Here is a 55,302-nt window from a genome sequence, read left to right as displayed (position 1 = left end):
GCAGCTGGTGCGTACCACCGCCGTCGCGGTCCGGCTGTCGCTGGTCGACCAGACGAAGCTGGTCACCGCCGCCAGCGAGCTGGCCCGCAACACGCTGATCTACGGCGGCGGGGGCAGCGCCGAGGTGACCACCGTCGAGGACGGCCGGCGGCGCGGCGTCCGCATCGTCTTCGCCGACGAGGGGCCGGGCATCCCGGACCTCGACGCGGCCCTGACCGACGGCTTCACCACCGGCGGCGGGCTGGGCCTGGGGCTCAGCGGCGCCCGCCGGCTGGTCGACCACTTCGACATCTGGACCGCCGTGGGTGAGGGCACCCGGATCACCGTCACCAAGTGGTCCCGATGAACGCCGACGTGGTCACCGACCACGGTCTCTGGTTCCGCATCGAGAGCGGCGCCACGGCGAGCAGCGTGCGGCGGGCCGCGGAGCGGCTCGGCCGGCAGCTGGAATTCGGCGAGCAGCGCGTCGCCGACCTGGCCATCGTCGCCGCCGAGATCACCACCAACCTGGCCAAGCACGCCCAGCAGGGCACCCTGCTGCTCCGGCCGGTACGCCGGGCCGGGCGGGCCGGGGTGGAGCTGGTGGCGATCGACTCCGGTCCCGGCATGGCCGACCTCGCGCTCTCCTCCGCGGACGGGCACTCCACCACCGGCACGCTCGGCATCGGCCTGGGCGCGATAGTGCGGCAGGCGAGCCGGTTCGACGGCTACTCCCTGCCCGGCCGGGGCACGGTGCTGGCCGTCCAGGTCTGGGACGGTCCGGTGCCCGAGCCGGACTGGGCCGGTGCGCTGGTCCGGCCGATCACCGGTGAGCAGGTCAGCGGCGACGGCTACGCGGTGCGGATGGTCGACGGCCGGCGGCAGGTGCTGGTCTGCGACGGCCTGGGACACGGCCCGCTGGCCGCCGCCGCGACCGGGGCCGCGGTCGCCGCGTTCCGCGCCGCGCCGGCCGGCTCGCCGGGCACCGTGGTGCAGCACCTGCACCGGACCATGGGGCACACCCGGGGCGCCGCGCTGGCGGTGGCCGAACCGGACCCCGTGTCGGGCTTGCTGCGGTACGCCGGGCTGGGCAACATCGCAGCCATGATCGTGGCGGTGGGTGAGCGGCGGCGGGGGCTCGTCTCGCTGCCCGGCATCGCCGGACACCAGCGCCCCTCGGTGCGGGAGTACGACTACCCGTTCCCGGCCGGGGCGACCCTGGTCATGCACAGCGACGGCGTGGTGGACCGCTGGGACCTGGCCGACTACCCGGGCCTGCCCGGCCGCCCGCCGCTGCTGGTCGCCGCCACCCTGCTCCGCGACGCCGGGATCCGCCGCGACGACGCCTGCGTCCTGGTCGCCCGGGCGGAGCCGTGACCCGACCGGGCGCCGCGGACCCGCTGCTGCACATGGCGCTCCGGGTGGAGCAGGACATCTTCCTGGTCCGGCAGCGCGGCCGGGAGGTGGCCGCCGCCGTCGGGCTGGAGCACCAGGACCAGGTACGCCTGGCCACCGCGCTCAGCGAGGTGGCCCGGGACCTGCTGGGTGCGGTCGGCGGCGCGGACGTCACCTTCGCGGTCGCCGCCGACGCCCACACCGGCCAGCCGACGCTCCGGCTCGACCTGGCCCCGGCCCGTCCCCTGCCCGGCGGCCGGTACGAGCCGCAGTCCGGCGCGGTGGCGCGTCTCGTGGACATGCTGGGCGTGGTGACCGACGGGGGGGATACGGTCGTGAGGATGTCCCGACGAGTCCCGGCCCACGCGCCGCCGCTGACGCCGGAGCGTCTCGACCAGCTCCGGACCGAGCTGGCCGCCAGCGCTCCGGGCACCGCCCTGGACGAGTTGGCCGCGCAGAACACGCAGCTCATCGCCGCCCTCGACGAGGTGCGCAGCCATCGCGACGAGCTGGAGGTGCTCAACTCCGAGCTCCAGGAGACCAACCGCGGTGTGATGGCGCTCTACAACCAGCTCACCGAGGAGCTGGAGGAGACCAACCGCGGTGTGGTGGCGCTCTACGCCGAGCTGGACGAGAAGTCCGCGCAGCTCCGGGCGGCCAGCGAGTCGAAGAGCCGGTTCCTGGCCAACGTGAGCCACGAGCTGCGCGCCCCGGTCACCGCGATCATCGGGCTGGGCCGCCTCCTCGGCGACTCCGCCTCCGATCCGCTCACCGCCGAACAGGCCCGGCAGGTGGGGCTGATCCGGTCCTCCGCGGCCGACCTGCTCGGCCTGGTCAACGAGCTGCTCGACCTGGCCAAGGCCGAGTCGGGCCGGCTCGAGCCGAACTGGGCCGACGTGGACCTGCGCGCGATCTTCGGGCAGCTCCGCGGCACCCTGCGGGCGCTGGCCACCCGGCCGGCCGTGGAGCTGGTGGTGGAGGAGCCGCCCGCCCCGGCGACGCTCCGCTCGGACGAGGTGCTGCTCGCCCAGGTGCTGCGCAACCTGCTGCACAACGGCCTGAAGTTCACCGAGCGGGGCGAGGTGCGGCTGCGGGCGGAACATCGGGGCGACCGCTGGTCGCTGTCGGTCAGCGACACCGGCGCGGGCATCCCGCCGGAGCTGCACGAGCGGATCTTCGAGGAGTTCTACCAGGTGCCCGGCACGACCCGGGTCGGCGGCACCGGCCTCGGCCTGCCGTACGCGCGCCGGCTGGTCACGCTGCTCGGCGGGACGCTGGAGCTGACCAGCGAACCCGGTCGGGGCAGCACCTTCACCGTGCACCTTCCCGCGGGCGGAGCCTGACGGTGGAGGGCGGTCCGGCGACCGTGCTGGTGGTCGACGACAGCAGTCCCAAGCGGTACCTGCTGGTGAGCTGGCTGACCCGGGCCGGCTTCGCGACCATCGAGGCGGAGAACGGCGCCGACGCGCTGGACCGGGTGCGCAAGGAGCCGGTCGACCTCGTGGTGCTCGACGTCCGGCTGCCGGACATGAGCGGCTTCGAGGTCTGCGAGCTGATCAAGGGCGCCAACCCATCGACCCCGGTCATCCACGTCTCCGCGCACGCGGTGGACGTGGTGGACCGGGCGCAGGGGCTGACCCGGGGCGCGGACGCCTACCTGGCCGAGCCGATCGAGCCGGAGGAACTGGTCGCCACCGCGCACGCGGTGCTCCGCTACTACCAGGCCCGGCAGCGGGCCGAGCTGCTCGCCGAGCGGCTGGCCGCGCTGGCCGACGCGACAGTGGAGATGCACGCCGCGTCGAATTTCGTCCGGCTGCTGGAGGCGGCGGCGGCCGGAGCGGCACGGATCTTCAAGAGCCCGGCCGCGGTGGTCGCGGAGACGTTCGACGGCGACTGCCTGGCCGGGGTGGCCGCCGGCCCGGAGGCGCAGCCGGTGATCGTGCCGTGGACGGTCGACGACACCGGGCTCCCGACCGGCACCCGGGTCCGGGTCGACGAACCGGGTGCCTGGGACCTGACCGCCTGGCCCGCCGGCGACACGGTGACCGTGGCCGCCGCCCGGCTGCGGGAGGACCGGGCCCCGCTCTACGTGGTGGTGCCGACCGCCACCCAGACCGTGCGGACCCCGGTGCTGGTGCAGCTCGCCCAGGCGGTCGCCTCGGCGGTCGAGGCCCAGCGCTCCTTCGACCAGGAGCACCGCATCGCGGTGACCCTCCAGCGCAGCCTGCTGCCCCGCCGGCTGCCCGAGGTCGCCGGCCTCGACCTGGCCGTCCGCTACGAGCCGGCGAGCGCCCACACCGAGGTGGGCGGGGACTTCTACGAGCTGGTGATGCTCGACGGTCACCTGCTGGTGGCCATCGGCGACGTGGCCGGGCACTCGCTGCACGCCGCCACGGTGATGGCCGAGCTGCGGCACGCGGTGCGCGCGTACGCGGTCGAGGGGCATCCGCCGGGCGTGATCCTGGACCGGGTCAACGAGCTGATGCGTACCCTGCTGCCGGCCGAGCTGGCCACCATCTGCGTGTTGCTGCTCGATCCGGGCAGCGGCCTGATCCGGCTGGCCAGCGCCGGGCACCTGCCGGCCCTGGTCAGCGGCGACGGGCGGACCGAGTTCGTGCAGCAGTCGGCGCCGCTGCTCGGGGTGCGCGCGCCCCGCCCGCCGGACCTGGAGTTCGTGCTGCCGGCCGGGGCCACGCTGGTCCTCTACACCGACGGGCTGATCGAGCGGCGGGACGCCACCATCGACGAGGGCATGGCCGCGCTCGCCGCGGTGGCCACCCGGGTCGACGACGACCTCGACCAGTTCTGCCGGCGGCTGCTGGTCGAGCTGGCGCCGCCGGAGATCCACGACGACGTCGCGGTGGTCGCCGTCCGCCGCCGCTGAGCCCCTTCCGGGTCACCGGCCGCGCGAGGCCGCCAGCGAGCGGGCGTACGCGGCCGGCGACACCCCGGCCACCGCGGTGAACTCGCGGACCAGGTGGGCCTGGTCGGCGTACCCCAGATCGGCGGCGACCCGCGACCAGTCCAGCGGCCCGGCGGCGGCCTGCTCGATGGCCTCCTGGAGCCGGTAGCGGCGGATCACCCACTTCGGACCGACGCCGACGTGGTCCAGGAACAGCCGCTGGAGCCGCCGGGTGGAGGCGCCGTGCCGCCGGGCGAAGTCGTCGACGCGCAGGACGCTCCGGTCGGCGCGGATCTCCTCGACCAGGGCGGTGGCCTCGGCGGTGAGCGGGTCCGGCGCCGGCTGCCAGGCGGTGAGCAGGTCGTCCAGCCGGCGGCACCGCTGCTCGTCGGTGCCCGGGCAGACCGGCCCGGCGGCGAACGGCGCGGCGGGGGCCGGGCCGGCCGGTGGTGGCCCGGCGGGCAGCGGGAGGCGCCGGCCGGTCAGCTCGGAGACCGGGCGGCGCCAGAAGGGGCGGAAACCGCCCGGGCGGAACTGCACGCCGGTGACCCGGCCGGTGCCGTGCAGGGTGACCGTGAACAGGCCGGTGTCCACGCCCGCGATCTCGCCGTGCTCCGGCTCGCCGGCCTGGACCTGGAACACCACGTTGACCGCGGGGTGCGGGACGAGCCGCTGGTCGAACGGCTCGGTGAGCGCCCAGTCGATCAGCCAGTAGTGCTCGACCCAGGGGCGCAGCGCCGGGGCGGGCAGCCGGCGCCGGAAGCGGACCCGCCGCTGGAGCAGGCCGGGGTCGAGGATGCCCCGGGTGTCCCGCCGCGGTTCGTGTCGCATTTCTTCAAGACCGCCCTCATACGCTGGTCCCTATGAGCACGAAGACTAGTGAGCTGCTGGCCGCCGCGGCGCCCCGGACGGCGACGGTGGTCCAGGGCATCTCCGACGACCAGCTCGGCCGGCCCACCCCGTGCCCGGACTACACGGTGCGCGACCTGCTCAACCACCTCTTCGACGTGGTGGTCAACTTCCAGGACCTGGCCCGCCGGCGGGAGGTCGACTGGTCGGCCAAGACCGACCACCTCACCGAGGGCTGGCGGGACCGGTTCGCGACCGAGGCCGACCGCCTGGCGCGGGCCTGGTCGGACCCGGCGGCGCTGGAGGGTGTCTCGCCCGGCATGGGCCTGCCGCAGGAGACCGTCGGCGACATGGCCCTCATCGACCTCACCGTGCACGGCTGGGACCTGGCGCGCGCGACCGGCCAGCGGCTGGAGGTCGACCCGGCGGTGCTCGCGGCGGGGCACGGCTTCATGGACCGGATGGGCGACACCGGGCAGAAGATGGGCGCCTTCGGGGAGCCGGTCCCGACCAGCGCCGAGCCGACCACGCTGGACGCCCTTCTCGGGCGGACCGGCCGCGACCCCTCCTGGACCCCCTGACCCGACCGGCCCGTGCGGCGACCCGCCGTACGGGCCGGTCTTGACACCACTATTCGCTCGATGAATAGTGTGGGCGTGTCCACTCAGCACGTACTGCTCGGGCTGCTCGCGCGCGGCCCCCGGCACGGCTACGAGCTGAAGCGCGCCCACGACGAGCGGCTGCCCCGGGCCCGGCCGCTCGCCTTCGGGCAGGTCTACGCCACCCTGGCCCGGCTCCAGCGGGACGGCCTGGTCGCACCGGCCGGGCAGGCCCGCGAGGGCGGACCCGACCGGACGTCCTACGCGCTCACCGGGGAGGGGCGCGCCGCGCTCGACCGGTGGCTGGCCACCGTCGAGCCGCCGATGCCGTACGTGGCGAGCACCCTCTTCGCCAAGGTGGTGGTCGCGCTCATGGTGGCCGACGTCGAGCGGGCCCGCGCCTACCTGATCGCCCAGCGCCGGGCGCACACCGAGCGGCTGCGCGAGCTGACCGCGGTGAAGACCGCCCCGGCGGCCGGCCTCGACGACGTGATCGCGGCCGACTTCGCCATCGCCCATCTCGACGCCGACCTGCGGTGGCTGCACACCACCCTCGAACGGGTCGCCGACTGGCACCGGGAGGTGCACTCGTGAGTTTCCTGGAGGCGCGCGGCGTGGTCCGGGCGTACGGGCCGACGCCGGCCCTGCGCGGCGTGACGCTCGACGTGGCAGCGGGCGAGATCGTCGCCGTCACCGGCCCGAGCGGCTGCGGCAAGTCCACCCTGCTGCACTGCCTCGCCGGCATCCTGCGCCCGGACGCCGGGCAGGTCACCTGGCGCGGGGAGCGGATCGACGAGTGGTCCGAGTCGGCCCGGTCCCGGCTGCGGCGCACCGAGTTCGGGGTGCTCTTCCAGTTCGGCCAGCTCGTCGCCGAGCTGACCGCGGCGGAGAACGTCGCCCTTCCGCTGCTTCTCGCCGGCACGGGGCGGCGAGAGGCGCGGACGGCGGCGGTCACCTGGCTGGAGCGGCTCGGCGTGGCCGAGGTCGCCGACGCCCGGCCGGGCGAGATGTCCGGCGGCCAGCAGCAGCGGTGTGCCCTGGCCCGGGCCCTGGTCACCGAGCCTCGGGTGCTCTTCGCCGACGAGCCCACCGGCGCGCTGGACACGCTCACCGGCGAGCAGGTGCTCACCCAGCTCGTCCGGCTCGCCCGGGAGCAGCGCACCGCCGTCGTGCTGGTCACCCACGAGCCGCGGATCGCCGCGTACGCCGACCGCGAGGTGACCCTGCGCGACGGGGTGGTCGACCAGTCGGGCCTCGGTCTCGACGTGCCGGTGTCCGGCGGGCACCGGTGAGCCCGGGCACCCTGTTCCGGCTCGCCCGGGCCGGCACCCGGACCGACGCCGCCCGGGTCGCGCTGACCGCGCTGAGCGCCGCCCTGGCCACGCTGGTCGGGCTGGCCGCGCTCACCGTGCTGGCCATACCCACCCCACCGGCCACCGACGGCGACTCCGTCCGCTGGTCCCTTCAATACACCAACGGGCTGCTGCGCGAGCCGGGCCTGCGCGGCGGGCTGGCGTTCGGCCTGCTGCTGCTCGTGGTGCCGGTGCTCGGGCTGGCCGGGCAGTGCGCCCGGCTCGGCGCGCCGGCCCGGGACCGCCGCCTGGCCGCGTTCCGGCTGGCCGGGGCGACCCCGCACCAGGTCACCCGGATCGCGGCCGCGGAGACCGGGCTGGCCAGCCTGCTCGGGACCGTCGGTGGCCTCGCCGCCTTCCTGGCCGGCCACCGGCTGCTGCACCGGCCCGGCACCGACGGCCGGCTGCCGCTGCCCACCGACGTCCAACCGGCCCAGCCGGCCATGCTGGCCGTGGTGCTCGGCCTGCCGCTGCTCACCGCCCTGGTCAGCGCGGTGCTGCTGCGCCGCGTCACCACCACCCCGTTCGGCGTGGTCCGTCGGGTCCGCACGCGGGCGCCCTGGCCCTGGCCCGGCCTGCTGATCCTGGTGGGGCTGGCCCTGTTCGCCGCGTTCCGGCCGGTCGGCCTCTGGTACGAGCGGCGGCACGCCCAACCGCCGCCCTGGCTGCTGCCGACGCTGCTGATCCTCGGGGCCCTGGCCGCCATGGTCGGGGTGATCGCCGGCACCGGCTGGCTCTCCCATCTCGCCGGCCGCCTGCTGCACCGCTACGGCCGCCGCCCGGCCGCGCTGCTCGCCGCCCGCCGGTTGACCGCCGACCCGTGGGCGGGCAGCCGCACCTTCGCCGCGCTGCTGGCCGCGCTGATCTTCGGTGCGGGCGCCGCCGCCGTCCGGGCCGACTTCCTGGCCCGGATGGAGCTGAACCGCCGGACCGGCGCGGGGCTCGCCGGCTCGGACTCCTTCTATCTCGGCGCGATGGATCTGGTCGACCTGGCCGTCGCCGTCTCCGTGGCGATCGCGGCCGGCGGGCTGCTGGTGGCGGTCGTCGAGGGCATCACCACCCGGCGCCGGGCCTACGCGGCGCTGGTGGCGACCGGGGTGCCCCGCGCCACCATCGGCCGCTCGCTGCTCTGGCAGTCGCTCGCCCCGGCGGTGCCCGCGATCGGCCTCGCGCTGGCCGTCGGCTACCTGCTGGTCCGGGGCGTGTTCCCCGCGCCGAGGGACGGGGGCTACGCGCAGGAGGTCTGCGACGCGGGCGAGCGGCTCTGCGGGGATCCGGCCACCCGGGCCCGGTACACCCGCACCGAGTGGGTGCCCGAGGTGACCGTCCCGCCGCACGTGCCGTGGGAGCAGCTGGCCTGGTTCGCGGCCGCCGGGCTGGCCGCGGTGCTGCTCACCGTCGGCGTCGGCCTGCTCTTCCTGCGCGCCAGCACGACGGTCGAGGAGCTGCGCACGACCTGACGTGACGCCACGGGTGCCACCGGCGCTGTTTGCCTCGGGAGGCCGGGATGGCCTCCCGAGCCGGCGTACCGGGCCGGCGGGAGCGACAGCGGGAGACCAGTACCATGCCGAACCAGCCGGGCGCCGCGCCGCCGGTGTTCGTCGACCGGACCGGCCGGCGCCGCCGGCTGACCGTGATCGCCGGCGTGGCGATGGGCCTCGGCCTGCTCACCAGCTTCGGCCTGATCCTGGCCGGGCTGTTCTTCGACTCGTCGGTGCCGCTGCCCGGCTGGTCCGACAAACCGCCGCCGATCGAGGCCGGAGTCGACGCTCCGCCGCGGGGCGGGAAGCCGACCAGCCCGAGCCCACGGCCCCCGTCGGTGACCAGCACCAGCCCGTCGGCGCCCGCGCCGGCCGCCAGCCGCACGACCGCTCCCACCCGGGCCGCCACCTCGGCGACGCCCCACCCCACCACCAGCGTGCCCGGACAGGGCGACGAGCGGCGCAACAGCGCCCGGCCGAGCCGGCCGGGCAAGCCCTGACCATGGCGCGACACGTCGCCCGCCCCGACCCCCGGGCACACTGGGTGCTGCTCCTGCTGGGCCTCGTCGCCCTGCTCGCCGCGTTGAGCTTCCACGGCCTGGTCAGCGCCGTCGGCGGCGGCGCCGGCCCGGACCAGGCGCCCGCCTCGCCCCCACCACGCGCGGTCGCCACCGGCGGGCCGGTGCTGCGGCTGGACGGCCCCGCGCCGGTCAGCCGGCGGCTGCCCGCGCGCACCCTGGCGCTCACCTTCGACGACGGCCCCGACCCGCGCTGGACGCCGCAGATCCTCGACGTGCTGCGCCGGCACCACGCCCACGCCACGTTCTTCGTGGTCGGCGCGCGGGTGGACGAGCACCCCGACTTGGTCCGGCGGATCCTCGCCGAGGGGCACGAGATCGGCTCGCACACCTTCACCCACGCCGACCTGACCACCGCGCCGGGCTGGCGCGCCGGCGTCGAGCTCTCCTGGACCCGCAACGCGATCGCCGGGGTGACCGGCCGCGAGGTGACCCTGTTCCGGCCGCCCTTCTCGTCGACCACGGACGCCGTCACCGACGCCCAGTACCGGACGCTGCGGGCGGCCGCCGGCAGCGGGCACGTGGCGGTGCTCGCCGACCGGGACGCCAAGGACTGGCAGCGGCCCGGCGTGCCGGCCATCGTGCGGGCCGCCACCCCGGCCGGGGGCGCCGGCGCCGTGGTGCTGATGCACGACGGCGGCGGGGACCGCGGCCAGACCGTGGCCGCCCTGGACCAGATGCTGCCCCGGCTGGCCGCGCAGGGCTACCGGTTCACCACCGTCTCCGCCGGGATCGGCGCGCCCGACTCGATGGTCCCGGCCACCACCGGCGCCCGACTGAGCGGCACCGCGCTGCGCGGGGCGCAGACCGGCGCCGACTGGCTGGCCTCGGCCATGAACGTGCTGCTCGCGGTGGCCCTGGTGCTCGGCGTGGTCCGCCTCGCCGTGCAGGTGGTCTGCGCCCAGCGGCACGTCCGCCGGGTACGCCGGCCCCGCCACCGGCTGCCCGAGGTCGTCGCGCCCGTGTCGGTGATCGTGCCGGCGTACAACGAGGCCGCCAACATCGCCGCCACCGTGCGGTCCCTCGTCGCCAGCGCGTACCCGGCGCTGGAGGTCATCGTGGTGGACGACGGCTCCAGCGACGGCACGGCCGACATCGTCGAACGGATGCGACTGCGCGGGGTACGCGTCATCCGGCAGGCCAACGCCGGCAAGCCGGCCGCGTTGAACACCGGCATCCGGGCCGCCCGGGCCGACCTGCTGGTGCTGGTCGACGGGGACACCGTCTTCCAGCCGGACACCGTGTACCGGCTGGTCCAAGGCTTCGCCGACCCGACCGTGGGTGCGATCAGCGGCAACACCAAGGTGGCCAACCGGCGCCGGCTGCTCGGCCGCTGGCAGCACCTGGAGTACGTGATCGGCTTCAACCTCGACCGCCGGATGTACGACATGCTGGAGTGCATGCCCACCATCCCGGGGGCGATCGGCGCGTTCCGCCGCCAGGTGCTGTTCGGGGTCGGCGGCGTGCCCGCCGACACCCTCGCCGAGGACACCGACCTCACCATGAAGGTGCTCCGGGCCGGCTGGCGGGTGGTGTACGAGGAGAGCGCCATCGCCTGGACCGAAGCGCCCTCGTCGCTGCGCCAGCTGTGGCGGCAGCGCTACCGCTGGTGCTACGGGACCATGCAGGCCATGTGGAAGCACCGCCACGCGCTGCGCGAGCCGGGCGCCGGCGGGAAGCTGGGCCGGCGCGGCCTGCCCTACCTGGCCGTGTTCCAGATCGTGCTGCCGCTGGCCGCGCCGGCCGTCGATATCTTCGCCCTCTACGGGCTGCTCTTCCTGCCCTGGTCCGAGCTGGCGCTGGCCTGGCTGGGCCTGCTCCTGCTCCAGGGCGGCACCGCCGCGTACGCGCTGCGCCTGGACCGGGAGCGGTTCGGCCCGCTCTGGACGCTGCCGCTGCAGCAGCTCGTCTACCGGCAGGTGATGTACCTCGTGGTGGTGCAGTCGGTGGTGACCGCGGTGGTCGGCAACCGGCTGCGCTGGCAGCGGATGGTCCGCACCGGGGAGGCGGCGGCGCTGGTCGGCGGGGCCCCGGTCCGCTGAGTCAGCGCGGGTCGAACAGCCCGGCGGACCAGGCGACGGCCACGCCGATCAGCGCCGAGCAGCAGCAGACCACCAGGGCGGAGGCGACCACACCGAGGATCAGCCAGACCGGTGCGCGCCGGGCCGGTCCCGGCCCGCCCTCCGCCCGCTGCTCGTCCTCGCTCACCCGGGCAGTCTAGGCGGCCGGCGCGGGGCGGCGCCCGGTCCCACGGCGCGGCAGGATGGTGCGATGGAGCTGGTCTCGATCGCCGACGTCCGGGCCGCCGCCGAGGACGTCGCGGGCACCGTGGTGCGCACCCCGCTGCTGCCGACGCTCTGGGACGACGAGCTGTGGCTCAAGCCGGAGAGCCTGCAACCGGTCGGCTCGTTCAAGCTGCGGGGGGCGACCCACGCGGTGGCCCGGCTGGACCCCGCCGCCCGGTCCCGAGGCGTGGTGACCCATTCCTCCGGCAACCACGGGCAGGCCCTGGCGTACGCGGCCCGGGCGTTCGGCGTGCCGTGCACCGTGGTCGTCCCCGAGGGCGCGCCGCGGATCAAGGTGGACCGGATGCGCGCGCTCGGCGCGGACGTGCGGCTCGTGCCGCCGGCCCGCCGGCTCGCCGAGGCCGAGCGGATCGTCGCCGACACCGGGGCCGCGCTCGTGCCGCCGTTCGACCATCCGTGGATCATCGCCGGCCAGGGCACCGTCGGCCTGGAGATCGTCGCCGACCTGCCCGACGTGGACGTGGTGCTCGTGCCGGTGGGTGGCGGCGGGCTCGCCTCGGGCGTGGCCACGGCGGTCAAGGCGCTGCGCCCGTCGGCCGCGGTGATCGGGGTGCAGCCGCTGCTCGCCGCCGACGCCCGCGACTCCCTGGCCGCCGGGCAGGTGGTGGTGTGGGAGGTCGAACGCACCTACCGGACCTGCGCGGACGGCCTGCGCACCAACCTGTCCGAGCTGACCCTGGCCCACCTGCGGGACCGGCTCGACGGCATCGTCACGGTCACCGAGGACGAGATCCTCGCGGCGACCGGGCGGCTGCTCCGGGAGGCCCGGCTGGTGGCCGAGCCGAGCGGCGCGGTCGCGCTGGCCGCCCGGCTCTTCCACCGCGACGAGCTGCCGCCGGGGCGTACCGTCGCGGTGGTCACCGGCGGCAACGCCGACCCGCACGTGCTGGCCCCGCTGCTGGGCTGAGGGGCGGGCGCCGCCCCCCAGCCCGGCGGGTCAGGCGCGGCCCAGCCGGTCGAGGGTCCAGGCGTTGACGAACGCCTCCTCGCGCCAGGCGTCGTACCGGCCGCTGGGGCCGCCGTGGCCGGCGCCCATCTCGGTCTTCAGCAGGTAGTCGCCCTGCGGGGCGACCGCCCGCAGCCGCGCGATCCACTTGGCCGGCTCGTGGTAGAGCACCCGGGTGTCGTTGAGGCTGGTCACCGCGAGGATCGCCGGGTAGTCCACCGCGGCCACGTTCTCGTACGGCGTGTACGACTTCATGTACTCGTAGACCTCGGGGTCGTCGAGCGGGTTGCCCCACTCCTCCCACTCGGTGACCGTCAGCGGCAGCGACGGGTCGAGGATCGAGGTGAGCGCGTCCACGAACGGCACCTGCGCGACGATGCCGGCGAACGCGTCCGGGGCCAGGTTGGCCACCGCGCCCATGAGCAGGCCGCCGGCCGAGGCGCCCCGGGCGACCAGCCGGTCGCTGGCCGTCCAGCCGGCCTTGACCAGGTGCCGGGCGCAGGCCACGAAGTCGGTGAAGGTGTTCTTCTTGGCCAGCAGCTTGCCCTCGTCGTACCAGCGCCGGCCCAGCTCACCGCCGCCGCGGATGTGCGCCACCGCGAAGATCACGCCCCGGTCGAGCAGGCTGAGCCGGGCGATCGAGAACCAGGGGTCCATGCTCGCCTCGTACGACCCGTAGCCGTAGATGACGGCGGGGGCGGAGCCGTCGTGCGGGGTGCCCGTGCGGCACACCAGCGAGATCGGCACCCGGGTGCCGTCGTCGGCGAGCGCCCAGTCCCGGTGCTGCTCGTAGTCGGCCGGGTCGTACTCGCGCCCGTCCGGGCCGGGCCGGACCGGCTTCCGCCGGCGCAGCACCATCTGCCGGGTGACCAGGTCGTAGTCGTAGACCGAGTCCGGGGTGACCAGCGAGGTGTAGCGCAGCCGCACCTCGGCCGTGCGGTATTCCGGGTTGGCGTCGAGGCCGACGCTGTAGATCGGCTCGGGGAAGTCGATGTCGAAGCTGTCGCCCCCGCCGACCGGCAGCACCCGCAGCCCGGTCAGCCCGTTGCTGCGCAGCGAGACGACCAGGTGGTTCTCGAACGCGTCGACGGCCTCCAGCCGGGTGCCGGGGGTGTGCGGGATCAGCGGCGTCCAGTCGCCCGGCGCGTCCGCCGAGGTGTACGCCAGCGCGAAGTCCTCCGCACCGTCGTTGTGCAGGATCAGGAAGCGGTGCCCGTGGTGCTCCACCGCGTACTCGACGCCCTGCCGCCGGGGCGCCACGACGGCCGGCTCGCCGGTGGGGTTGCCGGCCGGGATGACCCGTACCTCGCTGGTGATCTTGCTGTGGATGTCGATCAGCACGAAGCGCTCGGAGCGGGTCAGCTCGACGCCCACCCAGAACCGCTCGTCGTCCTCCTGGTGCACCACCACGTCCTCGGCCGACGGGGTGCCCACGGTGTGCCGCCAGACCCGGTTCGGCCGCCAGGCGTCGTCGACGGTGACGTAGAACAGCGTCGAGGCGTCGCTCGACCAGGCCGTGCCGTAGAAGGTGTCCGGGATCTCGTCGGGACGCACCTCGCCGGTCTGGAGGTCCTTGATCCGCAGGGTGAAGCGCTCGTCGCCGGAGAAGTCGGTGGAGTAGGCCAGCCAGCGCCCGTCCGGGCTGACGTCGAACGCGCCGAGGGCGAAGAAGTCGTGCCCCTCGGCGAGCTGGTTGCCGTCGAGCAGCACCTCCTCGCCGTCGAGCGGGGCGCCGTCCGCGCTGACCGGCGGGGCGGTCTCGCCGTCGCGGACGGCCCGGCGGCACTGCACGCCGTACTGCTGGCCCTCGACCGTGCGGGTGTAGTACCAGTAGCCGTCCTTGCGGGTCGGCACCGACAGGTCGGTTTCCTGGGTGCGCCGGCGGGTCTCCTCGAACAGCTCCGCGCGCAGCCCCGCCAGGTGGGCGGTGCGCGCCTCCGTGTACGCGTTCTCCGCGGTCAGGTAGGCGATCGTCTCCGGGTCGTCCTTGGCGGCGAGCCAGGCGTACTCGTCGACGACGGTGTCGCCGTGGTGGGTCCGCTCGGCCGGAACGCGCTTGGCGACGGGCGCAGGGGTTTCGGTGGTCACGGGCGCCACGTTACCGGCGGTGGGCCGCCCTCAGGTCCGCGCGCCGCCGAAGTGCGGCGACTCGCCGGCGCGGCGTTCGAACATGTGTACGATAACCGCCATGGCGGCTGCAGCGCGTTCCACCGACCGACCCGGAGCCCTCGAGATCACCCGGAAGCTGGCGGAGATCTGCGGCCCGCCGTTCGCCCGCTTCGCCGGCCCGGCCGACGAGGTGGCCGGCCGGACGGCCCGCTGGGTCGCGGTGCCGGGCGGCCCGCACGCCGCGGCCGAGGTGCTCCGGCTGGCCGCGGCGCACGACCTGACCGTGGTGCCCCGCGGCGCCGGCACGAAGATCGACTGGGGCGCCGCGCCGGAGCAGGTGGACATCATGCTCGACACCGGCCGGCTGGCCGGGGTGTGGCACGAGCCGCAGGCCTCCGCGGTGGCCGAGATCGGCGCCGGCACGCCGCTGCGGGCCGTCCAGGCCACTCTGGAGCGCAGCGGCCGGCGCCTCCCCGTCGACGCGCCCTCCCCGGGGGCGACCCTCGGCGGGGTGCTGGCCGCCGACGAGTCCGGCCCGCTGCGCCACCGGCACGGCAGCCCGTGCGCCCAGCTCGTCGGGGTGCGCTACCTCGACGCCGACGGCGAACTGGTCAGCGTGGGGGAGCCGGGCACCGTGCTGCTCGGCCGGGCCGGGCCGGCGCGGGGCGGCGCGGCGGCGCTGTTCGGCGCGGCCGAGGTGCCGGGGCTCGACGTGGCCCGGCTGCTCTGCGGCTCGCAGGGCGGCCTCGGGGTGCTGGTCTCGGCCACCATGCGGGTGCAGGCCGTGCCGGCCGGCCGGGTCTGGGTGTCCCGTCCCGTGTGGACCCCGCTGGAGGTGCACGACCTGGTCCGGGCGGTGCTCGCCGCCCGGCTCGACCCGGCGGCCGTCGAGCTGGACCTGCCGGTGCCCGTGTCGCTGCCGCGCCGGCGGATCCCCGTCTCCCACCCGTCCGTGGCCAACCGGCCCGACCATCCGGCGGTGACCGGGCGTCCGGGGCGGCCGGCCGCCGCGGGCAGCCTGGTGGTGCTCCTGGAAGGCGGCCCCGCCGACGTGGCGGAGCGCGCCGACCGGCTCGCCGCGCTGCTCGGCCCCGAGGCCGTGGTCAACCACGCCGCCCCCGAGTGGTGGGGCCGCTACCCGTTCGCGCCCGGCGACACCGCCCTGCGGATCGAGGTGCCGATCAACGACCTGCACGCCGCCGTCTACGCGCTGCGCGACGCGGCCGGCACCCCGGTGCCGGTCCGCGGCTCGGCCGGGATCGGCGCCGTGCACGCCGCGCTGCCCGGTTCGCTGCCGCCCGAGCGGGTGGCCTCGATCCTCGCCGCCGTCCGGGGGGTGCTCCTCGCCCGCCAGGGCCGCTGCGTGGTGGTCTCCGCTCCCGCGCCGGTCCGCCGGGCCGTCGACCTCTGGGGCGAGCTGCCCACCCTGCCGCGCCTCCGCACGGCCAAGGCCCACCTGGACCCGCACCACCGCCTGTCCCCCGGCCGCCTCCCGGGCGGCCTGTAACCCCGCCCGCCGGCGTCGGGGACGGGGCGGGGTTACAGGGCGTCGTTGCGGAGGACCAGGACCGCTATGTCGTCGCGTGGGGGTTCGACGCTGAAGGCGATGGTGGTGGCGCGGAGGCGGGCGGCGACCACGTCGGCCGAGTAGCCGGCCAGGGGTGCGGCGGCCTCGCGCAGGCGGTCGGTGCCGAACAGTTCCCGGCCGCGCCGCCGCTCGGTGACCCCGTCCGTGTAGAAGATCAGCGCGTCGCCCGGCTTCAGCGCGATCTCGGCGGTCGGGGTGGCGATCGCGTCGAGCAGCCCGAGCGCCGTGCCGCCGGTGCCGACGAAGCCCGCACCGCCGCCGCCGTGCAGCAGGACCGGCCGGTCGTGCCCGGCCAGGTGCAGGGAGACGTCGAGCTGGTCGCCGTCGCCGGGACCGACCGCCGCCAGCGCCAGCGTGCAGTAGCGGCCGCCACCCCGCTCGACAAGCGTCTCGTTGAGCCGGCCGAGCACCTCCGGCAGCGGCTTGCCGTCGCCGACCAGCACCCGGATCACGTCCCGGACCAGCCCGGTCACGGCCGCCGCCTGGACGCCCTTGCCGGAGACGTCGCCGATCACCACGAGCCACCGGCCGTCCGACAGTGGCACCACGTCGTAGAAGTCGCCGCCGACCTCGGCGTCGTCGCCGGTCGGGACGTACTCGGCGGCGAAGCCGATGCCCTCGACCACCGGAAGCACGGGCGGCAGCAGCGACTGCTGGAGGGTCTGCGCGACGCGCCGGCGCTCGGCGTGGATCCGGGCGTTCTCGATGGCCAGGGCGGCCCGCCGGGCCACGTCCTCCAGCACCGAGACCTCGTCGGGGTCGTGCCGGTGCCGCTGGTGGCGGCCCACGGCCAGGGTGCCGAGCCGCTGCCCGCGGGCGATCAGGGGTACGGCGAAGCCCTCCATCGGCCCGCTCAGCGGCACCTGCGCGGCGCTGCGGGACGCCTCCCGCAGCCGGGCCTGGATCGAGTCGGGCCCGGTCTCCTGGAGCACCCGGTGCAGCTGCGGCAGCACCGACTCGTCGGCGTGGCTGGCGGCGGCGAGCCGCAGCCGCCCCCACTCGTCGCTGGTGTGCACCGCGCACCACTGGCCGAGCCGGGGCACCACGAGCTGAGGGACGAGCGCCATGGTCAGCTCGACGTCCAACGACTGGGCGAGCAGCTCGCTGGCCTCGGCCAGGAAGGTCAGCCAGGCCGACCGGCGGACGTCGGCGCGGCGCAGCCGGTCGTTCTCCAGGTGCAGGGAGAGCCGTTCGGCGGCGAGCACCGCGAGGGGCCGGGCGTACGCGGAGGGCGCCGCGTCCAGCTCCAACTCCCCGGCGTACGGGCGGTGCACGGCGAGCGGGACGCGGAGCAGCTCGTTGCCCTCCCGGGGTTGCCGGCCGTAGCGGGCGAGCACCTGGCGGCCCTGCCCGTCGCCACGGTCCAGCCGCACCACACCGCCGGCCGCGCCGACCATCTCGGCGACCCGGGTGAGCAGCCCGGCGGCGAACTCGGGCAGCGGGTCGTCCGCGTACGGGTCGGGGGTGGTCTGCATCAGCTCGCTCATCGCGGCGGCGCTCGGGGTGCCACCGTCGGCCGGCTCGGTGGCCGCGAGTGTGGCGCGGGTCTCGGCCGGCCGGCTGGCCGCACCGAGGCCGGGCCGGTCGAGCCGGAACCAGACGCCCTTCCCGGTGGGCAGGTAGGTGGTGCCCCACCGGCTGGCGAAGTGGTCGACCAGCAGCAGCCCACGCCCGCGCTCGGCGACCTCGGTGATGTCGGAGGTGGTGTTCCGGACGCCGATCATCAGCTCGTCGACCGGGCCGGAGGCGAAGTCGGTGACCGTGACGGTGAGCCCCGCCGGGTCGGCTTCGACCTCGATGTCCAGTTCGGTGCGCGCGTGCTCCACCGCGTTCGTGGTGAGTTCGGTGGTCAGCAGCAGCGCCTCGTTGAGCAGCTCGTCCAGGTCCGCCTCGGCGAGCACGGACCGCACCAGCGCCCGGGCCGCCGCGGGTGTGCGCCGGTCCGCGGGGAGGCGGACCCGCCGGACGTGTTCGTCCGAGCCGCCGTTCATCGCCGGCCCCGTCTCCGCTGGCACCTCCGTATCCTCCACCGCCGCCGCCCCGGGTGCCAAGCGGGTCCGCCGATCCGGTCGGTGGGGGACAGATCGGGCGTGGCGGGCGCCCGGAGCCCGTGGCCTCGACGTGACACGCGGCAGAATGGTGGGATGGCCGCGTGTCGGCACGAGCCTGATGGCCCCCGAGCTGAGCGAGGAACTGATGACCACGGCGAAACAATCGGTAGCCGGGGACGACCACGAGGTGCTCCTCGGTGAGCTGGTGGAGGCGCTGCGACGGGTCCGTCGCGGTGACCTCCGGGTCCGGCTGCCCCGACGGGCCGGTCTGGCCGGCGAGGTGGCGGACTCCTTCAACGACGTGGTGTCGCTGCAGGAGCGGCAGCATCTGGACCTGCGCCGGATCAGTCGGGTGGTCGGTCGCGACGGCCGGCTCACCGAGCGGCTCGACGACGAGGGCCTGGACGGCTCGTGGGCGGAGGGGCAGCGGGCGGTCAACTCGCTGATCGACGACCTGGGCCGCCCGACCACGGAGATCGCCCGGGTGATCGTGGCGGTGGCCGACGGCGACCTGTCCCAGCACATGGCGCTGGAGATCGACGGGCGGCCGCTGCGCGGTGAGTACCTGCGCATCGGCCGGACCGTGAACACGATGGTGGACCAGCTGTCGTCGTTCGCCGACGAGGTGACCCGGGTGGCCCGCGAGGTGGGCACCGAGGGCAAGCTGGGCGGCCAGGCGGACGTCCGGGGCGTGGCCGGCACCTGGAAGGACCTCACCGACTCGGTGAACACCATGGCGTCGAACCTCACCGGTCAGGTGCGGTCGATCTCCCAGGTGGCGACGGCGGTGGCGAAGGGCGACCTGTCGCAGAAGATCACGGTGGGCGCGCGCGGCGAGGTGGCCGAGCTGGCCGACACGATGAACTCCCTCACCGACACGCTGCGGCTCTTCGCCGAGCAGGTGACCCGGGTGGCCCGCGAGGTGGGCACCGAGGGCAAGCTCGGCGGCCAGGCGGACGTGCCGAACGTGGCCGGCACCTGGAAGGACCTGACCGACAGCGTCAACTCGATGGCGTCGAACCTGACCAGCCAGGTCCGCAACATCGCCCAGGTCTCCACGGCGGTGGCCCGCGGCGACCTCTCCCAGAAGATCACCGTGGCCGCCCAGGGCGAGATCCTGGAGCTGAAGGACACCGTGAACACGATGGTGGACCAGCTGTCGTCGTTCGCGGACGAGGTGACCCGGGTGGCCCGCGAGGTGGGCATCGAGGGCAAGCTGGGCGGTCAGGCCCAGGTGCGCGGGGTCTCCGGCACCTGGCGCGACCTGACCGAGAACGTGAACCAGCTCGCCGGCAACCTGACCAGCCAGGTGCGGAACATCTCGCAGGTGTCCACGGCGGTGGCGAAGGGCGACCTCTCGCAGAAGATCACGGTGGACGCGCAGGGCGAGATCCTGGAGCTGAAGAACACCGTGAACACGATGGTGGACCAGCTGTCGTCGTTCGCCGACGAGGTGACCCGGGTGGCCCGCGAGGTGGGCACCGAGGGCAAGCTGGGCGGCCAGGCGCAGGTGAAGGGCGTGAGCGGCACCTGGCGCGACCTGACCGACAACGTGAACTCGATGGCGTCGAACCTGACCAGCCAGGTGCGGAACATCGCCTCGGTCACCACGGCCGTGGCCAAGGGTGACCTGGGTCAGAAGATCACGGTGGACGCGCAGGGCGAGATCCTGGAGCTGAAGAACACCGTCAACACGATGGTCGACCAGCTCTCCTCGTTCGCCGACGAGGTCACGCGGGTGGCCCGCGAGGTCGGCATCGAGGGCAAGCTGGGCGGTCAGGCCCAGGTGAAGGGGGTCAGCGGCACCTGGCGCGACCTCACCGAGAACGTCAACCAGCTCGCCTCGACCCTGACCACCCAGCTCCGGGCGATCTCCCAGGTCTCCACGTCGGTGACCCGCGGCGACCTGACCCAGCGGATCAGCGTGAAGGCGCAGGGCGAGGTCGCCGAGCTGAAGGACAACATCAACCAGATGATCGTCACCCTCCGGGAGACGACCAAGAAGAACGCCGAGCAGGGCTGGCTCGACTCGAACCTGGCCCGCATCGGCGGCCTGCTCCAGGGCCAGCGGGACCTCGGCGAGGTCTGCCGCATGATCATGATGGAGGTGACCCCGCTGGTCGACGCGCAGCTCGGCGCGTTCTTCCTGGCGGACAGCTCCGACGGCAGCATGCGGCTGCGGCTCACCGCCTCCTACGGATACGTCGCCCGCGGGCACGACGTGACCTTCGGGCCGGGCGAGGGGTTGGTCGGGCAGGCCGCCCTGTCCCGGCGGACCATCCGGGTCAACACCCAGCCCGACGGGCACCTGGTGCTCCGGTCCGGCCTGGCCGAGACGCCCCCGGCCGACCTCGTGGTGCTGCCGGTCCTCTTCGAGGGCGAGCTGCTCGGCGTGATCGAGTTCGCCGGCGTGACCACCTTCTCCGAGCTGCACCTGGCGTTCCTGGAGCGGCTCGTGCTCACCATCGGCGTCGCGGTCAACACCATCCAGGCCAACCGGCGTACGGAGGAGCTGCTCGCGCAGTCGCAGCGGCTGGCGCACGAGATGCAGGAGCAGTCGGCGGAGCTCCAGCGCACCAACGCCGAGCTGGAGGACAAGGCGAAGCTGCTCTCCGAGCAGAAGACGAACATCGAGACGCAGAACCGGGAGATCGAGCTGGCCCGGCTGGGCCTGGAGGAGAAGGCGCAGCAGCTCACCCGGGCCTCGGCGTACAAGTCGGAGTTCCTGGCCAACATGAGCCACGAGCTGCGCACGCCGTTGAACTCGCTGCTCCTGCTGGCCCGGCTGCTCGCCGAGAACCCGGAGCAGAACCTGAGCGCCAAGCAGATCGAGTTCGCCCGGACCATCCACAGCGCCGGATCGGACCTGCTCTCGCTGATCGACGACATCCTCGACCTGTCCAAGATCGAGGCGGGCCGGATGGACGTGGAGCCGACCGAGATCCACTTCTCGGAGATCCGCGGCTACGTCGAGCAGGCGTTCGCGCCGCAGGCCGAGGACAAGGGCCTCGACTTCCAGGTGCGGATCAGCAAGGACCTGTCGCCGGCGCTGGTCACCGACGCCCAGCGGCTCCAGCAGATCCTGCGCAACCTGCTCTCCAACGCCGTGAAGTTCACCGACAACGGCGCGGTCACCCTGCGCATCGCGCCGGCCGCCGAGAACGCGGTCTTCGACGTGCCGGCGCTGACCAACGCCCGGCAGGTCATCGCGTTCACGGTGATCGACACGGGCATCGGCATCTCGGACGACAAGCTCTCGCTGATCTTCGAGGCGTTCCAGCAGGCCGACGGCACCACGAGCCGGCGCTACGGCGGCACCGGCCTGGGCCTGTCGATCAGCCGCGACCTGGCCCGCCTGCTCGGCGGCACGATCACCGTGTCCTCCGCGCCCGGGCAGGGGTCGACGTTCACTCTCTTCGTACCGGATGTGCTGGCGCCGGACGCGGTGGTGGCGCCCGCGCCGCCCTCGCCGCAGCGCGCGGGCCTGCCGTCGTCCCTGCTCATGCCCATGGAGCTGCCGCAGCCGCAGGAGACTCCGGCCACCCGCCGGCTGGAGGGCGTGACCGTTCTGATCATCGACGACGACGTCCGGAACGTGTTCGCGCTGACCTCCGCGTTGGAACTCCACGGTATGACCGTGTTGTACTCGGACAACGGGGCGGACGGCGTCCGCCAACTGGCCGAGCATCCGGAGGTGGACATCGTGCTGATGGACGCGATGATGCCGGACCAGGACGGCTACGAGACGACCGCGCAGATCCGGCGCAACCATCGGTTCGCGGACCTGCCGATCGTGTTCCTGACCGCGAAGGCGATGCCCGGTGACCGGGAGTCGGCGATCGCGGCCGGAGGTAGCGACTACATCACCAAGCCGGTGGACCTGGACGAGCTGATCGAGCTGATGGCGTCCTGGATCGGCCGGAGCCGAGGCGAGGAGACTCCGTGACCCAGATGGCCAAGGCGCTGCTGGTGGACGACCGGCGGGAGAACCTGATGGCCCTGGAGGCGATCCTCCAGGGGCTTCCGGTGCAGTCGGTCGCCGTGGAGAGCGGCGAGGCGGCGCTCAAGCAGCTCCTCGTGGACGACTTCGCGGTGATCCTGCTGGACGCGCAGATGCCGGACATGGACGGTTTCGAGACCGCCACGCACATCAAGCGGCGGGAGCGCACCCGGCACGTGCCGATCATCTTCCTCACCGCCGCGGACAAGGACGCCCAGCTCGCCCTGCGGGGCTACGCGGTCGGCGCGGTCGACTACCTGACCAAGCCCTTCGACCCGTGGGTGCTGCGGGCGAAGGTGTCGGTCTTCGTCGAGCTGTGGGTGAAGACGCGGCAGCTCGCCGCCCAGTCGGATCTGGTGCGGGAGCGCGACGCCCAGTGGCGGGTGCTCACCGACGCGGTGGACGAGGCGACCTCGCTGCTGCGCGCCGACGACGACGCGGAGTCCCGGGAGCGTGCGGTGGACCTGCTGGAGCAGGCCCGCTGGGGCAACAACACCTGAGCGTTCAGGCGTCCGCCCGGTCGCCGTGTCCCGTCGCGGCGCGCCGGGCCCGCCACCGTTCGCCGAGCGCGTCGACCTCCTCCTGGACGAAGAGGAAGAAGTCCCGCATCTCGGCCACCCGCTCGCCGGCCGGGGTGCTTCGCCCCCGCAGCGCCTCCACCCCACCGCCGGCGATGTCGATGAAGTTCTTGTAGAGGTTCGTCTTGGTGATGGTGGCCTCGTACCAGGGGTTGACCGGCATCCGGTAGCGGTCGCGCCGGGAGCCCTTGACCGGCTCGCGGACCAGCATGGCGAACTGGGTCAGGTAGCGCACGGCGCCGGACACGGCGGCCGCGCTGACCCCCAGCCGCTCGGCGATCTCGCCGGCCGTGAGCGGCTCGTCCGCGCTCATCACGGTGAAGAGCACCCGGCCGGCCATCCGGGGGAAGCCGACGTCCGCGAAGGCCATCGCCATCCGTTCCACGAAGCGGTGGACCTCTTCCTCGTCCGGGCGGGGCGACTGGGTCATCGACATCGTCTCCTCCGTGCTCATCGCATCCGATCGTCTCTCAGATCTCACTGTCTTCACAAGTTTGTGAAACGAGCGTAGCTTCCGAAGTATGGAAACTCCCATTGAAGTGTCCGGCCTGGTGAAGACCTTCGGCCGGACCCGAGCGCTCGACGGACTCGACCTGACCGTCCGCGCCGGCGAGGTGCACGGCTTCCTGGGCCCCAACGGCTCCGGCAAGTCGACCACCATCCGGGTGCTGCTCGGTCTGCTGCGGGCGGACGCGGGGGCCGTCCGGCTGCTCGGCGGCGACCCCTGGCGGGACGCCGTCGCCCTGCACCGCCGGCTCGCGTACGTTCCCGGTGACGTCACCCTCTGGCCCAACCTGAGCGGCGGCGAAGTGATCGACCTGCTCGGCCGGCTGCGCGGCGGGCTCGACCCGAAGCGCCGGGCCGAGCTGCTGGAATCCTTTGAGCTGGACCCGCGCAAGAAGGGCCGCGCCTACTCCAAGGGCAACCGGCAGAAGGTCGGCCTGGTGGCCGCGCTCGCGTCCGACGTCGAGCTGCTCATCCTCGACGAGCCGACCTCCGGGCTCGACCCGCTCATGGAGGAGGTCTTCCAGCACTGGGTACGCCGGGCCAAGCAGGACGGCCGCACCGTGCTGCTCTCCAGCCACATCCTGGCCGAGGTGGAGGCGCTCTGCGACCGGGTGACGATCATCCGGAACGGCCGGGCCGTCGAGTCCGGCACCCTCACCGAGCTGCGCCACCTGCACCGCACCTCGATCGACGCCGAGGTGACCGCCCCGCTGGACGGGCTTGCCGACCTGCCCGGCGTGCACGACCTGCGGGTGGACGGCAACCGCGTGCGGTTCGACGTGGACACCGCCGCGCTGGACGTCGCGCTGCGGCGCCTCACCGAGCTGGGCGTCCGCAGCCTGGTCAGCACGCCGCCGACGCTGGAGGAGCTGTTCCTGCGGCACTACGAGGCGGTCCCCGAGGAGCTGACCCGATGAGCACCCTCACCGGAACCTGGCAGCTGGCCCGGCTCGTGCTGCGCCGGGACCGTCTCGTGCTCCCGCTCTGGGTGCTGTTGCTCGCCGTGCTGCCGACGACCTACGCGACCAGCTTCTTCGAGCTGTTCCCGACCGACGCCGAGCGGGCCGCGTACGTCACCGGGACCGCCCGCAACCCCTCGATCATCGCGCTGCTCGGCCCGATCTACGGGGACAGTGTCGGCGCGCTGACCGCCCAGCGTGGCGGCTTCCTGCTGGTCATCGTGGCGCTGGCCAGCCTGCTGACCGTCGTCCGGCACACCCGCGTCGAGGAGGAGGCCGGCCGGCGGGAGCTGCTCGGCGGCGGGGTGCTGGGCCGGCACGCCGGGCTGACCGCCGCGCTGCTCGTCACGTACGCGGCCGACGTGCTGCTCGGCCTGCTCACCGCGGCCGGCCTGGCGTCCACCGGGCTCTCCGCCGCCGGCTCGTACGCGTACGGCCTCGGCACGGCTCTCACCGGCGTGGTCTTCGCCACCCTCGGCGGACTGACCGCCCAGCTCACCGAGACCGCGGGCGGGGCCCGGGGCATCGGGATCGCCGTTCTCGGCGCCTCCTTCGCGCTGCGGATGGTGGGGGACACCGCCGCGAACGACTGGCCGAGCTGGCTCTCCCCGCTGGGCTGGGCGCCCCGGATCCGGCCGTTCGAGGGGGAACGCTGGTGGGTGCTGGCGCTGCCGCTGGTCGCGTCGGCGCTGCTCGCCGCGGTCGCGTACCCGGTCTCGGTGCGCCGCGACCTGGGTGCGGGGGTGCTGCCGCCCCGGCTCGGGCCGGCCGCCGCCGGCCGGGGGCTCGCCGGCCCGTTCGGGCTGGCCTGGCGGCTGCACCGGGGGCAGATCCTCTGGTGGTCGGTCGGCTTCGGCCTGCTCGGGCTGATCCTCGGCGGCGCCGCGCAGGCGGCCGGCCGCTCGGTCGAGGGGAACCGGGAGCTGGAGCAGATCATGGCCCGGATCGGCGGGGCCTCCGGCCTGGCCGACGCCTATCTCGGTGCCACGCTCAGCCTGGCCGGGCTGGCGGCCGCGGGCTACGGCATCCAGGCCGCGCTGCGGATGCGTGCCGAGGAGTCCGCCGGGCACGCCGAACCGGTGCTCGCCACCGGCGCGCACCGCTCCACCTGGCTGCTGTCGCACGTGGTGTTCGCGCTGGTCGGCCCGGCCGTGGTGCTCGCCGTGACCGGCCTGGCCACCGGGCTCACGTACGGGCTGAGCGTGCACGACGTGCCGCGGGAGCTGCCCCGGATGCTCGGTGCCGGGCTGGCCCACGCGCCCGCCGCCTGGGTGCTGGCCGGGCTCGCCGTGCTGCTCTACGGCCTGCTGCCCCGGCTCGCTTCGGTGTCCTGGGCGGTGCTGGCGGTCTGCGTGCTGCTCGGCCAGCTCGGCGCGGTGCTCGAACTCGACCAGTGGCTGCTGGACCTGTCCCCGTTCACGCACACCCCCCAGGTCCTCCGCGACACCTGGAGCGCCACCCCGCTCTGGGCGCTGGCCGCCGTGGCGCTGGCCCTGACGGCAACGGGTCTGACGGCCTTCCGCCGCCGCGACGTCCCGGTCACCTGACCCTCGACCCGTCGATCATGAGGTTGGCGGCACCCGTGGAGATCCACATCGCCGTCAACTTCATGATCGACGCGAGAGGGTGGCGCCTCAGGGAGCGGTTTCGTTGCGGATCATCAGGGCCGAGCGGAGGCCGGTGATGTCCAGGACCCTCAGGAGGAAGTCGCCGACGTTGCTCAGGACCAGCAGGCTCTGGGCGTGGCTGGCCTTGCGGCTGAGCACCACGAGCGTCCCGAGGCCCTGCGAGTCGCAGAAGGTGACCCCGCCCAGGTCGAGCACGATGCGCGGCGGGGGGTCGGCCAGCACCTCGTTGACGACTGTCGACAGCTGGGCGGCCGTGAGCATGTCGATCTCACCGGCGAGGCGAAGCACCGCTTCGTCACCCGTCCGCTGTAGCGTGATGGACAGTTCGGCACGATCCACCCGGTCACCCTATCGCGATCTCAACCCGCGGGCCCGTCGAGCGACCCGCCGGCCGCTGGCCCGTGCCGCACCCGCGGGGCGTGAGCCCGGTAACCCTCGGTGCGGGGTGCCTGCCGATCAGCCGCCCGGCGCTGACACAATGGCGGCATCGTGACCGATACCTTTTCCGCCGGATCCGGCCGCTACCCGGCCGACGCACCGGCCTCCGAGGCCCTGTTCGACCGCGCCAAGGCCATCGTGCCCGGCGGGGTCAACTCACCCGTGCGCGCGTTCCGTGCCGTCGGCGGCACCCCGCGCTTCATGGTCCGGGGGGAGGGTCCCTGGCTCTTCGACGCCGACGGTCGCCGCTACGTCGACCTGGTCTGCTCCTGGGGCCCGCTGATCCTCGGTCACGCCCACCCGGCCGTGGTCGAGGCGCTGCGCGAGGCCGCCGCGCTCGGCACCAGCTTCGGCACCCCCACCCCGGGTGAGGTCGAGCTGGCCACGGAGATCGTCGCGCGGACCCCGGTGGAGCAGGTCCGCCTGGTCAACTCGGGCACCGAGGCGACCATGTCGGCGATCCGGCTGGCCCGCGGCTTCACCGGCCGGGCCAAGATCGTCAAGTTCTCCGGCTGCTACCACGGCCACTCCGACGCGCTGCTCGCCGCCGCCGGCTCCGGCGTGGCCACCCTCGGCCTGCCCGACTCGCCCGGTGTCACCGGGGCGGCCGCCGGCGACACCATCGTGCTGCCGTACAACGACCTGCGCGCGGTCGAGGAGGCCTTCGCCGCCGAGGGCCCGCACATCGCGGCGATCATCACCGAGGCGGCCGCCGGCAACATGGGCGTGGTCGCCCCGCGCGGCGACTTCAACCAGCAGCTCGCCCGGATCGCCCACGCGCACGGCGCGCTGCTGATCGTCGACGAGGTGATGACCGGGTTCCGGGTCTCCCGCGCCGGCTGGCACGGCCTCGACCCGTCCGACGCCGACCTGTGGACGTACGGGAAGGTCATGGGCGGCGGCCTGCCCGCCGCGGCGTTCGGCGGGCGCACCGAGATCATGGCGAAGCTGGCCCCGGCCGGCCCGGTCTACCAGGCCGGCACCCTCTCCGGTAACCCCCTCGCGTGCGCCGCCGGCCTGGCCACGCTGCGGCTGGCCGACGACGCGCTCTACCGCCGCCTCGACGAGACGGCCGCCGCCGTGGGCAAGCTCGCCACCGAGGCGCTGGCCGCCGCCGGGGTCCCGCACCGCCTGTCGTACGCGGGCAACATGTTCTCGATCTTCTTCACCGACGCCGACGTCACCGACTACGACAGCGCCCGCACCCAGCAGGTGCCCGCGTTCAAGGCGTTCTTCCACGCCATGCTCGCGGCCGGCGTCTACCTGCCGCCGAGCGCGTTCGAGTCGTGGTTCGTGTCGGCGGCGATCGACGACGCCGCCCTGGAGCAGATCGCCGCGGCCCTGCCCGAGGCGGCGACGGCAGCGGCGGCGGCAGGACACGGGGGGTAGCAAGCGTGAGCGAGACGGTGGTCCACGTGCTGCGGCACGGCGAGGTGCACAACCCGGACGGCATCCTCTACGGCCGGCTGCCCGGGTTCCGCCTCTCCGAGCTGGGCGTCCAGATGGCCAAGGCGGCCGCCCAGGCGCTCGCCGAGCGCACCGTGGTGCACGTGGTGGCCAGCCCGCTCGAACGTGCCCAGCAGACCGCCGAGCCGATCGCCGCCCAGTTCGGGCTGCCAGTCGGGGTGGACGAGCGGCTGATCGAGAGCGCGAACTGGTTCGAGGGCAAGAAGGTGTCCCCGGGCGACGGCTCCTTCCGCGACCCGCGCAACTGGTGGGTGCTGCGCGACCCGGTCACCCCGTCCTGGGGCGAGGCCTACCGGGTGATCGCCGAGCGGATGTTCGGCGCGCTGCACGCCGCCCGGATCGCCGCCGAGGGGCGGGAGGCCGTGCTCGTCTCGCACCAGCTGCCGATCTGGACCCTGCGCCGCTACGTCGAGCGGAAGCGGCTCTGGCACGACCCGCGCAGGCGGCAGTGCGGCCTGGCCAGCCTCACCTCGTTCCACTTCGACGGTGCCAAGATCGTCGGCATCGGCTACTCCGAGCCCGCGGCCCACCTGGTCTCGATCTCGCCGACCGCCCGGACGGCCAAGGGAGCCTGATGCCCAGCCGGAGGCTCGTCGCCGCCCTGCTCGCCGCCGTCACCGCCGGGACGGCGCTGGTCGGCTGCTCCTCCGGCAGCGAGGAGAGCCGCTGCGCGAGCGACGGCGTCACCATCACCTGCGCCCCCGACCAGCGGTCGAAGACCCCGAAGGTGAGCGGTGAGCTGCTCACCGGCGGCAGCTACGACCTCGCCGAGGCCCGCGGCCAGGTGGTCGTCGTCAACTTCTGGGGTTCCTGGTGCGCCCCCTGCCGGGCGGAGGCCGACGACCTGGAGGCCGTGCACCAGGCCACCAAGGCGTCCGGCGTCACCTTCCTCGGCATCAACGTACAGGACAGCAAGGACAAGGCGGTCGCCTTCGAGGAGGGCCGGGTCACCTACCCGAGCCTCTTCGACCCGGCCAGCCGGCAGGCGCTCAACTTCGACATCCCGCCCAACACCACGCCGGCGACCGTCGTCCTGGACCGCGACGGCCGGGTCGCCGTGGTGATCCGCCGGGCGATCACCCGGGACGAACTCCAGCCCGTCGTCGAGCGGATCGCGGCCGAGCAGCCCGCGTCCGGATCCCGCTGATGGGCGAGACCTTCCGCCAGCTCGCCGAGTCCGGCCCGCTCCTGCTGGCCGTCGGCGCCGCGGCGCTCGCCGGGCTGGTCAGCTTCCTGTCCCCGTGTGTCCTGCCGCTGATGCCCGGCTACCTGTCGTACGTCACCGGGCTGGCCGGGGCGGACCTGGAGGGCCGGGTCCGGCCGGCAGCCCCCGCGGCCGTCGCGGACGAGCCGGGCGGCGGCGTGGCGGTCGCGGCGCCCCCGGCGGCACGGCCGGTCGCCGCCGTGAAGGGGCGGGTGCTGGCCGGCACCATGCTCTTCATCGCCGGCTTCACGGCGGTCTTCACCGCCACCGCGATCCTCTTCTCCGGCGTCGGCAAGCTCCTCTTCCAGTACGAGCGCACGTTGGAGATCGTCATCGGCGCCCTCGTCGTGGTGCTCGGCCTCGGCTACCTGGGCGTGGTCCCCGGCATGCAGCGCGAGTTCCGGATCCGGCGGCTCCCGGCCGCCGGGCTGCTCGGCGCCCCGGTCCTCGGCGCCGTCTTCGCGCTGAGCTGGCTGCCGTGCACCGGCCCGACGCTCGGCGCGGTGCTCGGCATGGCCACCGTCGACGGGCGGACCGACCGGGCCGTGCTGCTCGCCGTGGCGTACTGCCTCGGGCTGGGGGTACCGTTCGTCGTCTTCGGGCTGGGCTTCCACCGCCTCCTCGGGGTGTTCCGCGCCGTCCGGCGCAACAGCCGCTGGGTCACCCGGATCGGCGGCGCGCTGCTGATCCTGATCGGCGTGGCGCTGGTCACCGGCGGCTGGCAGGACTTCGTGATCTGGTTGCAGACGCACGTGGGCGTCGGCGAGGTGAGCATCTGATGACGACCGTGGACGACCGGCCGGCCGCGCCGCCCTCCGGCGCCCCCCGGCGACGCGCCAACCCGGTGCTGGCCCTGCTGCGCAACTCGTGGCGGCAGCTCACCAGCATGCGTACCGCGCTGATCCTGCTCTTCCTGCTGGCGATCGCCGCCATCCCCGGCTCGGTGCTGCCGCAGCGCGGGGTCAGCCCGGAGAAGGTCAACGAGTACTTCGTCGACCACCCCGACCTGGCGCCCCGGCTCGACCAGCTCGGCATGTTCGAGGTCTTCGGCTCGGTCTGGTTCTCCGCCATCTACCTGCTGCTCTTCACCTCGCTGGTCGGCTGCGTCCTGCCCCGCGCCCGCGACCACGTCCGCGCGCTGCGGATGCGGCCGCCCGCCGCGCCGAAGCGCCTGGAGCGGCTGCCCCAGCACGCCGTGCTGGAGGCCCCGGCCGCCGCCGACGCCGAGGCGATCGCGGCGGTGCTGCGCCGCCGACGCTGGCGGGTCACCGTCCGCGGGAACGAGGTCTCCGCCGAGAAGGGCTACCTCAAGGAGACCGGCAACCTGTTCTTCCACGTCTCGCTGGTCGCCCTCCTGCTCGGCGTCGCGCTCGGCTCCTGGTACGGCTGGCACGGCAACAAGTTGCTGACGGCCGGCGCGGACAACGCCTTCTGCAACAGCCGCCAGCAGTACGCCGAGGCATCGCTCGGGCCGCGCGTCGACAGCGCCGACCTGCCGCCGTTCTGCCTCACCCTGGACCGGTTCGAGGCCGACTACCTGGCGTCCGGGCAGGCCTCCCGCTACTGGGCCACGGTGACCGTGGACCACGTGGACGACGGGTCCACGCGCACCGCGGGCTTCTCGGTCAACTCGCCGCTGCGGCTCGGCTCGGCAAACGTCTACCTGCTCGGCAACGGGTACGCGCCGATCCTCAAGTACACCGACCGGTACGGCCGCACACAGACCAGCGACGAGCCGTTCCTGCGCAGCGGCGACCAGAACGCCACCGAGGAGGGCGTGGCCGCCTTCCCGGACGCGAACATCGACCCGAAGACCGGCCGGCGCGCCCCGGACCAGCAGGTCGCCTTCGACGGGCTCTACCTGCCCACCGCCCCGGACCGCGCGCCGTTCGTCGCGTCCCAGTTCCCCGCCGAGCGGAACCCCGCGGTGGTGCTGGCCGCGTACCGGGGCAACCTGGGGCTGGACGCCGGCATCCCCGGCTCGGTCTACAAGCTCGACCAGCGGCAGGTCGCCAACGGCAAGCTCAAGCAAATCGGCGAGAAGGTGCTGCGCCCCGGCGAGAAGTGGACGCTGGACGACGGCAGCACGCTGGAGTTCGTCGGCACGAAGCCGTACATCACCATCTCGGTCCGGCACGCCCCCGGCCAGACCCTGATGCTGGTCGCCTGCGTGACGTTGCTCCTCGGGCTGATGGGCTCGCTGTTCGCCCGGCGGCGCCGGGTCTGGTTCCGGGTGACGCCCCCGGCGGATGGATCTCCGACGAGCGGTAGTAGCTTGGTGGAGGCCGGTGGGCTGCCGCGCACCGAGCATCCAGGGTTCGCCGACGAGTTCGCACAGCTCGTCGCCGCGGTCAGCGACGACGGGCGGGACGACCCGCGGGCGCGAGAAGGAGACGAGTGATGTCCGCACTCTCCGACCAGCTGGTCACGTTCGCGATCCTGGCGTACCTGGTGGCGATGGTCAGCCACGCCGTCGAGTACGCCGTGGGCAACGCCCGGAAGGTGCCGGCGGCGGCCCCGGCCCGGGAGCTGGTCGGCGCCGGCGTCGGCGGCCCCGGTGGGACGGTCGAGGAGCCGGCCACCCCGGCCGCGACCCGGCCGGATCGCTCCGCGGCGCGGGCCGCGCTGGCCGGGCGGATCGCCGCCTGGATCACCGTGCTCGCCGCCGCGCTGCACCTCGGCGCGGTGGTCACCCGGGGCATCGCCGCTGAGCGGATGCCCTGGGGCAACATGTACGAGTTCGTGCTGACCGTCACCTGGATCGGGGCGGCGGCCTGGCTCGCGGTGCTCTGGAAGCAGCCGTCGCTGCGCCGGCTCGGGCTGTTCCTCACCCTGGTCATGGTGCTGCTGCTGGCGTTCGCCGAGCTGAAGCTCTATGTGCAGGTCGTGCCGCTGATGCCGGCGCTGCAGTCCTACTGGTTCGTCATCCACGTGTCGACGATCATCTTCGCCTCCGGCATCTTCCTGCTGGGCGTGGTGCCGGCCGTGGGGTACCTGATGCGGGCCGGCTGGGAGCAGGGGAAGCGGAGCTTCCCGTACACCCTGGCCCGGCGGCTGCCGGCGGCGGCCGGCCTGGAGCGGCTGACCTTCACGCTGCACGCCTTCGCCTTCCCGGTCTTCACCTTCGCGGTGATCGCGGGTGCGATCTGGGCCGAGGCGGCCTGGGGTCGCGCCTGGGGCTGGGACCCGAAGGAGACCTGGGCGTTCATCTCCTGGGTGGTCTACGCGGGCTACCTGCACGCCCGGGCCACCCCGAGCGTCAAGCGCAACGTGGCCACCTGGATCTCGGTCGTGGGCTTCCTGACCATGCTGATGAACCTGTTCGGCGTCAACTTCTTCTTCACCGGCCTGCACTCCTACGCCGGCGTCTGACCCGCGCGCTTTCGGCCGGTCAGCACCCCGTCGACGCGCAGGGTGATCTGGTAGGCCACCTCGGGGAGGTCGGCCAGGTCGAGGCGGTCGGCGCGCAGCGCGAACTGGGCGTGCAGCTCGCGGGCCACCGCGTCCCGGATCTCGGTTTGCAACGGGCTGAGCCCGTCCGGGTCGCCCTCCACGTACGCGTCGTCCATGCCGACATGGTGGCTCCCGGCCCGGCCGGTGGGTCAAGGGCCGACGATGTTTGTCACGCGCCGAACCAGCCGGGGACGTCGAGCCGGAAGACGTCGGCCGGGACCATCCGGCGCAGGTCGTCCTCGATGGCCGCGACCCGGTCGGCGCCGAGGGCCGCTGCCCAGCGGTCGCGCAGTTCGTCGAAGACGATCGCCGAGCGGCGCAGCCCGTCGTGGCCCTTCGCCGTCATCCGGACCAGCTTGCGGCGGGCGTCGGCCGGGTCGTCGGCGCGTTCCAGGTAGCCGAGCGCGACCAGGCGGTCGATGGTCTTGCCGGCCGCCTGTTTCGAGACGCCGAGGCGCTGGCCCAGGTCGGAGGCGGTGGTGCCGGCGGGGCCGACGGCCTGGAGCACGAAGCCGTGGGCCGGACGCAGCTCGGTGTGCCCCTGCCGGGCCAGTTCGGCGTGCAGGTCGTCGATGAGCGTGCGGAAGCCGGCGAGCAGCAGCAGCGGGAGTACGAAGCCGGGGCGGTCAGGCGTTGCCATGTTCGACAACCTCGTTTACTATTTCGTCAACCACGTTGACTATCTTATCCGAGGGGTACCCGTCATGTCCCGACCGGTCTTCACCGCACACACCCCCGACACCGCGCCCGCCGCCGCCCGTCCCACGATGACAAACATCCACCGCAAGTTCGGGCACCTCCCCGGCGCGGTGGCCCTCATGGCCGAGTCGCCCGAGCTGCTCAAGGGCTTCCTCACCGCCAACGCCGTCTTCGAATCCACCGACCTCGACCCGCTCGCCCGCGAGGTGGTCGTGCTGACCGTGGCCACCCGCAACGAGTGCCACCTCTGCGTGGCCATGCACACGGCGACGCTCACCCGGCAGGGCGCGGCACCCGCGCTGATCGAGGCGCTCCGGGCCGGCGCCGCGCTGCCCGACCCGCGCCTGGAGGCGCTGCGCCGGTTCACCGTCGCCGTGCTCGACCACCGGGGCGCCGTCCCCGACGACGACCTGGACGCCTTCCTGGCCGCCGGCTGGCAGCCCCGGCACGCCCTCGACGTGGTGCTCGGCGTCGGCACGTACACGATCTCGACCTTCGCCAACCGGCTCACCGACGCCCCGCTGGACCCGCCACTGGCCCGCTACGCGTGGGCGCCGGCCGCCTGACCGGCGGCCTCAGTTCCGCAGGAACGGCAGCAGCAGGTCCGCCAGCTCCGCCGGCCGCTCCTCGAAGAGCCAGTGGCCACACTCCTCCACCACCTCGCCGGTGACCGTGTCGGCGTACTGGCGGACCTGCTCGGCCACCTGCTCACCGAGGCTGGCCCGGGCGCCGACGGCGAGGACCGGCATCGGCAGCTTCGTCGCCCGGTACGCGGCGTTGTCCGCCACGTCCTGCCCGAACGCCCGGAAGTAGGCGAAGCTCGCCCGGAGGTGGGCCGGGTCCCGCAGGTGCCGGGCGTACTCCGCCGCCTCCTCCGGGCCGATGCTGCCTTTGTTGACCATGATCGAGTCGGTGAACCGGTCCACCCAGAGCGGTTCCCGGCCACTGACGAGTTGCTCCGGCAGGCCGTTGGTCAGATTGAAGAAGCCGAAGTTCCACACGGCCGGGCCGGCGGCGGTGAGGGCCGGAATCGTGTAGATGCCCTCGTCGGGGATCGGCGCCTCGGTGAGCGCCAGCCGGGACACCCGGTCGGGATGGGCGGCGGCGTAGGCGTAGGCGACCATCGTGCCGAGGTCGTGACCGACCAGGCGGATGTCCTCGGCCCGGCCGAGCACGGTCAGCAGCCCGTGCAGGGCGGCGGCGACGCTCTTCTTGTCGTAGCCGTCGGTCGGGGCGTCGCTGTCGCCGAAGCCCAGCAGGTCGGGCGCGACCACCTCGAACGACTCGGCCAGCACCGGCAGCAGGTGCCGCCACATCCGCCAGCACTGCGGGTAGCCGTGGAGCAGCACCAGGGTGGGCCCGCGGCCGCCGCGGACATGGTTGATTTCCACGTCACCGACCCGGGTCCGCTGCTCGGTGAACCCTGCCGGGACCCGTCCTTCGCCCATCGACGCCCCCTCTTGTCCGGCGGCTCGACTACCCGGTGAGTGGAGAGCCATGCCGGGCCCTCCGACCGCGCCGGGCGCGCTCGCCCGACGCCGCGGCTCAGCTCACACCACCCGGCTTGGACGGTGCGAACACCGGTGCGGGAGACTGGCGGGCATGGCGGCTCGTGGCTTCCCGTACACCGATCTCAAGGACTTCCTCGCGGCCCTGGAGGCCGCGGGCGAGCTGCGGCGGGTGAGCGTCCCGGTCGACCCCACGCTGGAGATCAGCGAGGTGGTCACGCGGACCGTCCGCGACGGCGGCCCGGCGCTGCTCTTCGAGCGGCCCACCCGGGGCGAGATGCCGGTGGCGATCAACCTGTTCGGCACCGAGAAGCGCATGGCCATGGCGCTCGGCGTCGACACGCTGGACGAGATCGGCGAGCGGATCGGCGCGATGATCAAGCCGGAGCTGCCCGTCGGCTGGTCCGGCATCCGCGAGGGCCTGGGCAAGGTCATGCAGCTCAAGTCGCTGCCGCCGCGGAAGGTCAAGACCGCCCCCTGCCAGCAGGTGGTCTACCGCGGTGACGACGTCGACCTGAACCGGCTGCCCGGCCTCCAGGTCTGGCCCGGCGACGGCGGGATCTTCCACAACTTCGGGCTGACCCACACCAAGCACCCGGAGACCGGCAAGCGCAACCTCGGCCTCTACCGGCTCCAGCAGCACGGCCGGAACACCCTCGGTATGCACTGGCAGATCCACAAGGACTCCACCGCCCACCACGCCGTCGCCGAGCGGCTCGGCCAGCGGCTCCCGGTCGCCATCGCGATCGGCTGCGACCCGGTCGTCTCGTACGCCGCCACCGCGCCGCTGCCCAGCGACATCGACGAGTACCTGTTCGCCGGCTTCCTGCGCGGTGAGCGGGTCGAGATGGTCGACTGCCTGACCGTGCCGCTGCAGGTGCCGGCGAACGCGCAGATCGTGCTGGAGGGCTACCTGGAGCCCGGCGAGCGGCTGCCCGAGGGCCCCTTCGGCGACCACACCGGCTTCTACACCCCGGTCGAGCCGTTCCCGGTGCTGCACGTCGAGACGATGACCATGCAGCGCGACCCGGTCTACCACTCGATCATCACCTCGAAGCCGCCGCAGGAGGACCACGGCCTCGGCAAGGCCACCGAGCGGATCTTCCTGCCGCTGCTCAAGCTGATGATCCCGGACATCGTCGACTACGACCTGCCGGCCGCCGGCGTCTTCCACAACTGCGCGATCGTCTCCATCCGCAAGCGTTACCCGAAACACGCGCAGAAGGTGATGAACGCGATCTGGGGCGCGCACCTCATGTCGCTGACCAAGCTCATCGTGATCGTGGACGAGGACTGCGACGTGCACGACTACAACGAGGTCGCGTTCCGCGCCTTCGGCAACGTCGACTACGCCCGGGACCTGCTCGTCACCGAGGGCCCGGTGGACCACCTGGACCACGCCTCGTACCAGCAGTTCTGGGGCGGCAAGGCGGGCCTCGACGCGACCCGCAAGCTGCCCACCGAGGGCTACACCCGGGGTTGGCCCGAGGAGATGACCATGTCGCCCGAGGTGGTCTCGCTGGTCGACAAGCGCTGGAAGGAGTACGGCATCTGATGGCCACCGTCGCCGAGGTCCCCGTGGAGCGTCCGGGCCGGGTCAAGTCCTTCCTCAAGCTGGTCACGATCGAGCACTCGGTCTTCGCGCTGCCGTTCGCGTACCTGTCGGCGCTGACCGCCATGCAGGTCGACGGCGGGCGGGTGCGCTGGCTCGACCTGTTGCTGATCACCGTGGCGATGGTCGGCGCGCGGACGTTCGCCATGGCCGCCAACCGGATCCTCGACCGGCGGATCGACGCGCGGAACCCGCGTACCGCCAACCGGGAGCTGGTGACCGGGGCGGTGAGCGTGCGGACGGCCTGGACCGGCGCTGCCGTCGCCCTGGTGGTCTTCCTGGCCGCCGCCGCCCTGCTCAACCCGCTCTGCCTGGCGCTCGCCCCGCTCGCCGTGGTGCCGCTGGTCGTCTACCCCTACGGCAAGCGGTTCACCAACTGGCCGCACGCCATCCTGGCGATCGCCCAGGCGGTCGGCCCGGTCGGCGCCTGGCTGGCCGTCACCGGCACCCTCGCCGGCTCCGGGCCGGCCTGGCTGCTCGGCGCGGCCGTCGGCCTCTGGATCGGCGGATTCGACCTCATCTACGCGTGCCAGGACTCCGAGATCGACCGGGAGATCGGGGTGCACAGCGTTCCCGCCCGCTACGGCCGGCGTTTCGCGCTGCACGCCTCCACCGTCGCGCACGTGATCACCTTCGCGCTGTTCATCTGGTTCGGCGCGCTGGTCGGCTTCGGCTGGCTCTGGTGGATCGGGCTCGCGTTCACCGCGGTCGCCTTCGGCTACCAGCACCTGGTGGTCAGCCCGACCGACCTGAGCAAGGTCAACCGGGCGTTCTTCACCGCCAACGGCTTCGTCGGCATCGCCCTGTTCGTCTTCGCCCTGCTGGACCTGGTGGTCCGCCTCGACCTGCGCCCCTGACCGGGCGTCACCCGGCCACCGGGTAGCGGGCGCTCTCCATCGTCCAGTCGATCGTGCCGCGGACCGCGTTGGCCAGCCCGTCGAGGTGGGCGGTGACCGCCTCGTCCAGCGCCGGCCCGAACGACGGCACCGCGGCGCGCAGCGCCACGAAGCGGGCCATCTCCGCGCGCCAGCGCGCGGCGACCACGTCCACCGCGGCCGGCACCGGCACGCCCCGCTCGGCGGCCACCGCCAGCACCAGGTTGTGACCCCCGGCGCCGGCCCGGTCGCGCTCCAGCGAGGCCAGGTCGTTGTACCAGGACAGCAGGTCGTTGGCGAGGTCGGCGAGCCGGCGCAGCGCGGGATGGTGGTAGACCGCGTCCGGCAGCGGCCGCCCGGCGGCGAACTCGATCAAGGGGTACGACACGTACGCCGCCGAGGTGGCCCGGCGCAGCTCCACGTACTCGTCGACGCCCGGCGGCCGACCGGCGACGGTGGCGACCGCCTCCCGCCAGGCGCCGTCGAGGTGGTCGGCCACGGCGTCGGCGAAGCGCAGCCGCCAACGGGCCGGCATCCGGCGCCGCGGCTCCCGCCACGCCTGGACCAGCAGCCGGCGCAGCGGGCCGGAGAAGCCGGGATGGCGGGCCCGCGGACCCTCCCGGAGCAGGGCAAGCGCCCCGTCGCGCAGCGCCCGGATCTGCGCCGGAGCGAGCCGGTCCGGCCCTTCGCAGGCGTCGTCCACCAGGAAGAACCACGTGAACAGGGCGGCCAGTGCCCGCAGGTCGGGCTCGCTGGCCTCCGGGTAGAGGCGGCCGGCGTAGCGCGCGAAGCCCGCCCGGGCCAGCCGCTCCCGCATGGCCGGATCCAGCGGCAGGCCGAGCCGGTCGAGCTGGCCGACCAGCCACTCCTGCACCGCGTCGGCGTGCGGGGAGAGCCGGGGCGCGATCGGACAGTCGGACCGCAACGCCCGCAGCACCGCCGCCGTCATCACCGGTCCCTTCCATGGACGTGGATCGCCCAGGGAAGAATCCCACGTTCCCGGCAGGCCCGCCGACCCGCCGGACAACGCCGCTGGTGGCGGACAAGCGGGACACACCGCCGGGGTGGGCGCCCGGCCTCCGGGTCGACCAGGCAGTCTGGACGGCATGCGCGAACCATGGGTGGTCGGCGTCTCCGGCGCCTCCGGCACGCCGTACGCGGCCGCGGTCGTCCGCGGCCTGCTCGACGCCGGCCAGGCGGTGGACCTCATCGTCTCCCGGGCCGCCCGGCTGACCATCCTCGACGAGACCGGCCGGGCGTTCCGCGACGGGCACTGGGCCGAGGACCTGGCCGCCTGGCTGGGCCGCGATCTCGCCGACGCGGACCTACGGCACTGGCCGGCCGGTGACCTGGCCGCCGGCCCGAGCAGCGGCTCCTACCGGGTACGCGGCATGGCGGTCGTCCCGGCCAGCACGGCGGCCTGCGCCGGCATCGCCATCGGGCTGTCCAAGGACCTGTTGCAGCGTGCCGCCGAGGTGAACCTCAAGGAGCGGCGGCCCGTGGTGGTGGTCCCCCGGGAGACGCCGGTGACCCGCAGTCACCTGGAGCACCTCATCGCGCTGCACGACGCCGGCGCGGTGGTCCTGCCGGCGAGCCCCGGCTTCTACGGCGCGGGGGCGGCGGCCTCCGCACAGCAACTGGTCGACTTCGTGGCCGGGAAGGTGCTGGACGCGCTCGGCGTGCCGCACACGCTGTTCCGCCGCTGGTCCGGTGAGCTGGCCGCCGCTCGCCGGGACGTGGACCCGGCCTGACGGCGCGGATCGGGACGCGGACCGAGCCGGACCGCGCCCCGATCGGCGTCGCCTCAGTACATTCCGGCGTTCGCCGGCCCTGGGCCGGTCGAGGCGGTCGGACCCATGTTCCGTGCCTTGCCCATGTCCTCCGCCTCGTCCAGCATGCCCTCCCCCTCAAGCAGGGCCCGCACCTCGGATTCCCGAAACCGGCGATGCCCGCCTGGAGTCCGGATGCTGCCGATCCGGCCGGCCGCTGCCCATCTGGTGACGGTCTTCGGGTCAACCCGAAACAGCGCGGCGACCTCACCCGGTGTCAGCAGGCGATCTCCAGTGTCCACAGCCCCCTCCTCGCGTCGACGAAGCCCCCGGCTGAACACACTGCCCCCGGCCGGTGCGAGCCCAGAGCCGTCATGAGGGACGTATGGCAATTACAGCACCAGCGACCTGGCGTGTCCGCCAAACGCGAAAAACGCACACAGTGAGAAGTTAGTAAATGCTACCGGTGAAGAACCCCCGTGACTGCACGTTTGTGAACGGCAACGTGACGTCATGTTCAACTGATGCCCGGTGTCGGGCGTTACGCCCGAAAGGATAGGGTCACTCTCCGTGGACGCGATCGATCTGAGCCTCGTGGAGCTGTTGCGGGGCAACGCCCGCCTGTCGTACGCCGAGCTGGCCCGCCAGGTCGGCCTCTCCGCCCCGGCCGTGCACGAGCGGGTCGGCAAGCTGGAGTCGAGCGGCGTCATCCGCGCGTACCGGGCCGAGGTGGAGCCGGAGGCGATCGGGCTCGGCGTCACCGCGCTGATCGGCATCGTGGAGGACTCGAACGCGGACACCGACGACGTGCTGGAGGCGTTCCGGCAGATCCCGGAGATCGAGTCCTGCTACTTCATGGCGGGCGTCGAATCGTTCCTGCTGAAGGCCCGGGTGGGCACCATCGCCGAGCTGGAACAGCTGATCGTCCGGCTGAACCGGACCGCCGGGGTGGCCTCCACCCGCACCGGCATCGCCCTGTCGACGAAGTGGGAGAACCGGCCCCAGCCGCTCGAGTCCGCCGCCTCCTGACCGCTCGCTCTGGTCCCGGCCGCCCCCGGGGCGCTACCGTGCGCCGATGACGACTCCGGGGCGGGGCGCCGCCGTGGTGACCGGGGCGGCCGGCGGCCTCGGCCGGGCGATCGCCGCCGCGCTGCACGCCGACGGCTGGCCGGTGCTGCTCACCGATCTGGACGCCGATGCCGTGGCCACCGCGGCGGCACCGCTCGGTGGCTGGTCCCGCCCGCTCGACGTCCGCGACGAGGCGGCCTGCGCGACGGTGGCCGCCGAGGCGGCCGGGGTGCCGGGCGGGCTCGCGCTCTGGGTCAACAACGCCGGCATCCTGGCCACCGGGCCGTCCTGGACGCACGACGCGGCGACCCGGCGCCGGCTCGTCGAGGTGAACGCGCTGGGTGCGATGAACGGCACCCACGCGGCCCTGGCGGTCATGCGGGCGCAGGGCCACGGCCACGTGCTCAACGTCGTCTCGCTGGCCGGGCTGATCGCCGCACCCGGCGAGACCGTCTACGCGGCCAGCAAGCACGCCCTGCTGGCGTTCAGCCTCGGCACCCTCGCCGACCTGCGGATGGCCGGTGTCCGGGGCGTACACGTGTCGTGCCTCTGCCCGGACGGGATCTGGACGCCGATGCTGCACGACAAGCTCGACGACCCGGGAGCCCTGGCGTCCTTCACCGGGTCGCTGCTCACCCCGGAGCGGGTCGCCGCGCGGGCCGTGCGGCTGGCCCGGCGACCCCGGCCGGTGGTCAGCCTGCCGCGCTGGCGCGGCGCCCAGGTGCGGCTCCTGGACGCCTTCCCCCGGCTCGCCCTGGCCCTCACCCCGGTGGTCCGGGCCGCCGGCCGGGCCGGCCAGCGCCGGCAGGCGCGCCGGGCGGGTCCCGAGGCGAGCGGGCCTCGCTTGTAACGTTGCCGGCGTGACTCATCTCGACCGGTGTGACGAGGCCAGCCGGAGCTGGGTGACCGAGGCCATCGCCACGGTCGAGGCGGACGCCAACCGCTCCGCCGACACCCACCTCCTGCCCTTCCCGCTGCCCCGGGAGTGGGGCATCGACCTCTATCTCAAGGACGAGTCGGTGCACCCCACCGGCTCGCTCAAGCACCGGCTGGCCCGGTCGCTGTTCCTGTACGGGCTCTGCAACGGGTGGATCGGCCCGGAGACCACAGTCGTCGAGGCGTCCTCCGGCTCGACCGCGGTCTCCGAGGCGTACTTCGCGCGGATGCTCGGGCTGCCGTTCATCGCGGTCATGCCGGCCACCACGTCGCCCGAGAAGATCGCCCAGATCGAGTTCCAGGGCGGCCGCTGCCACCTGGTACGGGACCCGGCCAAGGTGGTCATCGAGGCGCGCTGGCTCGCCGAGGACAGCGGCGGGCACTACATGGACCAGTTCACCTACGCCGAGCGGGCCACCGACTGGCGGGGCAACAACAACATCGCCGAGTCGATCTACGCGCAGCTCGCCCTGGAACGGCACCCCGTGCCGGCCTGGATCGTGGTGGGCGCCGGCACCGGCGGCACCAGCGCGACCATCGGCCGGTACGCCCGCTACCGCCGGCTGCCCACCAAGCTCTGCGTGGTCGACCCGGAGAACTCCGCGTTCTACCCGGCGTGGCAGGCCGGCGACTGGTCGGTCCGCACCGACAAGGGCTCCCGGATCGAGGGCATCGGCCGGCCCTGCGTCGAGGCGTCCTTCCTGCCCAGCGTGGTGGACCGGATGATGCAGGTGCCGGACGCCGCCTCGCTGGCCGCCATGCGGGCCGGCTCGGCGGTGCTCGGCCGCCGGGTGGGCGGTTCCACCGGCACCAACCTCTGGGGCGCCTTCGCGCTGATCGCGGAGCTGCTGGCCGCCGGCCGGACCGGCTCGGTGGTCACCCTGATCTGCGACCCGGGCGACCGCTACGCGCACACCTACTACGACGACGGGTGGGTGGCCGCGCAGGGCCTCGACCTCGCCCCGCACCTGGCCACCATCGACCGCTTCCTGGCCACCGGCGCCTGGCCGGCCTGAGCCGTCAGCGCGGGTCGATCCGCTCCGCCAGCCCCGGGTAGCGCACCACGTAACCCTCCTGGTCCACGTCCAGGTCGGCCGTGAAGGAGCCGCTGGCGTAGCGGACCCGGCCCGGGCCGAGCGAGCTGTAGACCTGCTCGGCGGGGAGCACCGCCAGGCCGGGCAGCAGCACCCACGCGACGGTCACGGTGCGCGGCTGGTCGGCCGGGGCCCGACCCAGGTCGAGCCGGCGGACCGGCAGGGTGTTGGTCAGCGGCGAGCCGCCCAGGTCGACGTCGAGCGCCGCGTCCAGCCGGCCCGGGTCGTCGGTGCCCGGCAACCCGGCCGGCGGATGACCGGCCGCGCGCAACGCCGCGTCCAGGTCACCCTCCTCGCCGGTGCGCACCCGCCACCCGTCCCCACCCCGTTCCAGGCGTACGCTCCGCGACCAGCCCGCGCCCTCCGCGGTGACCTCCAGCCGGCTGGTCGACCAGTCCGCGCCCACGGTGAGCTGGTAGCGGCAGGTGTACGGGATGGGATCGACGGCCAGCGCCACGCCCTGCGCGGTCAGCCCCTGCCGGTCGTCGAGCAGCACGTGCTCCGAGCCGGCGGTGTCGGTCCGGGTCCAGAACAGCGACTTCGGCATGGTCGGCATGAACCGGACGTTACGCGAGCGGGCGGACACCGGCAGCGGATGCGCGAACGCCGCCGCCGAGCGGTGGCTCGACGGCGGCGTTCGCGTGAGTGTGGCGGCTCCGGTCAGTGGGTGCGGGCCGGCGCACGGCCGCCGAAGCCGCGCCGGTCGTCGCGCGGCCGGTCGTCCCGGCCCCGGGCCTCCGGCCGGAAGCCGCCCCGGCGCTCGGCCGGGCGGAACTCGCCCCGCTCGCCGAAGCGACGCTCGCCCTGCGGGCGGTCCTCGTAGCGGCGGCCGTGGTCGCCGTGCCCGCGCGCGCCGGTGGGCCGGTCGCTGTGGGTCCGTGCGCCGTCCCGATCGCCGTAACCGCCGCCGGTCGGCCGGTCGCCGTAGCGGCGTGCGCCGTCCCGGTCGCCGTACCCGCCGCCGCTGGCCCGGTCGCCGTAGGCGCGCCCGCCGCTGGGCCGGTCGTCGTGCCGCCGGTCGCCGCGCGCGTCCCGGTCGTAGCCGCGACCGGCGCCGGTCGGCCGGTGCTCGTCGCGCCCGGTCCGCTCGGCGAAGGGGCGGTCGCCCGAGGGCCGGCCGGAGCCGCGCTCGTCGCGGTCGCCGAAGCGCCGGTCCCCGCGCGCGTCCCGGTCGAATCCGCCCCGGTCCGCCTGGCGCCGCTCGCCGAAGCCCCGGTCGTCGCGGTCGAAGCGCCGCTCGCCGGTGGGCCGGTCGTAGCCGCGGCCGCCGGCCGGGCGGTCGTCGTGGCGGCGCTCGCCCCGGTCGAAACCGCGGCCGGTCGGCCGGTCGCCGAAGCGCCGCTCGCCGCGCCCGTCCCGGTCGCCGAAGCGGCGCGGGCCGCCCCGGCGGGGTTCCGGCTCCTCGCGGACCGGCACGCCGCTGGGCTCGCGGGCGCCCGTCAGCTCGGCCAGCGCCTCGTCACCGGCGCGGACCCGGGCTTCGGCCGGCTCGACGCCCGCCTTCTCCAGCATGGCGAGCGTGGTCCGGCGCTGCTTCGGCAGCACCAGCGTCGCGACCGCGCCGGACTCACCGGCCCGCGCGGTGCGACCCGCCCGGTGCAGGTAGTCCTTCGGGTCCTTGGGCGGGTCCACGTGCAGCACCAGCGTCACGCCGTCGACGTGGATGCCGCGGGCCGCCACGTCGGTGGCGACCAGCACGTTCATCCGTCCCTCGCGGAACTCGGCCAGGGTGCGGGTGCGCATCCGCTGGGTCTTGCCGCCGTGCAGGCCGCCGGCTCGCACGCCGACGGCGGCGAGCTGCTCGACCAGCCGGTCGACGCCGAGCTGGGTACGCGCGAAGAGCATCGTGCGACCCTCGCGCGCCGCGATGGACGCCGCCACGGCGAACTTGTCGTGCGGCGGGATCAGCAGCAGGTGGTGGTCCATGGTGGACACGGCCGCGGTCGCCGGCGCGGTCGAGTGGGTGACCGGGTCGGTCATGAACCGCTTGACGAGGCTGTCGACGTCGTTGTCCAGCGTGGCCGAGAAGAGCAGCCGCTGGGCGTCCGCCGGCGTCTTCGCCAGCAGCTTGGTGACCTCGGGCAGGAAGCCCATGTCGGCCATCTGGTCGGCCTCGTCCAGCACGGTGATCTCGACGTCGTCGAGTCTGCAGACGCCCCGCTCGATCAGGTCGCCGAGCCGCCCGGGGGTGGCCACGACGATCTCCACGCCGCGGCGCAGCGCGTCGATCTGCCGGTCGTACGGGACACCGCCGACGGCGGTCTTCAGGAAGATGCCGACCGCCTTGCCGAGCGGCACCAGCGCGTCGTTGACCTGCATGGCCAGCTCGCGGGTCGGCACCAGGACCAGGGCACGCGGGTGCAGCGGCCGGGCCCGGTTGCGCTCCGCGAGGCGGGCGATCACCGGCAGGCCGAAGGCGAGGGTCTTGCCCGAGCCGGTCTGGCCGCGGCCGAGCACGTCACGCCCGGCGAGGGCGTCCGGCACGGTGGCCCGCTGGATCTCGAACGGGGTGGTGATGCCCTGCCGGGCGAGCGCCTCGACCAGCTGGCGGGGCAGGCCGAGGGCGGCGAAGTCAGGGGTGTCGACGGTGGGGTCGGCGGACGGGGACGTGCCGGTGGCAGCGAACGTGGTCAAGAAATGCCTTTCGAGCGGGGCGCATCTTCGCGATGGCCGCCGCGGCTTCGTGACGCCGCCGATTCGCCCGCAAGATCGCCCATGGGCGCGCAACGGGCGCGCCAGGTCAGTGATCTCGACAAGTGTACGGCGATGTGGCGAACCCGCCACCGCGCCGCGAGGACGTAGTGGGCGGGCTCACCCCGATCACCTGGTCAGCGCGGCGCCGGTGATCCCGCTGAGCGCGTCGTTGGCCAGGAAGACCACCACGAGGCTGATCGCGACCAGCAGCGCCAGCGCGCCGGCCAGGACGATCACCACCCTGGTGTTGCTCGACCGGGTCGCCGGGGCGTCCTCGGTCCAGCCCTGGGCCAGGATGTGCCCGGTCAGCGAGCCGGAGTTCTCCAGCGGGTTGCCCTGCGGGAAGGAGACCGTGGCGAAGCCGGGCCCCTCGGTGCCGCCGCCGTACACGCTGCCGGCGGGGCCGTTCGCCGGGGCGGCCGGCCCCGGGATGTGGCCGGCGGACCCGTACCCGGTGGCTCTGGTCGACGACGGCCAGGCCGGCAGGGCCGGGGCGGGCACCACCGGTGGCGCGCTGGGCGGCGGTGGCGCGGCGGACGGCCCCGCGGCCCACGGCGTGGCGGGCACCTCCGGCTCCCCGGAGCCCGCGAGCGGCGTCGACCCCGGTACGCCGGCCATGGCGGGCGGCGGCGGGAACGGCGGCGCGGGCATCGGGCCGGGTGGCGACGGAGGCGGCGGCACCGGCGGTCCCGGCGGCGGCACCGGCGGCCCCGGCACCGGGGGCACCGGTCCCGGCGGGGTCGGGCCCGGCGGCGGTGCGGGCACCGGGGGCGCCGGCCGGAACGGGGGCTCCGGCGCCGGCCCGGGCGGCGCCGGGGAGGGCGGGTTCGGACCCGGTACGGGCGTCGGCGCCGGCTCGGGCTCCGGCACGGGCGGCGTCGGGGGCTGGGCCGGCTCCGGCGGCTGGGCCGGCTCCGGCGGTTCGGGATTGACCGGGCCGGCCCGGTAGACCTTGGCGCTGCCGGACGTCCCGGCGACCGCGGCGGCGACCTCGTCGGCCGAGGCCCGGGTCAGCCCGGGGACCGACGCGCTGGCCCGTGCCTGCGCCTGAGCGGGGACGGCGGTCTTCGCGGCCTGCGGCTGGGCGGGCCCGGACGCCGGCGCCCCGGGGCGTTCGGCGGCGGTGAAGGCGGACCAGGTCGACGGCGGCGGGACGGAGGCGCCGGGCTGGCGCCGGTCGAGCGCCGGGACCGACTCCGCCGGGCCGCCCGCCCGGTACGTGGTGGCGCTGGCCGGTGTGCTCGGCCGCTCCTCGGCCTGCGGTGGCACGGCGGCGCCGGCGACGCTCACCCGGGCCCGGGCGACGGCCACCGGGGCGTCCTGGCCCGGCCGCTCCTCCGCGGGGTCGGCCGGCCGGTCGTCGGCGGCCTCGGGCGCGGATCCGGGGTGGACCGTCTTCGCCGGAACGTCCTGCTCGCCCATCTCGCCCCTCCGCGCCCACGCTCGCCCCCGACCGTGGCGCCGGCCGGGCGTGCCTGGATCTCACCGTGCCACATTCCGGCCCGGGAGCACAGCCGGAGCGGACGGTTGGGTCAGTCGGTGGCGCTCGCGCTCGCCGAGGTGCTCCCGGCCGTGCTGCCGGTCGGGTCCGCGGCGCCGTCGGTCGGGTCCGCGCTCCCGGTGCTGGTCGGCGACGGGCTGGACGTGTCGGACGGGCTCGGCGTGGGCGACGGCGAGGTGCTCGGCGAGGTCGACGGGGTGGGCGTCGGGCTGGACGTGCTCGGCGTCGGCTTCGGCGTGGCCGTCTTCGTCGGCTTGGGCGTCGTGGGCTTCGGCGTGGGCGTCCGGGTCGGCTTGGGCGTCGCGCTGGGCTTCGGCGGGGTGGTCGGCGGCGTCGGGACCGGTGCCGGGGTGGCCGGGGCGGGGACCGCGCCGATCACCCGGGTGGCCGCGTAGAGCCGGGACCAACGGACCACGGAGATCTTGACGACGTCGCCGGTCCGCGGCGCCTCGACCATCTTGCCGTTGCCGATGTACATGGTGACGTGGTGGATGCTCGTCCAGCTGCTGCCCGAGGCGAAGAAGAGCAGGTCACCGGGGAGGAGCGCGTTGGGGTCGACCGTGCGGGACCGGGTGGCGTAGTACTGGTCCCGGGAGACGCGGGGCAGGCCGTGGTAGCCGGCCGCCTGGTAGGAGGCGAGCATCAGCCCGGAGCAGTCGAACCGGTCCGGCCCCTCGGCCGCCCAGAGGTAGGGGTCGCCGAGCTGGGCGAGGGCGTAGCGCACCGCGGCCAGCGCCCGCGGGTCGGCGACCCGCCCGCTGACGCTCTGGTTGACGACGTACGAGCTGCCGATCTGCTGTTCGGCGGCGTCCTCGCGGCGCTCGATCTCCCGCAGCTTGGCGGCGTTGTCCCTGCGGAGCTTGAGCAGCGTGGCTTCCTGCTTGTGCAGGTCGGTCTCGACCCGGGTGTACTCCGCGGTCTTCTCGGCCGCGCGCCGCTCGGCCGAGGCGTGCGCCTGGCGGGCGACCTGTTCGGCGGTGGTGGCCCGGGTCAGCTCGCCGGTGACGGCGGTGGTGGCGCCCTCGGCCTTGTCGCCCCGGGTGATGCGCTGGAGGTTGGCCAGGTCGCGCAGGCTGGCCCCGAACTCACCGGGCGGCAGCGCGGCGTCGGCCTTGACCGCGTCGGCGGCGGCGGTCTTCGCGTTCTCCTGGGCCCGGACGAGCGCTTCCTGGGCCTCCTTCAGCCGGGCGGCGGCCAGCGCCAGGTCGGCCTGCGCGGTGTCCCGCTCGCCCTTGATGCTGAGCAGGGTGTCGCCGAGCTGGGCGACCTGGGCGTCGACCTGGTTGATCTGGGCGATCAACGGGCCGTCGGCGGGGTTGGTGACGCCGGTGGGGAGGCCCGGAGTGGTGCCGGGGCGGCCGGTCACCGTGCCGGGCACGCCGGTCACCGTGCCGGGCAGCCCCGGGACGGCGCCGGGCGCCGAGGGAAGTTGGAGGGTGCCGGCGGCCCGGGGACGGGAGCCGGTGTCGGGGACGGTGTCGGGCAGCGGGTCGGCCCAGGCCGGGGTGGCCAGCGCCGCGGCGGCGACCGCCCCGAGCAGGGCGGACCAGAGCGCCGGGCGCAGCACCGGCGAGATCACCGGAATCCGGTTTCGTCGGTTTCGGCCCTGGGTGCTCTCGACCATTCCGCTCCCCGTCATCTGGTGCCTTCCGCGCGAGGTGGGCGCGCTGGGCCAGGACGGTACCGGTGTGTGTTCCGCCCCATCCTGTCTTACCTCACCAACGCAGCTATGTCGATGTGCGGAGGGTGACGGCCGGCCGGGAGTCCGGTGAAGTCGGCCGCTGCGGTTGACCGGGTCGCCGGGTCGTCGGGCGCGCGACGTACGCTCGACCGGGACCGCAGGTGGAAGGGACGTGGCTTTCGATGGACGCCGGACTCAAGCGCGAGCTCGAAGCGAAGGTCTACGCGGGGGAGCGGCTCACCCGCGCGGACGGCATCGCCCTCTACGAGAGCGACGACCTCGCCTGGCTGGGGCGACTGGCCCACCACAAGCGCACCGAGATGAACGGTGACCGGGTGATGTTCAACGTCAACCGGCACCTCAACCTGACGAACGTCTGCTCCGCCTCGTGCGCGTACTGCTCGTTCCAGCGCAAGCCGGGCGAGAAGGACGCCTACACGATGCGCATCGACGAGGCGGTCCGCAAGGCCAAGGAGATGGAGGACGAGCAGCTCACCGAGCTGCACATCGTCAACGGCCTGCACCCGACCCTGCCCTGGCGCTACTACCCGAAGGTGCTGCGCGAGCTCAAGGCGGCGCTGCCGAACGTCAAGCTCAAGTGCTTCACCGCGACCGAGGTGCAGTGGTTCGAGAAGATCAGCGGCCTGAGCGCCGACGAGATCCTCGACGAGCTGATGGACGCCGGCCTGGAGTCGCTGACCGGTGGCGGCGCGGAGATCTTCGACTGGGAGGTCCGGCAGCACATCGTCGACCACGCCTGCCACTGGGAGGACTGGTCGCGGATCCACGCCCTGGCGCACAGCAAGGGCATGCAGACCCCGGCGACGATGCTGTACGGCCACATCGAGGAGCCCCGGCACCGGGTCGACCACGTGCTGCGGCTGCGCGAGCTGCAGGACGAGACCGGCGGCTTCGCGGTCTTCATCCCGCTGCGCTACCAGCACGACTTCGTGGACTCGGCGGACGGCAAGATCCGCAACAAGATCCAGGCACGCACCACGATGGCCTCACCGGCCGAGTCGCTGAAGACGTTCGCCGTCTCCCGGCTGCTCTTCGACAACGTGCCGCACGTGAAGAACTTCTGGGTGATGCACGGCCTCTCGGTGGCGCAGCTGTCGCTGAACTTCGGTGTCGACGACCTGGACGGCTCCGTCGTGGAATACAAGATCACGCACGACGCCGACTCGTACGGCACGCCGAACACCATGCACCGCGAGGACCTGCTGAACCTGATCTGGGACGCGGGCTTCCGCCCGGTCGAGCGGAACACCCGCTACGAGATCGTCCGCGAGTACGACGCGGCCCCGTCGCTGGCCGAGCGCCGCGCCGAGCCGCAGCAGGTCTGGGCCTGACCGCACGCCGATGAGCACCGAGGAGCAGCAGCGCACCTTCCCCCGGCGGGACGCCGAGGGGCGCATCCTCACCCTGGGTGACCTGCTCGGGGTGAGCCTCGCCGGGCTGGTGATCGGGGTGCTGGCGCTGGTGCTCTTCGAGTGGGCCTTCGCCACCATGGGCGCGGGCCGGTTCGGGCGGACCAACGGCTGGCTGGCGGTGATCCTTCCGCTGTGGCTGTTCTGGGACGACTTCCGGGCCTGGGAGTTCGGCGCGTCCCGGGTGCTCGCGGCGCTGGCCGGGCTCGTGCTCGGCGTCTTCGCCGGGCTGCTGGCGGCCGGCCTCGCCGCCGGGCTGCCGGCGCTGTTCTCCGGCGCGCTGGCCGCGGCGGTGTTCACCGTGGTCTACGCGGTGGTCTGGTTTCATGGCGTGCACTGGCTGGCCCGGCGGACGGGTTGAGGCGTGAGAGAGAAGGAAGTGCGGGCGTGAGCGCGAGGAGCGAACCGGGTTTGCGAGCCCCGCAGTCGCGAATTGGGGCGTCGCGGTGAGCGCGGCGGTCAAGTACACGCTGGGCCGGATCGGGCTGTTCGTCGGCGTGCTGGCGGCCCTCTGGTTCGTCGAGATGAACATGTTCCTGCGGCTGATGCTGGCGCTGGTGTTCTCCGCCGCGCTGTCGTTCTTCCTGCTCCGCGGCTGGCGGGACGAGATGGCCGGTGAGATGTCCGAGGCGTCGGAGCGGCGCCGCGCCGAGAAGGAGCGGCTGCGCTCCGCCCTGGCCGGGGACGACCAGGCCGAGCGCACCGACGAGCGCCGCGAGAGCTGACCTCGCGGGACGGGGCAGCGGGAGACGGCGCCGGCCGCTAGGGTCGGCGGCCGTGAGTTTCCTGAACACGATCAACGGGTGGCGGACCAAGGTCTTCGTCTGGATCGGCCTGCCGGTCATCGCCGCCATCGGACTGATGTTGAGCGTCACCGACCTCGCCCCGGCCTGGGAGGCGAAGAACGGTGGCGGAACGCCGGGCACCTTCACCGCAGTGAACGAGGAATGCGGCCGGCGCAACTGCGAGTGGCACGGGACCTTCGTCGCCACCGAGGGCGGCGCCCAGCGCGCCGACGTGATCCTCTACGACGCGCCGGACGAGCTGACCGCGGGGGCCACCGCCCCGGCGCTCGACTCCGGTGCCCGGAAGGGCGTCTTCTCCACCGCCGGCGGCTCGACCTACCTGCTGGTCACCGGGCTCGCCCTGGCCGGCGTGGCCGCCCTGGTGGCCTGGGTGTGGATCATCGTGCGGGCGATCCGGAACCGCCGCCGGGCGAAGGAGCCCACGGCCCCGCCGGCCTCGTTCGCCCCGTCCGTCTGACCAGACCCGGGCCCGGCGCGATCCCCCGGACGGGGAACGCGCCGGGCCCGGGGCGTTTCACCAGTTGGTCGAGCCCGGCACGACCGGCCAGGGCTTGTCGGTCGGCTTGATGAGGTACGCGATGCCGCCGGAGCCGGAGGCCACCGTGCCGTTCGCCCGGTACCGCTTGGTGCGCAGCCAGATCTGCTCGAACTGCTCCCGCTTGTACACGTTGCGCACGGCGTCGTTGGACGACGAGGCCGGGTCGTTGACGATCACGTCACCGTCGGCGGTGAAGCCGACGATCACGAACAGGTGCCCGGAGGTGCCGTAGTTCGCCGTGTCCAGCTCGCTGGCCAGGAAGGACTGCGAGGTGATCACCGGGATGCCGGCCTTGATGAACCGTTCCACCTCGTCCAGCGAGTGCATCCGGGTGACCCGGGCGTCCAGGCCCGGGAAGCTGGCCGCGTACGCGGTGTTGAACGGCCAGTTGCCGGCGCCCTCGTACTCGTAGTCGTAGGTCATCCGGGCGGCGTGGTCGACCGTCGGGTCGGCGTAGCTCGGGTCGACCCAGGCGGTGTCCGCGGCCGAGGGCTTGCGGCCCCAGTACTCGACCACCATCTCGGTGGAGGTGGGGGAGCACCAGGCTTCCCCGCCGTTGTCGAACTCGGGGTACTCGCCGACGTGGACGTTCTGCGAGTACCGCGGCACGGCCAGCTCGGTGCCCCAGGCGATGCCGCCCTTGCTCGGGGCGACGGTGAACCGGTCCGGCACGTTGGAGCTCATCGCGCCGAGCATCCAGACCCGCGGCGAGGCGGTCTGCCCCGGTGCGCGGTAGAGGGTCAGCCGGAGCTGGTACGACCGCAGCAGCACCCCGGCCTTGGCGTCGTCGATCGAGAACGTGTCGGTCCAGATGGTCGACCAGGGGTCACCCTGGCCGTCCAGCGTGGACCGCTTGATGTCCTGGTCGCCCGAGGCCCAGCGGCCCATGACGTACCAGGGAGTCTGCTGCCCGGTGTTGTACGTGCCGTGCAGTTCGACCTGGATCCAGGTGCCGGCCGGGGTCGCGGCGTTCCACGACGCGACCAGCTCGCTGGCGTCGAAGCCGACCTGCCGCTCGGGCGAGGTCCAGGTCGCGTACTCCCAGGTCCGGGTCGTGCCGGTGTGCTCGTCGGTGAACTCGGTGGTGCCGGCCGGCTGGCCGATGGTGATGCCGGTGCGGTCCCCCGGGATGGCGTACGTGCCGTCGTGGGTGCCGCCGCGCCAGTCGGGGTACTTGGACCACTCCTGGAAGGTGATCTGCTCGTCGTGCGCGCCGGTCGGCAGATTGTTGTCGGCGTGGGCGGGCGCCGTCACACCGACGAGGGCGAGCGCGGCGGCGCCGACGAGGGCGACCGCGCGCAGGGCTGGTCTGACCATGTGCACTCCGTTGGGTGGGAAGGGATGGGTCACCAGTTGGTGGAACCGGCCACGGAGGGCCAGGCCACCTCGGTCGGTTTGATGAGGTAGACGACGCCGCCGGAGCCGCCGCCGGTGCCGCCGTTCGCGGTGGTCCGCCGGGTGCGCAGCCAGATCTGCTCGAACTGGTCGCGCCGGTAGACGTGCCGGACGGCGGCGTCGCTGGGCGAGGCCGGGTCGTTGGCGATCACGTCGCCGGTGGCGGTGAAGCCGACCACCACCATGAGGTGCCCCGCCGTGCCGTAGCCCGCCCCGTCCAGCTCGCTGGCGAGGAAGGACTGGCTGGTCACCACGGGGATGCCGGCGGCGATGAAGTGTTCCAGCTCGTCCAGCGAGTGCAGCCGGGTCACCTTGGCCTCCAGGCCGGGGAAGCTGGCCGCGTACGCGGTGTTGAACGGCCAGTTGCCGGTGCCGCCGTACTGCCAGTCGTAGGCCATCCGGGCGGCGTGGTCGACCGTCGGATCGGCGTAGCCGGGGTCCACCCAGGACGTGTCGGCCGGGGAGGGCTTGCGGCTCCAGTACTCGACCACCATCTCGGTGGAGGTGGGCGAGCACCACGCCTCGCCGCCCCCGCCGTACTCCGGGTACTGGCCGGCGTGGATGTTCTGGGAGTAGCGCGGCACGGCCAGCTCGGTGCCCCAGGCGATGTGCCCGGCGCTCGGCGTGACGGTGAACCGGTCCGGCACGTTCGAGCTCATGGCGCCGACGGACCGCAGCACCGGCGTGACGGTCGACGCCGGGTCCCGGTAGAGGGTCACGCGCAGCTGGTACGCCCGCAGCAGCACTCCGGCGGCGGGGTTGGTGACGGCGAACGTGTCGGTGAGGACGCTGGAGGTCTTGTCGCCCTGCCGGTCGACGCTGGTCCGCCGGATGTCGCCGTCGCCGGAGGCCCAGCGGCCCATGACGTACCAGGGGGTGCGGGTGCCGCTCGTGTAGGTGCCCTGGAGTTCGACCTGGACCCAGGTGCCGGCCGGGGTGTCGGCGTTCCACGAGGTGACCAGCTCGGTGGCGGAGAAGCCGACCTGGGTGAGCGGTGAGGTCCACGTCCCGTACGCCCAGGTGCGCCGGGTGTTGCTGTGCGGGTCCTTGTAGAGGATGGTGCCGACCGGGGTGGTCAGGGTCAGGCCGGCGGCGGTGCCGGCCGTGCCGGCCGCGGTCCCGGTCGACCAGGCCGGGCCGGACCAGCCCTGCCAGGTGATCTGCTCGTCGTGGGTGACGGTCGTGGTCGCGCCGGCCGGGGCGGTGGTGCCGAGGAGGGCGAGTGTGGTGGCGCCGGCCACGGCGGCCGTGCGCAGGGATGTCCGGTCCATGGCAGCTCCTCCAGGTGAACCGCATCGTTGCCGTTCACTGTCGCGCCTGGAGGGAAGTTTCGCCAGAGGTTCAGGCATGGAAAATCATTGCCGGCGTGAGGATGCGGCCGGGATGGAAGCACATAGTGATGAATCACCGGGATGAGCGCCGACCAGTACAACACCTTCGCCACCATCGGCCGGCAGATGGCGTCCAGCAACGGCTACACCCCGGAACAGTCCAGCGACCTCTACATCGCCGACGGCACCAGCATCGACTGGATGTGGGGGCCCACAAGATCTGGGCGTACACCTTCGAGATGTATCCCGGGTCGGCCTCCGGGGGCGGTTTCTACCCGCCCGACGAGGTGATCCCCGCCCAGACCTCGCGCAACCGGGAGGCCGTGCTGCTGCTCTCCGAGTACGCCGACTGCCCGTACCGGGCGATCGGGAAGCAGAGCCAGTACTGCTGACCACGAGGCGCGGTGGGCCCGGGTCGCCGGGGTCCCACCGCGCCTCCCGTCCGGACGATCTCCGCTGGTCATGCGCTACGGTGGCACCGACCACCCCGCAGCGAAGCCGGTGCGAAACCGGCGCTGTCCCGCAACTGTGATGCCCCGCACACGGCGTCGGCCCCGAGCCGGCGCCGACACCTGTGGGGGGACGAGCCAGGTCGCCTGCGGCACGGTCGCGACACGCGCTCTCGAGGAAGGGCGCCTCGCGGACGGGCCCGCCCAGGTCCCTGTCGGCGAAGCACCACACTCCTCGACCGACAGGAGGACCGATGTCCAGACGTACCCCCCGGCTCTTCGCCGCCGCGCTCGCGGTCGGCGCGCTGCTTCTCGGCGGCTGCGCCGAGAAGACCTCGAACGACACCCCCGCGGCCGGCGGCAGCTCGGCGGCGGCCGCCTTCCCGGTCACCGTCGGCAAGCTGACCCTGGAGAAGCGCCCCGAGAAGATCGTCTCGCTGTCGCCCTCGGCGACCGAGATGCTCTTCGCCGTCGGCGCCGGCAAGCAGGTCACCGCCGTCGACGACCAGTCGAACTACCCGCCGGAGGCGCCGAAGAGCGACCTCTCGGGCTACCAGCCGAACGCCGAGGCGATCGCCGGGCGGAGCCCCGACCTGGTGGTGCTCGCCAACGACACCAACAAGATCGTCGACCAGCTCACCGCGCTGAAGATCCCGGTGCTGCTCACCCCGGCCGCGACCACACTGGACGACAGCTACCAGCAGATCACCGACCTGGGGAAGCTCACCGGCCACCCGGCCGAGGCGGACGCCGTCACGAAGAAGATGAAGGACGACGTCGCCGCCATCACCAAGGACCTGCCGCAGCGGGCCAGGAAGCTCACCTACTACCACGAGCTGGGCCCGGAGCTGTACAGCGCGACCAGCAAGACCTTCATCGGCTCGATCTACGCCCTGGCCGGTTTGCAGAACATCGCCGACCCGGCGGACGCCGACGGGAAGAACGGCGGCTACCCGCAGCTCTCCCAGGAGGTCATCGTCAAGGCGAACCCCGACTTCGTCTTCCTGGCCGACACCAAGTGCTGCAAGCAGACCGCGGAGACCGTCAAGGCCCGCAGCGGCTGGGCCGGCGTCACCGCGGTGAAGAACAACCAGATCGTGGCGCTGGACGACGACATCGCCTCCCGGTGGGGCCCGCGCGTGGTCGACCTGCTCAAGGTGATCGTCGACGCCACCGCCAAGGTCCCGGCCTGACGGTGACCGTGCGACCGGCGGACAACGCGTCCCGGCCGGCCGGGACGCCCGACGCGTCCCGGCCCGCCGGGGTGCCCGGCATGGACGACCCGGGCACGCCCGTGACCCGCGACGGGAAGCGGGCGGCCGCACCGGGTGCGTCCGTCCGGCCGGCCGGGCTGCGCACCCGCTGGCTGCTCGCCGGCATCGGCGCGGTGCTGGTGGCGCTGGTGGCCGGCGTCTCGCTCGGCCCGGTCAGCCTGCCGCCGGGCAGCGTCGCCGCCGAACTGCTCAACCTGCTGCCCGGGGTGCACCTGGACAGCGGGCTCAGCGAGCGGGAGATCGCCATCATCACCGAGCTGCGGCTGCCCCGGG

The 55,302-nt window shown here is 73.9% G+C and carries 52 protein-coding genes, 1 pseudogene and 1 riboswitch (2 of these 54 only partly in view); of the genes and pseudogenes, 36 read left to right on the top strand and 17 right to left on the bottom strand.

What is annotated here, in order from left to right:
- The 4 genes in view from NFX44_RS11120 to NFX44_RS11105 are tightly spaced (at most 32 nt apart) and all read left to right on the top strand, a layout consistent with a single transcriptional unit that may run on beyond the window.
- Positions 1–346: the 3' portion of an ATP-binding protein gene (locus tag NFX44_RS11120; RefSeq protein ID WP_262283419.1), read on the top strand. It extends 74 nt beyond the left edge of the window; 346 of the gene's 420 nt are visible here — the last part of the coding sequence; its start codon lies beyond the left edge, outside the window; the stop codon is at positions 344–346.
- Entirely contained in the window at positions 343–1,356 is a 1,014-nt protein-coding gene (locus tag NFX44_RS11115; protein ID WP_262283571.1) for an ATP-binding SpoIIE family protein phosphatase, read from the top strand. Before NFX44_RS11120 ends, NFX44_RS11115 begins: the two co-directional genes overlap by 4 nt.
- Positions 1,357–1,388: 32 nt before the next feature.
- Complete coding sequence (locus NFX44_RS11110; RefSeq protein ID WP_262283570.1) at positions 1,389–2,717, top strand: sensor histidine kinase; 1,329 nt, start codon at positions 1,389–1,391, stop codon at positions 2,715–2,717.
- Between the two features lie 2 nt (positions 2,718–2,719).
- Positions 2,720–4,258 carry a SpoIIE family protein phosphatase gene (locus NFX44_RS11105; RefSeq protein WP_262283418.1) on the top strand — a complete coding sequence of 513 codons (1,539 nt, stop codon included), beginning with the start codon at positions 2,720–2,722 and terminating at the stop codon, positions 4,256–4,258.
- A 12-nt stretch (positions 4,259–4,270) separates the two neighbouring features.
- Here the strand turns inward: NFX44_RS11105 and NFX44_RS11100 are convergent, their stop codons facing one another.
- A complete protein-coding gene (locus tag NFX44_RS11100) occupies positions 4,271–5,107 on the bottom strand; it encodes an AraC family transcriptional regulator (protein ID WP_262283417.1) in 837 nt (278 codons plus the stop codon).
- 32 nt (positions 5,108–5,139) lie between these two features.
- Here NFX44_RS11100 and NFX44_RS11095 point away from each other — a divergent pair, with 32 nt between their 5' ends.
- The 6 genes from NFX44_RS11095 (at position 5,140) to NFX44_RS11070 (ending at position 11,177) form a co-directional block, all read left to right on the top strand.
- Positions 5,140–5,706, top strand: coding sequence for a TIGR03086 family metal-binding protein (locus NFX44_RS11095; protein ID WP_262283416.1), 567 nt, complete (start codon positions 5,140–5,142; stop codon positions 5,704–5,706).
- Positions 5,707–5,781: 75 nt separating this feature from the next.
- Positions 5,782–6,318: a PadR family transcriptional regulator gene (locus tag NFX44_RS11090; protein ID WP_262283415.1), complete on the top strand. Its 537-nt coding sequence runs from the start codon at positions 5,782–5,784 to the stop codon at positions 6,316–6,318.
- The gene (locus tag NFX44_RS11085; protein ID WP_262283414.1) at positions 6,315–7,016 is read left to right on the top strand and encodes an ABC transporter ATP-binding protein; all 702 of its coding nucleotides are present in this window, start codon (positions 6,315–6,317) and stop codon (positions 7,014–7,016) included. The genes NFX44_RS11090 and NFX44_RS11085 overlap by 4 nt, the downstream gene beginning before the upstream one ends.
- A complete protein-coding gene (locus NFX44_RS11080; RefSeq protein ID WP_262283413.1) occupies positions 7,013–8,536 on the top strand; it encodes an FtsX-like permease family protein in 1,524 nt (507 codons plus the stop codon). Before NFX44_RS11085 ends, NFX44_RS11080 begins: the two co-directional genes overlap by 4 nt.
- 104 nt (positions 8,537–8,640) lie before the next feature.
- A complete protein-coding gene (locus NFX44_RS11075) occupies positions 8,641–9,057 on the top strand; it encodes a hypothetical protein (RefSeq protein ID WP_262283412.1) in 417 nt (138 codons plus the stop codon).
- 2 nt (positions 9,058–9,059) lie between these two features.
- Positions 9,060–11,177 carry a bifunctional polysaccharide deacetylase/glycosyltransferase family 2 protein gene (locus NFX44_RS11070; RefSeq protein WP_262283411.1) on the top strand — a complete coding sequence of 706 codons (2,118 nt, stop codon included), beginning with the start codon at positions 9,060–9,062 and terminating at the stop codon, positions 11,175–11,177.
- A gap of 1 nt (position 11,178) precedes the next feature.
- On the opposite strand, the gene NFX44_RS11065 is transcribed toward NFX44_RS11070, so the two are convergent.
- Positions 11,179–11,343: a hypothetical protein gene (locus tag NFX44_RS11065; RefSeq protein WP_262283410.1), complete on the bottom strand. Its 165-nt coding sequence runs from the start codon at positions 11,341–11,343 to the stop codon at positions 11,179–11,181.
- Positions 11,344–11,406: 63 nt separating this feature from the next.
- Between NFX44_RS11065 and NFX44_RS11060 the strand changes: the two genes are divergently transcribed.
- Complete coding sequence (locus NFX44_RS11060; RefSeq protein WP_262283409.1) at positions 11,407–12,348, top strand: threonine/serine dehydratase; 942 nt, start codon at positions 11,407–11,409, stop codon at positions 12,346–12,348.
- Between the two features lie 30 nt (positions 12,349–12,378).
- On the opposite strand, the gene NFX44_RS11055 is transcribed toward NFX44_RS11060, so the two are convergent.
- On the bottom strand, positions 12,379–14,475 hold the full coding sequence (locus tag NFX44_RS11055; protein ID WP_262283408.1) for a S9 family peptidase: 2,097 nt from the start codon (positions 14,473–14,475) through the stop codon (positions 12,379–12,381).
- Positions 14,476–14,575: 100 nt separating this feature from the next.
- On the opposite strand from NFX44_RS11055, the gene NFX44_RS11050 reads away from it, so the two are divergent.
- Positions 14,576–16,003 carry an FAD-binding oxidoreductase gene (locus NFX44_RS11050; protein ID WP_262283407.1) on the top strand — a complete coding sequence of 476 codons (1,428 nt, stop codon included), beginning with the start codon at positions 14,576–14,578 and terminating at the stop codon, positions 16,001–16,003.
- Between the two features lie 32 nt (positions 16,004–16,035).
- Here NFX44_RS11050 and NFX44_RS11045 read toward each other — a convergent pair whose 3' ends face one another.
- On the bottom strand, positions 16,036–18,099 hold the full coding sequence (locus NFX44_RS11045; protein WP_262283406.1) for a SpoIIE family protein phosphatase: 2,064 nt from the start codon (positions 18,097–18,099) through the stop codon (positions 16,036–16,038).
- 181 nt (positions 18,100–18,280) lie between these two features.
- Between NFX44_RS11045 and NFX44_RS11040 the strand changes: the two genes are divergently transcribed.
- Positions 18,281–22,081, top strand: a complete 3,801-nt coding sequence (locus NFX44_RS11040; protein WP_262283569.1) for a HAMP domain-containing protein — start codon at positions 18,281–18,283, stop codon at positions 22,079–22,081.
- Positions 22,078–22,635: a two-component system response regulator gene (locus NFX44_RS11035; RefSeq protein ID WP_262283405.1), complete on the top strand. Its 558-nt coding sequence runs from the start codon at positions 22,078–22,080 to the stop codon at positions 22,633–22,635. Before NFX44_RS11040 ends, NFX44_RS11035 begins: the two co-directional genes overlap by 4 nt.
- Positions 22,636–22,639: 4 nt before the next feature.
- On the opposite strand, the gene NFX44_RS11030 is transcribed toward NFX44_RS11035, so the two are convergent.
- Positions 22,640–23,167, bottom strand: a complete 528-nt coding sequence (locus NFX44_RS11030) for a GbsR/MarR family transcriptional regulator (protein WP_262283404.1) — start codon at positions 23,165–23,167, stop codon at positions 22,640–22,642.
- A 67-nt stretch (positions 23,168–23,234) separates the two neighbouring features.
- On the opposite strand from NFX44_RS11030, the gene NFX44_RS11025 reads away from it, so the two are divergent.
- Both NFX44_RS11025 and NFX44_RS11020 read left to right on the top strand, forming a co-directional pair.
- Positions 23,235–24,137 carry an ABC transporter ATP-binding protein gene (locus tag NFX44_RS11025; protein ID WP_262283403.1) on the top strand — a complete coding sequence of 301 codons (903 nt, stop codon included), beginning with the start codon at positions 23,235–23,237 and terminating at the stop codon, positions 24,135–24,137.
- Positions 24,134–25,726, top strand: coding sequence for an ABC transporter permease (locus NFX44_RS11020; protein WP_262283402.1), 1,593 nt, complete (start codon positions 24,134–24,136; stop codon positions 25,724–25,726). The genes NFX44_RS11025 and NFX44_RS11020 overlap by 4 nt, the downstream gene beginning before the upstream one ends.
- Positions 25,727–25,813: 87 nt before the next feature.
- Here NFX44_RS11020 and NFX44_RS11015 read toward each other — a convergent pair whose 3' ends face one another.
- On the bottom strand, positions 25,814–26,146 hold the full coding sequence (locus tag NFX44_RS11015; protein ID WP_262283401.1) for an STAS domain-containing protein: 333 nt from the start codon (positions 26,144–26,146) through the stop codon (positions 25,814–25,816).
- Positions 26,147–26,296: 150 nt separating this feature from the next.
- On the opposite strand from NFX44_RS11015, the gene hemL reads away from it, so the two are divergent.
- Genes hemL through ccsB form a run of 6 tightly spaced genes read left to right on the top strand, consistent with a single transcriptional unit; the run spans position 26,297 to position 32,288 of the window.
- Entirely contained in the window at positions 26,297–27,634 is a 1,338-nt protein-coding gene (hemL, locus tag NFX44_RS11010; protein ID WP_262283400.1) for a glutamate-1-semialdehyde 2,1-aminomutase, read from the top strand.
- Between the two features lie 5 nt (positions 27,635–27,639).
- Entirely contained in the window at positions 27,640–28,287 is a 648-nt protein-coding gene (locus NFX44_RS11005) for a histidine phosphatase family protein (RefSeq protein WP_262283399.1), read from the top strand.
- The gene (locus NFX44_RS11000; protein ID WP_262283398.1) at positions 28,287–28,859 is read left to right on the top strand and encodes a TlpA disulfide reductase family protein; all 573 of its coding nucleotides are present in this window, start codon (positions 28,287–28,289) and stop codon (positions 28,857–28,859) included. The genes NFX44_RS11005 and NFX44_RS11000 overlap by 1 nt, the downstream gene beginning before the upstream one ends.
- Positions 28,859–29,695: a cytochrome c biogenesis CcdA family protein gene (locus NFX44_RS10995; protein ID WP_262283397.1), complete on the top strand. Its 837-nt coding sequence runs from the start codon at positions 28,859–28,861 to the stop codon at positions 29,693–29,695. The genes NFX44_RS11000 and NFX44_RS10995 overlap by 1 nt, the downstream gene beginning before the upstream one ends.
- Positions 29,695–31,317: a cytochrome c biogenesis protein ResB gene (locus NFX44_RS10990; RefSeq protein ID WP_262283396.1), complete on the top strand. Its 1,623-nt coding sequence runs from the start codon at positions 29,695–29,697 to the stop codon at positions 31,315–31,317. Before NFX44_RS10995 ends, NFX44_RS10990 begins: the two co-directional genes overlap by 1 nt.
- On the top strand, positions 31,317–32,288 hold the full coding sequence (ccsB, locus tag NFX44_RS10985) for a c-type cytochrome biogenesis protein CcsB (protein ID WP_262283395.1): 972 nt from the start codon (positions 31,317–31,319) through the stop codon (positions 32,286–32,288). The genes NFX44_RS10990 and ccsB overlap by 1 nt, the downstream gene beginning before the upstream one ends.
- Here ccsB and NFX44_RS10980 read toward each other — a convergent pair.
- Both NFX44_RS10980 and NFX44_RS10975 read right to left on the bottom strand, forming a co-directional pair.
- Positions 32,273–32,485 carry a hypothetical protein gene (locus NFX44_RS10980; protein ID WP_262283394.1) on the bottom strand — a complete coding sequence of 71 codons (213 nt, stop codon included), beginning with the start codon at positions 32,483–32,485 and terminating at the stop codon, positions 32,273–32,275. The two genes, ccsB and NFX44_RS10980, sit on opposite strands and share 16 nt — an antisense overlap.
- 53 nt (positions 32,486–32,538) lie before the next feature.
- Entirely contained in the window at positions 32,539–33,009 is a 471-nt protein-coding gene (locus tag NFX44_RS10975) for a MarR family winged helix-turn-helix transcriptional regulator (protein ID WP_262283393.1), read from the bottom strand.
- A 64-nt stretch (positions 33,010–33,073) separates the two neighbouring features.
- Here NFX44_RS10975 and NFX44_RS10970 point away from each other — a divergent pair, with 64 nt between their 5' ends.
- Positions 33,074–33,634, top strand: a complete 561-nt coding sequence (locus tag NFX44_RS10970; RefSeq protein ID WP_262283392.1) for a carboxymuconolactone decarboxylase family protein — start codon at positions 33,074–33,076, stop codon at positions 33,632–33,634.
- 9 nt (positions 33,635–33,643) lie between these two features.
- On the opposite strand, the gene NFX44_RS10965 is transcribed toward NFX44_RS10970, so the two are convergent.
- Positions 33,644–34,516 (bottom strand): alpha/beta fold hydrolase, encoded by an 873-nt coding sequence (locus NFX44_RS10965; protein ID WP_262283391.1) that lies wholly within the window; start codon positions 34,514–34,516, stop codon positions 33,644–33,646.
- Between the two features lie 154 nt (positions 34,517–34,670).
- Between NFX44_RS10965 and NFX44_RS10960 the strand changes: the two genes are divergently transcribed.
- On the top strand, positions 34,671–36,131 hold the full coding sequence (locus NFX44_RS10960) for a menaquinone biosynthesis decarboxylase (RefSeq protein WP_262283390.1): 1,461 nt from the start codon (positions 34,671–34,673) through the stop codon (positions 36,129–36,131).
- Entirely contained in the window at positions 36,131–37,045 is a 915-nt protein-coding gene (gene mqnP / locus NFX44_RS10955) for a menaquinone biosynthesis prenyltransferase MqnP (protein ID WP_262283389.1), read from the top strand. The genes NFX44_RS10960 and mqnP overlap by 1 nt, the downstream gene beginning before the upstream one ends.
- 7 nt (positions 37,046–37,052) lie before the next feature.
- Here the strand turns inward: mqnP and NFX44_RS10950 are convergent, their stop codons facing one another.
- The gene (locus NFX44_RS10950) at positions 37,053–38,012 is read right to left on the bottom strand and encodes a terpene synthase family protein (RefSeq protein ID WP_262283388.1); all 960 of its coding nucleotides are present in this window, start codon (positions 38,010–38,012) and stop codon (positions 37,053–37,055) included.
- 157 nt (positions 38,013–38,169) lie between these two features.
- Here NFX44_RS10950 and NFX44_RS10945 point away from each other — a divergent pair, with 157 nt between their 5' ends.
- Positions 38,170–38,814, top strand: coding sequence for a UbiX family flavin prenyltransferase (locus tag NFX44_RS10945; RefSeq protein WP_262283387.1), 645 nt, complete (start codon positions 38,170–38,172; stop codon positions 38,812–38,814).
- A 53-nt stretch (positions 38,815–38,867) separates the two neighbouring features.
- Here NFX44_RS10945 and NFX44_RS10940 read toward each other — a convergent pair whose 3' ends face one another.
- Entirely contained in the window at positions 38,868–39,134 is a 267-nt protein-coding gene (locus NFX44_RS10940; RefSeq protein ID WP_013473529.1) for a BldC family transcriptional regulator, read from the bottom strand.
- 268 nt (positions 39,135–39,402) lie between these two features.
- Here NFX44_RS10940 and NFX44_RS10935 point away from each other — a divergent pair, with 268 nt between their 5' ends.
- The 3 genes from NFX44_RS10935 to NFX44_RS10925 are packed head-to-tail and all read left to right on the top strand — an operon-like array spanning position 39,403 to position 41,852.
- Positions 39,403–39,861: an Lrp/AsnC family transcriptional regulator gene (locus tag NFX44_RS10935; protein ID WP_262283386.1), complete on the top strand. Its 459-nt coding sequence runs from the start codon at positions 39,403–39,405 to the stop codon at positions 39,859–39,861.
- A gap of 46 nt (positions 39,862–39,907) precedes the next feature.
- Positions 39,908–40,750: an SDR family oxidoreductase gene (locus NFX44_RS10930; RefSeq protein WP_262283385.1), complete on the top strand. Its 843-nt coding sequence runs from the start codon at positions 39,908–39,910 to the stop codon at positions 40,748–40,750.
- 10 nt (positions 40,751–40,760) lie between these two features.
- Entirely contained in the window at positions 40,761–41,852 is a 1,092-nt protein-coding gene (locus tag NFX44_RS10925; protein WP_262283384.1) for a PLP-dependent cysteine synthase family protein, read from the top strand.
- Positions 41,853–41,856: 4 nt separating this feature from the next.
- On the opposite strand, the gene NFX44_RS10920 is transcribed toward NFX44_RS10925, so the two are convergent.
- The 4 genes from NFX44_RS10920 to NFX44_RS10905 form a co-directional block, all read right to left on the bottom strand.
- The gene (locus tag NFX44_RS10920) at positions 41,857–42,477 is read right to left on the bottom strand and encodes a putative glycolipid-binding domain-containing protein (protein WP_262283568.1); all 621 of its coding nucleotides are present in this window, start codon (positions 42,475–42,477) and stop codon (positions 41,857–41,859) included.
- A 113-nt stretch (positions 42,478–42,590) separates the two neighbouring features.
- Positions 42,591–44,564, bottom strand: a complete 1,974-nt coding sequence (locus tag NFX44_RS10915) for a DEAD/DEAH box helicase (protein ID WP_262283383.1) — start codon at positions 44,562–44,564, stop codon at positions 42,591–42,593.
- Positions 44,565–44,750: 186 nt separating this feature from the next.
- Positions 44,751–46,046 carry a hypothetical protein gene (locus NFX44_RS10910; protein WP_262283382.1) on the bottom strand — a complete coding sequence of 432 codons (1,296 nt, stop codon included), beginning with the start codon at positions 46,044–46,046 and terminating at the stop codon, positions 44,751–44,753.
- A 110-nt stretch (positions 46,047–46,156) separates the two neighbouring features.
- Complete coding sequence (locus NFX44_RS10905) at positions 46,157–47,749, bottom strand: C40 family peptidase (RefSeq protein WP_262283381.1); 1,593 nt, start codon at positions 47,747–47,749, stop codon at positions 46,157–46,159.
- A 239-nt stretch (positions 47,750–47,988) separates the two neighbouring features.
- On the opposite strand from NFX44_RS10905, the gene mqnE reads away from it, so the two are divergent.
- From mqnE to NFX44_RS10885, 4 genes are all read left to right on the top strand, one after another.
- A complete protein-coding gene (gene mqnE, locus NFX44_RS10900) occupies positions 47,989–49,158 on the top strand; it encodes an aminofutalosine synthase MqnE (RefSeq protein WP_262283380.1) in 1,170 nt (389 codons plus the stop codon).
- 10 nt (positions 49,159–49,168) lie between these two features.
- On the top strand, positions 49,169–49,597 hold the full coding sequence (locus NFX44_RS10895; protein WP_262283379.1) for a hypothetical protein: 429 nt from the start codon (positions 49,169–49,171) through the stop codon (positions 49,595–49,597).
- A gap of 85 nt (positions 49,598–49,682) precedes the next feature.
- On the top strand, positions 49,683–49,961 hold the full coding sequence (locus tag NFX44_RS10890) for a DUF4229 domain-containing protein (RefSeq protein ID WP_151461294.1): 279 nt from the start codon (positions 49,683–49,685) through the stop codon (positions 49,959–49,961).
- 52 nt (positions 49,962–50,013) lie between these two features.
- The gene (locus tag NFX44_RS10885) at positions 50,014–50,499 is read left to right on the top strand and encodes a hypothetical protein (RefSeq protein ID WP_262283378.1); all 486 of its coding nucleotides are present in this window, start codon (positions 50,014–50,016) and stop codon (positions 50,497–50,499) included.
- A gap of 57 nt (positions 50,500–50,556) precedes the next feature.
- On the opposite strand, the gene NFX44_RS10880 is transcribed toward NFX44_RS10885, so the two are convergent.
- Positions 50,557–51,897: a C39 family peptidase gene (locus NFX44_RS10880; RefSeq protein ID WP_262283377.1), complete on the bottom strand. Its 1,341-nt coding sequence runs from the start codon at positions 51,895–51,897 to the stop codon at positions 50,557–50,559.
- A 29-nt stretch (positions 51,898–51,926) separates the two neighbouring features.
- Positions 51,927–53,246, bottom strand: coding sequence for a C39 family peptidase (locus tag NFX44_RS10875; protein ID WP_262283376.1), 1,320 nt, complete (start codon positions 53,244–53,246; stop codon positions 51,927–51,929).
- Between the two features lie 138 nt (positions 53,247–53,384).
- Between NFX44_RS10875 and NFX44_RS10870 the strand changes: the two are divergent.
- The 3 genes and pseudogenes from NFX44_RS10870 to NFX44_RS10860 form a co-directional block, all read left to right on the top strand.
- Positions 53,385–53,698: pseudogene (locus tag NFX44_RS10870) on the top strand (M14 family zinc carboxypeptidase); the annotation flags it as partial.
- Positions 53,699–53,803: 105 nt separating this feature from the next.
- Positions 53,804–53,898, top strand: a riboswitch (cobalamin riboswitch).
- Between the two features lie 111 nt (positions 53,899–54,009).
- Positions 54,010–54,948 (top strand): ABC transporter substrate-binding protein, encoded by a 939-nt coding sequence (locus NFX44_RS10865; protein WP_262283375.1) that lies wholly within the window; start codon positions 54,010–54,012, stop codon positions 54,946–54,948.
- A gap of 2 nt (positions 54,949–54,950) precedes the next feature.
- Positions 54,951–55,302: the beginning of an iron ABC transporter permease gene (locus NFX44_RS10860; protein ID WP_262283374.1), read on the top strand. The gene runs 836 nt beyond the window's last position; only the first 352 of its 1,188 coding nucleotides appear in the window; its start codon is at positions 54,951–54,953; the stop codon falls past the right edge of the window.

It is taken from the genome of Micromonospora sp. MA102, from assembly GCF_025460765.1.
GTDB lineage: Bacteria > Actinomycetota > Actinomycetes > Mycobacteriales > Micromonosporaceae > Micromonospora > Micromonospora halotolerans.
The sequence above is the reverse complement of the archived record's forward strand: the minus strand, read 5'-3'. Positions and strand labels throughout refer to the sequence as shown.

What these genes read in the sequence shown, in the direction of transcription:
- ccsB (WP_262283395.1), top strand. Translation starts at nt 31,317, where the DNA reads ATGTCCGCACTCTCCGACCAGCTGGTCACGTTCGCGATCCTGGCGTAC.
- NFX44_RS10880 (WP_262283377.1), bottom strand. Translation starts at nt 51,897, where the DNA reads ATGGTCAGACCAGCCCTGCGCGCGGTCGCCCTCGTCGGCGCCGCCGCG.
- NFX44_RS10920 (WP_262283568.1), bottom strand. Translation starts at nt 42,477, where the DNA reads ATGCCGAAGTCGCTGTTCTGGACCCGGACCGACACCGCCGGCTCGGAG.
- NFX44_RS10980 (WP_262283394.1), bottom strand. Translation starts at nt 32,485, where the DNA reads ATGGACGACGCGTACGTGGAGGGCGACCCGGACGGGCTCAGCCCGTTG.
- NFX44_RS10965 (WP_262283391.1), bottom strand. Translation starts at nt 34,516, where the DNA reads ATGGGCGAAGGACGGGTCCCGGCAGGGTTCACCGAGCAGCGGACCCGG.
- NFX44_RS10875 (WP_262283376.1), bottom strand. Translation starts at nt 53,246, where the DNA reads ATGGACCGGACATCCCTGCGCACGGCCGCCGTGGCCGGCGCCACCACA.
- NFX44_RS11100 (WP_262283417.1), bottom strand. Translation starts at nt 5,107, where the DNA reads ATGCGACACGAACCGCGGCGGGACACCCGGGGCATCCTCGACCCCGGC.
- NFX44_RS10865 (WP_262283375.1), top strand. Translation starts at nt 54,010, where the DNA reads ATGTCCAGACGTACCCCCCGGCTCTTCGCCGCCGCGCTCGCGGTCGGC.
- NFX44_RS11040 (WP_262283569.1), top strand. Translation starts at nt 18,281, where the DNA reads ATGACCACGGCGAAACAATCGGTAGCCGGGGACGACCACGAGGTGCTC.
- NFX44_RS10960 (WP_262283390.1), top strand. Translation starts at nt 34,671, where the DNA reads ATGGCGGCTCGTGGCTTCCCGTACACCGATCTCAAGGACTTCCTCGCG.
- NFX44_RS11075 (WP_262283412.1), top strand. Translation starts at nt 8,641, where the DNA reads ATGCCGAACCAGCCGGGCGCCGCGCCGCCGGTGTTCGTCGACCGGACC.
- mqnE (WP_262283380.1), top strand. Translation starts at nt 47,989, where the DNA reads ATGGACGCCGGACTCAAGCGCGAGCTCGAAGCGAAGGTCTACGCGGGG.
- NFX44_RS10995 (WP_262283397.1), top strand. Translation starts at nt 28,859, where the DNA reads ATGGGCGAGACCTTCCGCCAGCTCGCCGAGTCCGGCCCGCTCCTGCTG.
- mqnP (WP_262283389.1), top strand. Translation starts at nt 36,131, where the DNA reads ATGGCCACCGTCGCCGAGGTCCCCGTGGAGCGTCCGGGCCGGGTCAAG.
- NFX44_RS10905 (WP_262283381.1), bottom strand. Translation starts at nt 47,749, where the DNA reads ATGGTCGAGAGCACCCAGGGCCGAAACCGACGAAACCGGATTCCGGTG.
- NFX44_RS11095 (WP_262283416.1), top strand. Translation starts at nt 5,140, where the DNA reads ATGAGCACGAAGACTAGTGAGCTGCTGGCCGCCGCGGCGCCCCGGACG.
- NFX44_RS11030 (WP_262283404.1), bottom strand. Translation starts at nt 23,167, where the DNA reads ATGAGCACGGAGGAGACGATGTCGATGACCCAGTCGCCCCGCCCGGAC.
- NFX44_RS10895 (WP_262283379.1), top strand. Translation starts at nt 49,169, where the DNA reads ATGAGCACCGAGGAGCAGCAGCGCACCTTCCCCCGGCGGGACGCCGAG.
- NFX44_RS11050 (WP_262283407.1), top strand. Translation starts at nt 14,576, where the DNA reads ATGGCGGCTGCAGCGCGTTCCACCGACCGACCCGGAGCCCTCGAGATC.
- NFX44_RS11020 (WP_262283402.1), top strand. Translation starts at nt 24,134, where the DNA reads ATGAGCACCCTCACCGGAACCTGGCAGCTGGCCCGGCTCGTGCTGCGC.
- NFX44_RS11000 (WP_262283398.1), top strand. Translation starts at nt 28,287, where the DNA reads ATGCCCAGCCGGAGGCTCGTCGCCGCCCTGCTCGCCGCCGTCACCGCC.
- NFX44_RS11060 (WP_262283409.1), top strand. Translation starts at nt 11,407, where the DNA reads ATGGAGCTGGTCTCGATCGCCGACGTCCGGGCCGCCGCCGAGGACGTC.
- NFX44_RS10990 (WP_262283396.1), top strand. Translation starts at nt 29,695, where the DNA reads ATGACGACCGTGGACGACCGGCCGGCCGCGCCGCCCTCCGGCGCCCCC.
- NFX44_RS10950 (WP_262283388.1), bottom strand. Translation starts at nt 38,012, where the DNA reads ATGACGGCGGCGGTGCTGCGGGCGTTGCGGTCCGACTGTCCGATCGCG.
- NFX44_RS10910 (WP_262283382.1), bottom strand. Translation starts at nt 46,046, where the DNA reads ATGGGCGAGCAGGACGTTCCGGCGAAGACGGTCCACCCCGGATCCGCG.
- NFX44_RS10970 (WP_262283392.1), top strand. Translation starts at nt 33,074, where the DNA reads ATGTCCCGACCGGTCTTCACCGCACACACCCCCGACACCGCGCCCGCC.
- NFX44_RS10975 (WP_262283393.1), bottom strand. Translation starts at nt 33,009, where the DNA reads ATGGCAACGCCTGACCGCCCCGGCTTCGTACTCCCGCTGCTGCTGCTC.
- NFX44_RS11110 (WP_262283570.1), top strand. Translation starts at nt 1,389, where the DNA reads ATGGCGCTCCGGGTGGAGCAGGACATCTTCCTGGTCCGGCAGCGCGGC.
- NFX44_RS11115 (WP_262283571.1), top strand. Translation starts at nt 343, where the DNA reads ATGAACGCCGACGTGGTCACCGACCACGGTCTCTGGTTCCGCATCGAG.
- NFX44_RS11070 (WP_262283411.1), top strand. Translation starts at nt 9,060, where the DNA reads ATGGCGCGACACGTCGCCCGCCCCGACCCCCGGGCACACTGGGTGCTG.
- NFX44_RS10930 (WP_262283385.1), top strand. Translation starts at nt 39,908, where the DNA reads ATGACGACTCCGGGGCGGGGCGCCGCCGTGGTGACCGGGGCGGCCGGC.
- NFX44_RS11025 (WP_262283403.1), top strand. Translation starts at nt 23,235, where the DNA reads ATGGAAACTCCCATTGAAGTGTCCGGCCTGGTGAAGACCTTCGGCCGG.
- NFX44_RS10945 (WP_262283387.1), top strand. Translation starts at nt 38,170, where the DNA reads ATGCGCGAACCATGGGTGGTCGGCGTCTCCGGCGCCTCCGGCACGCCG.